Below are 49112 nucleotides of genomic sequence, written 5' to 3'. Positions count from 1 at the left end.
CGATCACCGTCAACAAGGTGTGCCTCTCGGGCATCAACGCGATCGCGCTCGCCGACCAGCTGATCCGCGCCGGCGAGCACGAGGTCGTCGTCGCCGGCGGCCAGGAGTCGATGACGCAGGCGCCGCACCTGCTGCCCACGTCGCGTGAGGGCACCAAGTACGGCGACGCCACGCTCGTCGACCACATGGCGCACGACGGGCTGTGGGACGCGCTCACCGACCAGGCCATGGGCGCGCTCACCGAGCAGTGCAACGCCGACGGCCTGCAGCTGACCCGCGAGGAGCAGGACGCCTTCAGCGCCCGCTCGCACCAGCGCGCCGCCGAGGCCCAGAAGAACGGCCTGTTCGACGACGAGATCGTCCCGGTCGAGATCCCCAGCCGCCGCGGCGACCCCGTCACCGTGTCGGCCGACGAGGGCGTCCGCGCCGACACCACGACCGACTCCCTCGGCAAGCTGCGTCCCGCGTTCGACAGGGCGGGGACCATCACCGCCGGCTCGGCCAGCCAGATCTCCGACGGCGCCTGCGCGGTCGTCGTCATGAGCAAGGACAAGGCCGAGGAGCTCGGGCTCACCTGGATCGCCGAGATCGGTCCGTCGGCGAGCGTCTCCGGCCCCGACTCCACGCTGCAGATGCAGCCCGCCAACGCGATCGCCAAGGCGTGCGCCAAGGGCGGCATCGACCCCGCGTCCCTCGACCTGGTCGAGATCAACGAGGCCTTCGCCGCCGTCGGCATCGCCAGCGCCCGCGAGCTCGGCATCGACGAGGACAAGGTCAACGTCAACGGCGGCGCCATCGCCGTCGGTCACCCGATCGGCATGAGCGGCGCCCGCATCGTCCTGCACCTGGCCCTCGAGCTCGCCCGCCGCGGCGGCGGCACCGGCGCAGCGGCGCTGTGCGGTGGCGGTGGCCAGGGCGACGCCCTCGTCATCAGCGTCCCCGGCGCCTGACGTGCGACTTGTCGGTGCGTGGTGACGTCCTGGCATCACCACGCACCGACAGGTCGGTAGGGTCCTGACGTGGCGCGGCGTGAGGTGGACGTGCCGGCGCTCGTCGAGCGGGCCCGCGAGGGCGACCCGCGGTCGGTGGCGCGCCTGATCTCGCTCGTCGAGGACGCCTCGCCGCGGTTGCGCGAGGTGAGTGCGCTCCTGGTCCGGCACACGGGCACCGCGCACGTCGTGGGCGTCACGGGGTCGCCCGGCGTCGGCAAGTCGACGACGACGTCCGCGCTGGTCACCCGGCTGCGCGAGCGCGGGCACCGCGTCGGGGTGCTCGCCGTCGACCCGTCGTCGTCCTTCTCCGGCGGCGCGCTGCTCGGCGACCGCGTCCGCATGCAGGACCACGCCACCGACCCCGGCGTCTACATCCGGTCGATGGCCACCCGCGGCCACCTCGGCGGCCTGTCGTGGGCCACGCCCCAGGCGGTGCGGGTGCTCGACGCGGCCGGCTGCGACGTCGTCGTGGTGGAGACCGTCGGCGTCGGGCAGTCCGAGATCGACGTCGCGGGCCTCGCCGACACCACCGTCGTGCTGCTCGCGCCGGGCATGGGCGACGGGATCCAGGCGGCCAAGGCGGGGATCCTGGAGGTCGGCGACGTCTACGTCGTCAACAAGGCCGACCGCGAGGGGGCCGGGCAGGTGGCCCGCGACCTGCGGTCGATGCTGTCGCTCGGCCAGCGGCCCGAGGGCTCCTGGCGCCCGCCGATCGTCAGCACCGTCGCCTCCCAGGGCGAGGGGCTCGACGACCTCGCGGCGCGCATCGAGGAGCACCGCGCGCACCTCGACGCCACGGGGGAGCTGCAGCGCCGTCGACGGCTCCGGGTGCGCGACGAGATCGAGGCCATCGCCGTCACCCGCCTGCGGGAGAGCTTCGCCGACGTCTCGGGCGACTCGCGCCTCGACGTCCTCGCCGACGACGTGCTGGCGGGTGCCACCGACCCGTTCCGGGCCGCGGACGCCCTGCTCGACCGCGTGGTCGACACGGCGACGGACGGCGGCGCGCCTGCGTCCCCGCCCGCCCCGACTGGGCTATAAACGACCCTGGGGCTGTCGCATGCCCTGATCCGCCACACCCTCAATCCCCCCAGGAGTCGATCGTGGTCAAGAAGATCGCCCTTCTGATCGTGATCGCGTTCGCGGTGTACTACCTGCTGACGAGCCCGGGCTCGGCCGCCGACTCCGTGCGCGGCGCGTTCGACGCCGTGATCGAGGGCTTTGGCCAGCTGCGGCTGTTCTTCGAGCGCCTCGTCGGCTGAGGTCGGCCGTGCTCGGCGTGCTGCGCGAGTGGTTGCGGCTGATCCCCGACCAGGAGATCGGCAAGCACCTGCTCGCCGAGGAGGGCGAGCACACGATCGACGTCGTCCGGCACCACTGGGTGGTCTACTGCCGCTCGGTCGTCGAGGCGGTGCTCGCGCTCCTGCTGTGGGTCTGGGCGCTGTACTGGCGCGTCGACGTCGCGTGGATCCCGATCGTGCTCGGCGTCGGGCTGCTCGGCCACGCCGCCTGGATCGCGCTCACCTGGCACATGGACGTCTTCGTCGTCACCAACATGCGGGTCTTCCGCGCCAGCGGCGTGCTCTCGGTCAAGACCGCGACGATGCCGATCTCGCGGATCCTCGACATCACCGTCGCCAAGCCGTTCGTCGGCCGGATCCTCGGCTACGGCCACTTCGTGTTCGAGTCCGCCGCGCAGGCCCAGGGGCTGCGCGACATCCGCTACATCGGGCAGCCCGACGAGCGCGACCTCACCATCCAGCGGGTCGTCCAGCGCTCGGGCCTGCGCAAGACGATCAGCCGGGACGACCCCTACGGCGGATAGCCTCCCCGCCCCGTCCTCGTCCGGTCGGTGCGGTTGGGACAGAATGGGGCCATGAGCAGCTTCTCGCGGCCCGGTGCCGTCGACCTGTCGGCCTTCAAGAACCCCGCCCCACAGCAGCAGGCGCCCGGCGCACCGTCCGCGGGTGGAGCGGCCCCGGCCGCCGGTGCCTACGTCGTCGACGTCACCGAGCAGAACTTCCAGGCCGAGGTCGTCGAGGCGTCGATGACGCACGTCGTCGTCCTGTCGCTGTGGTCGGCGCGCTCGCCGCAGAGCGAGACCTTCAACGCCACGCTCGCCTCGGTCGTCGACTCCCTCGGCGGACGCATCCTGCTCGCCCGCGTCGACGTCGACGCCAACCCCCAGATCGCCCAGGCCGTGGGCGCGCAGGGCGTCCCGTTCGTCCTCGGCCTGGTGAGCGGGCGGCCCGTGCCGCTGTTCCAGGGCACGGTCGAGGAGGAGGACGTCCGCCGCTACTTCGACGAGCTCATCAAGGTCGCGGTGTCCAACGGCGTCGCCGGCACGGCGGCTCCCCGCAGCACCGTCCCGCAGGACGCCGACGAGGACGTCGACGACCCGCGCTTCGCCGAGGCCGACGAGCGCCTGGGCGCGGACGACCTCGAGGGCGCGGTCGCGGCCTACGAGGCGCTCGTCCTGCAGAACCCCAAGGACGTCGAGGCGGCCGAGCGCCTCGCGGGCGTCAGGCTGATGCAGCGCACCCGCGGCGCCGACCTCGACGCCGCCCGCCGCGCCGCCGCCGACGCGCCCACCGACGTCGACGCCCAGCTCCTCGTCGCCGACCTCGACGTCAGCGGCGGGCACGTCGACGACGCCTTCGCCCGGCTGATCGACCTCGTCCGCCGCACCGCGGGCGACGACCGCAACCGCGTCCGCGACCACCTCGTGCAGCTGTTCACCGTCGTCGGCAGCGACGACCCCCGCGTCGGCCCCGCCCGGCGCGCCCTCAGCGCGGCGCTGTTCTAGACCGGTGCGGCGTCGGTGAGGTAGCCGACGAGCACCGGGCCGATCCAGGCGGTCAGCGCGTCGGCGTCCATGTCGACGAGGGCCGGCACCCGCAGCAGGTGGCGGGCCACCGCCAGGCCGAGCACCTGTGACCCCACGAGCGCCACCCGCTCCACCGGACGGTCCACGGCCACGGCGGCGAGCGCCGGTGCCACCTGGTCGGCGAACACCTCGCGCATCCGGGCCGCGGCGACCTCGCTGGAGGCCGAGGCCCGCAGCAGCGCCATGAACGTCGCGTCCTGCTCCCACACCGCCACGAATCGCTCGACGAGCAGCGCGGGCACGTCGGCCGGGGCCACGCCGGTCAGGTCGGGCAGCGCGAGGTCGAGGTCGGCGGCCTCGGCGAACAGCCCGTCCTTGCTGCCGAAGTGCCGCATCACGAGCGCCGGGTCGATGCCGGCGTCGGCCGCGACGGCGCGGATGGTGGTCCGCTCGTAGCCGTCGGCGCCGAACCGGGTGCGGGCGGCGTCGAGCACGCGGGCGCGGGTGGCGGCTGCGGATCGAGGCACCGCACCATCGTAGGTCAACGATCGTTGACCGCGACGCGGACACGGCGTACCGTCGCAGGTCAACGAGTGTTGACCTGGTGGAGGTGGCGACGGTGGAGCAGGTGGACGTGGCGGTGGTGGGCGCCGGTCCGGCGGGCCTGGTGCTCGCGGCCGAGGTCGCGCGGACGGGACGGTCGGTGGTCGTGCTCGACCGTCGCCGGGAGCCGTCGCCGCTGAGCCGGGCCTTCGGCGTGCACGCCCGGACGTTGGAGCTGCTCGACTCCCGGGGGATCGCCGAAGAGCTCGTGGCCACCGGCCGGACGGTCGACCGGCTCGCGCTGCTGGGTCACGCCGGCGTCGACCTCGCTCGCCTGCCGTCCCGCTTCCCCTTCGTGCTGATGACGCCCCAGGTGAACGTCGACCGCCTGCTGGAGCGGCACGCCCGGGACGTGGGCGCCCGGGTGCTGCGCGGGGCCGAGGTGACGTCGCTGCGCCAGGACGACGGGGCCGTCGAGGTGACCGTGCGCGCCGCCGACGACGCCCAGTTGCTGCGGGCGTCCTGGGTGGTGGGCGCCGACGGCGCGCACAGCACGGTCCGCGAGCTCGTGGGCGCCGACTTCCCCGGCGTCACGGTGCTGAGGTCGATCATGCTGGCCGACGTGCGGCTGGCCGACCCGCCGGACGGGCTGATCAGCGTGGACGCCGCGGACGGCTGCTTCGCCTTCGTCGCGCCGTTCGGGGACGGCTGGTTCCGCGTCATCGCGTGGGACCGCGAGCTCGCGGCCGACGACGACGCCCCGGTCGACCCCGGCGACGTGCGACGTGCCGTGCGGCGCGCGTTCGGGACCGACCACGGCTGGGGCGAGGTGCGCTGGTCGTCGCGCTTCCACAGCGACGAGCGGCAGGTGGCGCGGTACCGGCACGGACGGGTGCTGCTCGTCGGCGACGCGGCGCACGTGCACTCTCCCGCGGGCGGGCAGGGGATGAACACCGGCATCCAGGACGCGGCGAACCTGGGCTGGAAGCTCGCGGCCGTGCTGGACGGCGCCGACCACGCGCTGCTCGACACCTACCAGGACGAACGCCACCCGGTGGGGCGGCTGGTGCTCCGGACGAGCGGCGCCACCATCCGGCTGATGACGTGGCGCACGCGGCCCGCGGTGCTGGTGCGACGGGTCCTGCTCGGGGGCCTGCTGCGTCTGCCTCCCGTGGCCCGCCGGGCGGCGGGGACGTTCTCGGGGGTGGCGATCGCCTACGGGCGCGGCCGTGGCGGGCACCGGCTCGTCGGCACCCGCGCAGGAGACGTCCCGCTCGTCGACGGGCGCCTGGCCGAGGCGCAGCGCGACGCGGGGTTCGTCCTGGTGCTGGGGCCGGGCGCCCCGGACGTCGACGCCCCGGCGACGGTCGTCCGACGTGCGGACCACGGGCCGTCGCTGCTGGTGCGCCCCGACGGCTACGTCGCGTGGGCGGGCGAGCCGTCGGACGGCGGGTGGCGAATGGTGCTGGAGCGGTGGGCGGTCAGAACGCGTCCGACGCCAGGTCGGTCTCGTCGTCGGTGATGGCCGCGAGGATCCGCGCGGCGACGGCGTCGGGGGACAGGCCCGTGGGCATCTTCGGGGCCTCGCCCGCGACCGGGCGGGTGGCCAGGCCGGTCTCGGTGTGGGGCGGCCGGACGTCGAGCACTCGCACCTTGCGGCGCCGCAGCTCGGTGCGGATGCTCGTCAGGTAGGCCGACAGGGCGGCCTTGCTCGCGGAGTACGCCGCCATCTGCGGCATCGGGCGCTCGGCGACGACGGCGCTGATCGCCGCGACGAAGCCGCCCTCGGGCAGGTGCGGCGACGCGGCGCGCACCAGGCGCAGCGGCGCGAGGTAGTTCAGCAGCAGCAGCTCGTCGACGACGTCGTCGTCCACCTCCGACGCCGGGCCGAACGCCACGACGCCGGCCGCGTGCACGACCCCGTCGAGCGACCCGGTGGCCTCGACCGTGCGGGCCACGAGGTCCTCGGGCGCACCGGGGAGGGTGAGGTCGGCGGCGAGCACGACCGCACCGTCGACGCCCAGCTCGCCCAGACGCCCCTCGTCGCGGGCCGAGACGACGACGCGGGCGCCCGCCTCGGCCAGCCCGCGGGCGAGCAGCGACCCGAGCCCGCCCGTCGCGCCGGTCACCAGCACGGTCCTGCCGTTCACGTCAGCCATGGGCCCATCCTCGCGGGGCGGCGGGCGCACCGCACGACCGGCGACGGCCGGGGCGTCCCGCACGCCGACCGGGGCCCGGGACCGTACGCTGTGACCTGGCTCGCGGAGCCCGGCGCAGGAGGGTGCCGGGCGTCGGCTCGGGGAGGGACTGTGCGGCGGATCGTCGGTGGTCTCGTGCTGCTCGTCGGCGTCGTGGTCGCCGTGGCCGGTGCGGCGCTGATGATCGTCCTCGGGCCCGACGACCGTGCCACGACCGGCCCGCACCCCATCGACACCGTCGGCGTCGCCGTGGTCACGACCCCCAAGGCCATCGCGTACGCCGGCCCGACCGTGAGCGTGCTGGCCGAGGTGCCGGACGACAAGCCCGTTTTCGTGGGGCTGGGCAACGCCGTCGACGTCGAGAACTACCTCGGCAAGACCCAGCGGCTCAGCATCACCCGCGTCCGGGTGCCGTGGAAGATCAGCACCACGCAGGAGCAGGGCGAGCCCAACCTCTCGGCCGCCCCGACGGCGCTCGACTGGTGGGTCGCGCAGTCCGCCGGGCTCGGCGGCGCCTCGATCACCGTCCGGCTGCCCGACGAGCCCGTGTCCCTCGCGGTGCTCTCCGTCGGCGACTCCGACCTCGAGGGCCTCGAGATCACCACCGCGTACGACGTCGGCGGGGGTTTCGTCATGGGCGCCGGTGGCGTCGCGGCGGGGCTCGGCATCGCGTTCCTCGGCCTGATGCAGGTGCGCGGCATGCCGTTGCGGCGCGCCGGGCGCGGCGCCGACGCGTCCGAGGACGACGGGGACGCTCGCTACGTCTTCGTCGACGCCGAGGGGGTGGAGCACGAGGTCGCCCCGGACGACTTGGACGGCTACGAGATCATCGACGACGAGGACGCGGAGCCCGCGGCGCCCGTCCCCGCACCCGCGGTGCCGCCTCCCGACGCACCCGGACCGGCCGAGCCGCAGGACGAGGAGGAGGTCGTGTACGTGCTCGTCGACGAGGACGGACAGGAGCGCGAGATCTCCGCGTCCGAGGCCGACGGCCTCGAGGTGGTGGAGGAGGTCGTCGAGGACGTCCCCGCCGACGGGACCGACCGCCGCGACGACGGCCGCCCCGACGACGACCCCGGCGGCAGCTGGCGCTCGCGCCTGCGCCGCGCCCTGGGGGTCGAGTGAGCACCCGCACACGCCGCTGCTGCGCCGCCGCCCTCGTCCTCGGCCTGGCGGTGCTGGCCGGGTGCGGCGAGGTGCCGCAGCGCAAGGACGCCGCCCCGATCAGCAAGGTCGCCGCCGACGGACGCGAGATCGACGCCATCTACGGCCGCTACACCGACGTCCGTGCCAACGCGCTCAAGCTGCTCGACCCCGAGCCCCTCGGCACCGTGGAGTCCGGGCCCGTCCTGGCCATCGACTCCGGCGCCCTGCAGGTCGCCAAGCGGCTCCAGGCCACCCAGCCGTTCGACCCCGAGCAGGACCTCGAGATCCAGCGCGTGCTCTCCCCGCGCCTGGACGCCTACCCGCTGTGGTTCGTCGCGATCGTGCGCGACAACGTCAAGAAGGTCACCAAGGTCCAGATCTTCTCCCGCTCCTCGGCGACGGCCGAGTGGACGATGGTCGCGAGCCCCGAGGCCCTCCTCAGCACCCGGCTGCCCGCGTTCGCCACCGACGACGCCGGGTCGCTCGAGACGATCGAGCCCAAGGACGGCGCCGGCCTCGCCGCCACCCCGGCCCAGGCCATCACCGACTACGCCGCCGCCCTGCGCGACCCCCAGGGCGCCGAGGCCAAGAAGGTCGTCGACGACTCGTTCATCCAGCAGATGCGCCAGGTGGCCGGCCAGTCCTCGGCGATCAAGGGCGTCACGTTCAGCCAGTCGTGGGGTGCGCGTCCCGTCGAGTTCGCGATGCGCACCGAGGACGGCGGCGCGCTCGTCGTCGCCACCCTGCTCCGCCAGGACGGGTACGAGATCGCCGACGGCGTCGAGGTCTCGTGGCCCGAGGGCTCGGCCCAGAAGGCCTTCCTGTCCGACAAGCTCTACACCGCCGGCCTGCTCCGCTACTACCACCAGGTGCTGCTCTACGTGCCCCCCGAGGGGGACGGGTTGCCGCGCGTGCTCGCTCAGTACGGCGGCGTCGTCGACGGCGAGGGGTTCTAGCGGGCTAGCCGTCCGCGGTGTGGCCACGCCGTCCCAGCAGCCCCACCGCCCATGGCAGATCCGCCGAAGCACGGGAGATCTCCCGCGCATCGGACCAACTACCACGTGAACGTGGTGTTTGGTTCCCCCACCGTCAGCGCGGGACGCCACGCTCCCGGTAGGCCGACGACGACGCGGGCAGGCCCTCGAGCAGGGCCACGGTGGCGGCGGCGGCCCGAGACGCGACGGTCTCGGGGTCGCACCAGTGCACGGCGGCGATCTCGGTGGGCTGGAGGTCCATCGTGGCCGTCGCGGCGGCGTCGAGGGTGCCGAGGTCGAACACGAAGACGCACGCGTCGTCCCACTGCCTCCAGGGGGCCAGCCAGTTGACGGTGCGCAGGCCGAGCACCTCGAAGGTGGTGCCCAGCTCCTCCTCGAGCTCGCGGACCAGGCCGTCGGCCGGTGACTCGCCGGGCTCGACCACACCGCCCGGGAGGTCCCACTCGCGCTTGTAGGTGAGCTCGCAGAGCAGCACACGGCCGTCGGCGTCGTGGATCAGGCCCTGCGAGATCACCCGCTTGCGGGGGAGCCCGGCGTTGAGCATCGCGATGAAGCCCTCGTGCGTGCCGGCCTGGGGGTCGCCGACGACGCGGGCCATCAGCGCCTGGTCGCCGTCGGGCATCCGCAGCACGCCCTCGCGACGCATGCCCGCGCGCGACAGCGCCCGCAGGCTCGTGACGTCCGCGAGGTCGACGCGCACCTCGATGCGGCGCACCTCGTCGTGCTGCAGCGACTCCTCGAGCAGCTCGGCCACGAGCTCGGCGTCGACCGGGCCGTCGAGGACGAGGTCGTGCACGCCACCCGCGCCCGGTCGCAGGCGGGGCGGCGTCACCGGACGGGTTCCAGCCACACCGCGCCGAGCGGCGGCACGCGCAGGCCCACCGAGCTCGGCCAGCCGTTCCAGGCGAAGCCCTCGTCGGCGGTCAGCGTCTCGTCGTTGACGACGCCCGACCCGCCGTAGGCGAGGTCGTCCGAGCTGAGCACCTGGCGCCACGTGCCACCGGACGGCAGGCCGACGCGGAAGTCCTCGTGCGGCACCCCGGCGAAGTTGACGACGCACACCAGCTGGTCGTCACCGGACGAGCGCAGGTAGGAGAACACGTTGTGGTCGCGGTCGTCGGCGTCGATCCAGGTGAAGCCGGTGGGGTCGTGGTCGGCGCCCCACAGCGCCGGACGCTCGCGGTAGGCGACGTTCAGGTCGTGGACGAACCGGAGCAGCCCGGCGTGACCGGGGTCGTCGAGGTGGCCCCAGTCGAGGCTGCGCTCCTCGCTCCACTCGCGCTCCTGGCCGAACTCGCTGCCCATGAAGAGCAGCTGCTTGCCCGGGTGGGACCACTGGAACGCGTAGTAGGCGCGCAGGTTGGCCAGCTGCTGCCAGCGGTCGCCGGGCATCTTGGTGAGTAGCGAGCCCTTGCCGTGCACGACCTCGTCGTGCGACAGCGGCAGCAGGAAGTTGTCGGCGTAGGCGTACATCATCGCGAACGACAGCTCGTGGTGGTGGTAGCGCCGGTTGACCGGCTCCTCGCGCATGTAGCCCAGCGAGTCGTGCATCCAGCCGAGGTTCCACTTGAACCCGTAGCCCAGGCCGCCGTGGTCGGTCGAGCGCGTGACGCCCGGCCACGCCGTCGACTCCTCGGCGATCATCGCGACGCCCGGGTGCAGCTTGTAGGCGGTGGCGTTGAGCTCCTGCATGAACGCGACGGCCTCGAGGTTCTCGCGGCCGCCGTGGATGTTGGGGCGCCACTGGTCGTGCTCGCGGGAGTAGTCGAGGTAGATCATCGACGCGACGGCGTCGACCCGCAGGCCGTCGACGTGGAACTCCTCCATCCAGTACAGCGCGTTGGCGATGAGGAAGTTGCGGACCTCGTTGCGGCCGAAGTCGAAGATCAGCGTGCCCCAGTCGGGGTGCTCGCCGCGCCACGGGTCGGGGTGCTCGTAGGTGGCGGTGCCGTCGAAGTACGACAGCGCGAACTCGTCCTTGGGGAAGTGCGCGGGCACCCAGTCGAGGATGACGCCGATGCCCGCCTGGTGGAGCGTGTCGACCAGGAAGCGGAAGTCGTCGGGCTCGCCGAAGCGCGACGTGGGCGCGTAGTAGCCCGAGACCTGGTAGCCCCACGACCCGCCGAAGGGGTGCTCCATGACGGGCATCAGCTCGACGTGGGTGAAGCCGGCGTCGCGCACGTAGTCGGCCAGCTCGGCCGCGATCTCGCGGTACGTCAGTCCGAGGCGCCACGAGCCGAGGTGCAGCTCGTAGATGCTCATCGGCTCGGCGTGCGGACGGCTGGCGGCGCGCTGCGTCATCCACGCGGCGTCGTCCCAGGTGTAGTCGCTGCGGTACACCACGGACGCCGTCTGCGGCGGCTGCTGGGCGTACTGGGCCATCGGGTCGGCCTTGTCGGTCCAGCGCCCGTCGGGCGACTCGACCTTGTACTTGTACAGCGCGCCGGGGCCGACGCCCTCGACCTCGAGCTCCCAGACGCCGAGGTCGTCGCGCGACATCGTGTGCTCGCCGCCGTTCCAGCCGTTGAAGTCGCCGGCGACCTGGACGGTCCGCGCGCGCGGGGCCCAGACGCTGAACGAGGTGCCGGTGGCGGTCGGGTGGGCGCCGAGGACCTTCCAGAGCTCCTCGTGACGACCTTCTCCGAACAGGTGGCGATCGAGTTCACGCATCTGGGGATCCTTTCACGCTGCGGGGGTGGTGGCGGCGGGCCGGACGGGCCGCGCTCACGAGGTGAGGTCCGCGACGGCGCGCAGCGGGATGTCGACCCAGGTGGGCCGGTAGCGCACCTCGTAGACGACCTCGTAGACCGCCTTGTCGAGCTCGTAGGCGGCGAGCAGGCGCCGCGGCGCCTCGTCATCGCCGAAGCCGTAGCCGTCGAGGAAGCAGGTGCGGTTGCGCGTGACCCAGGCGCTCGCGCGCTCCTGGAGCTTCTCGGCGTCGATGCCGGCCTGGACCAGCACCGAGCGCGCGGCATAGTCGAGCGAGCGGAGCATGCCGGCGACGTCGCGGGCGGGGGAGTCGAGGCGGACGCGGTCGGCGATCGCCTGGGACGGCTCGCCCTCGAAGTCGATGATCTTCCAGCCGGCGGTGGTGCGCAGCGACTGCCCGAGGTGGAGGTCGCCGTGCACGCGCTGGGCCTGCACGGTGGCGTCGAGGTCGCGGACGTCGTCGTAGCGGGCGCGCACGGCGTCGGCGAACGGCTCGAGCTGCGGCGCGGCGGCGACGGCCTCGTCGAGCCGCGCCCCGAACCGGTCGGCGAGGTCGCCGAGCTCGGCGGCCCCCCACTCGCGGGTCTCGAAGTGCTCGGCGAGCATCTCGTGGACGTGCCTGGTGGTCAGGCCGAGACGCTCGGCGTCGGCGCCGAAGTCGCCGCCGGCCTCCTCGGGTTCGAGGTCGGGCTCGGCGACGAGGTCGCGCAGGCTGGCGCGTGCAGAGTCCCACCCGCCGGTGGCGGTGCGCAGGAAGCGCTGCAGCATCGCGAGGTCGTACTCCTCGGCGTCGTCGTCACCCAGGCGGGTGCGCAGCGACCCGCGGATGGCCGCGACGCTGTCGCCGCCCTCGGGCGAGAGCGCCTCGTGCACCTCGATGTCGGGGTTGCGGCCGGGGTTGAGCCGGCGGAACAGCTTGAGCACGAGGGCCTCGTCGACCACCAGCGAGGTGTTCGACTGCTCCACCGACAGCAGCACCGACGTCGACTCCGGCGTCAGCTCGAGGTCGTCGGACGCGGTGTAGACGAGGTCGGACGGCACCGGGCCCCCGGTGAACCCGGCGAGCAGCACGGCGCGGGCGTCGGGGTCGTGCACCGCGTCGTACAGGTGGAACGTGCCGGCGTCGACGGTGGCGACGCCCACGAAGCCGTGGGCGATCGTGTCGCTGCGCTCGGCGCGGTACGACAGCGGCAGCTGGTACAGCTGCGGGCCGTCGGGCGTGGTGACGTCGACGAGCGCGACGCGCACGCCGAACCCGTCCGTCGGCTCCTGGAGCCACTGCAGCGTGCGCACGCCGCTGACGGTGGCCGCGCTGTCGGCGCCGAACCAGCGCTGGTGCTGCAGGTAGTCGGTGAGGATCGACAGGTCGGCGGGGGCGGTCATGCCGGGCCCGCGTTCTCGATCAGGGCGCTGCTGCGGTCGAGCCGGAACCAGTAGAACCCGTGCCCCGCCAGCGTCAGGAAGTACGGCAGCTCGCCCACCGGCGGGAACTCGACGCCGCCGAGCATCTCGACCGGGCGCACCCCCTGGTAGGTGTGCAGGTCGAGCTCGACCGGCTGGGGGAAGCGCGACAGGTTGTGCACGCACAGCATCACGTCGTCGCCGTGCTCGCGGACGTACGACAGCACCGACGGGTTGGACCCGCCGAGGTCGCGGAAGCTGCCCTGGCCGAACGCGGGGTGCTGCTTGCGGATCGAGATCATCCGGCGCGTCCAGTGCAGCAGCGACGACGAGCTGGCCTGCTGGGCCTCGACGTTGACGCTCTGGAACCCGAAGACCGGGTCCATGATCACCGGCAGCGCCAGCTTGCCGGGCGTGGCGCGGGAGAACCCGGCGTTGCGGTCGGGCGTCCACTGCATCGGGGTGCGGACGCCGTCACGGTCGCCCAGCCAGATGTTGTCGCCCATGCCGATCTCGTCGCCGTAGTACAGGACGGGTGAGCCGGGCAGGCTGAGCAGCAGCGCGGTGAACAGCTCGATCTGGTTGGTGTCGTTGTCGAGCAGCGGGGCGAGCCGCCGTCGGATGCCGATGTTGGCCTTCATGCGGGGGTCGATCGCGTACTCGTTCCACATGTAGTCGCGGTCCTCGTCGGTGACCATCTCGAGGGTCAGCTCGTCGTGGTTGCGCAGGAACACCCCCCACTGCGCGTGGTCGGGGATCGTCGGCGTCTGCTCGAGGATCTCGCTGATCGGGTAGCGCGACTCGCGTCGCACGCCCATGAAGATCCGCGGCATCACCGGGAAGTGGAAGCACATGTGGCACTCGTCGCCGCCCACGGCGGGGTCGCCGAAGTAGTCGACGACGTCGGCCGGCCACTGGTTGGCCTCGGCCAGCAGCACGCGTCCGGGGTAGTGCTCGTCGACGTAGGCGCGCACCTTCTTGAGGAACGCGTGCGTCTCGGGGAGGTTCTCGCCGTTGGTGCCGTCGCGCTCGAACAGGTACGGGACGGCGTCGAGCCGGAACCCGTCGATGCCCATGTCGAGCCAGAACGACAGCGCCTCGATGATCGCCTCGCCGACGGCGGGGTTGTCGAAGTTGAGGTCGGGCTGGTGGGAGTAGAAGCGGTGCCAGAAGTACTGCTGGCGCACCGGGTCCCACGTCCAGTTCGACGCCTCGGTGTCGACGAAGATGATCCGCGCCTCGGAGTAGCGGGTGTCGTCGTCGGACCACACGTAGAAGTCGCCGTACGGACCCTCGGGGTCGGCGCGCGAGGCCTGGAACCACGGGTGCTGGTCGGACGTGTGGTTCATGACGAAGTCGATGATCACGCGGATGCCGCGCTCGTGGGCGGCCTCGAGGACGGCGTGGAAGTCGTCGATGGTGCCGATGTCGGAGGCGACGTCGGTGAAGTCGGCGACGTCGTACCCGCCGTCGCGCAGCGGTGAGGGGAAGAACGGGGGCAGCCACAGGCAGTCCACGCCCAGCCACTGCAGGTAGTCCAGGCGCTCGGTGAGGCCGGCGAGGTCGCCGACGCCGTCACCGGAGGAGTCCTGGAACGAGCGCACCAGCACCTCGTAGAAGACCGCGCTCTTGAACCAGTCGGGGTCGGGCGCGGGTCCCTTCGGGGTCGTCGCGACCTCGGTGCTGCTCTCGTCGGTGGCGTGCTGCTCTGGCGTCGTCTCGGGGGTCACGGCCATTCCCCCATCCTGTCGAGAACGCGCCCCGTGCGCGACCCGGGAGGTCCGGGCCGCGTCAGCGCAGGGCGAGGACGTGGACGGGACGCTCGCCGGCGGTGGTGGGGCCGAGCTTGACGTAGGGGTACTCGCCCCAGGTGTAGCGCTCGCCGGTGAGCTCGTCCTCGACCTCGACGTGGGCGCCCCACTCCAGCCCGAGCTCGGGCTGGTCGAGCTTGAGGGTGGTCTCGACCGTCGCCCAGGGCGCGGTGTTGACCACGACGAGCACCACGTCGTCGCCGGCCTTCTTGGAGAACGCCAGGATCCGCTCGTCGCTGCTCTGGTGGATCGTGACGTTGGACAGCTGGCGCAGCGCCGGGTGCGCACGGCGGATCTCGTTGAGCCGCGTCAGGTACGGGGCCAGGGTGGTGCCCTCGGCGTCGGCGGCGGCCCAGTCGCGCACGCGCACCTGGAACTTCTCGGAGTCGAGGTACTCCTCGCCGCCGGGGCGCAGCGCGGTGTGCTCCATCAGCTCGAAGCCCGCGTACACGCCCCACGACGGCGACCCGGTGGCGGCCAGCACCGCGCGGGTGCGGAACGCGTCGGGGCCACCGTGCTGCAGGATCGTGGGCAGGATGTCGGGGGTGTTGACCCAGAAGCTCGGACGCATGACGTGCGACTTCTCGTGCGAGACCTCCACCAGGTACTCGGCCAGCTCGGCGGCGGTGTTGCGCCAGGTGAAGTACGTGTAGCTCTGGTGGTAGCCGACGGTGCCGAGCGCCCGCATCATCGTGGGCTTGGTGAACGCCTCGGCCAGGAAGATCACGTCGGGGTCGGTGCGGCGGACCTCGCTGAGCAGCCGGTCCCAGAAGCCGACGGGCTTGGTGTGCGGGTTGTCGACGCGGAACACCCGCACGCCGTGCGACATCCAGTGCCGCAGCACCCGGAGGATCTCGGTGTAGATGCCCTCGGGGTCGTTGTCGAAGTTCAGGGGGTAGATGTCCTGGTACTTCTTCGGCGGGTTCTCGGCGAAGGCGATGGTGCCGTCGACGCGGGTGGTGAACCACTCGGGGTGCGCGGCGACCCAGGGGTGGTCGGGCGCGCACTGCAGCGCGAAGTCGAGGGCCACCTCGAGCCCGAGCTCGTTGGCACGGGCGACGAAGGCGTCGACGTCGTCGATGGTGCCGAGGTCGGGGTGGACGGCGTCGTGGCCGCCCTCGGCCGAGCCGATGCCCCACGGGGAGCCGGGGTCGGTGGGCCCGGCGACCAGCGTGTTGTTGGGGCCCTTGCGGTTGACCCTGCCGATCGGGTGGATCGGCGGCATGTAGATGACGTCGAAGCCCATCGCGGCGACGGCGGGCAGGCGGTCCATCGCCGTGCGCAGCGTGCCCGGGACGACGGTGCCGTCGGCGTCGACGTACGCGCCCTCGGAGCGGGGGAAGAACTCGTACCAGGCGGTGGACAGCGCCAGCTCGCGGTCGACGAAGAACGGGTAGGCCTGCGTGCTGCCGAGGAGGTCGCGGACGGGGTAGCGGGCCATGACGTCGCGCACCGCCGGGGTGAGGCCCGACGACAGGCGGGTGCCGACGTCGAGGCTCGCGTCGCCGAGACGGGCGGCGGCCTCGCGCAGGATGGTGGCCTCCTCGCGGGCGGCCCTCGGCAGGCCGGTGACCGCGCGGCCGAGCAGCTGCGCGCCCTCGGCGAGCATCACCTCGACGTCGACGCCGGCCTCGATCTTGACCGTCGCGTCGTGCTCCCAGGTGTCGTACGGCGCGCTCCATGACTCGACGCGGAACGTCCAGGGCCCCACCTCGTCGAACGACGCGTGCGCGGCCCAGAGGTCGTTGTCGACGAACACCATCGGCACCAGGGGCAGGTCGGTGCCCGACGGGTCGGTGAACACCACGCCGGCGCCGAGGAGGTCGTGCCCCTCGCGGAACACGCGGGCGCTGACGGCGAACGGCTCGCCGACGGCGGCCTTGGCCGGGTAGGCGCCGCCCTCCACGACCGGCTCGACGTCGATGACGGGGATGCGGGGCAACATGCGTCCAACCTAGGGGATGTCTCCCGGTTCGGCGGTGGTCAGCGGGCAGGTCGTCCGCGCCCGTCGGGCAAGGCCGAGGACCGAAGGCGCCCCCCAGGGCGTCGAGCGTCCGAGAACGCAGCCCCACGGGATTGCGGAGGCCTGCCCGCCACCGTCGAGTCGGGAGACCTCCCCGAGGGTTGGGTCGGACGGTGTCTCGTCGTGTCGCGCGCCACGTCGCCGCGCCCGTGCTGGGGTGTGACCCCCTGGTGGGACACACTGGGGTCCCGATCCGGTGGAGGAGGTGCGGCGTGGGAGCCCTGAGCAGCGTCGAGGCCGAGGTGACACGACTCGCGCAGGCGATGGAGTCCTTCTCGCACGCCACCCCGCCGGTGCGACGGATGCTCGCCGACGTCGTCGCCGGCGACACCGCTCCGGCCCCGCACGCGGCCGCCGTCGCCACCGCCCTGGCCCGGCTCGACGCCCGGCTCGCCCGGCTGGCCGAGCAGTCCGACGACGCCGGCACGGTGCTGCGGCAGGTGCTGGCGACCGGTGCCGACGACGCCCGCGCCGAGGCCCGTCGCGCCGCGGCCGACGCGGACGGCCGCCCGTGAACCCCGAGCGCTTCCTCGGACGCGACCCGGTCGTCGGCGACCTCGTCGCCGTCGACCACGTGACCGTCGTCCTGCGCGAGGCCGTGCTGCTGCTCGCCGAGGGACGCGGACGGCTGGACGCCACCGTCGTCGACTCGGTCTGGCGCGGCCCCCGCGGCGCGTCGGTGGTCGACGCCGTCTCCGACCTGCGCGCCCGCCTCGACGCCGTCGAGGGCGCCGTCGCCGACCTCACGGCCGCCTGGCAGGAGTGGCGCCACGGGCTCGCCCGACGCCACGACCGCGCCGCCGAGCTGGCCGAGCAGGTGAGCCAGCTGGCCGGCGAGGACGACGCGTCCGGCCGCCGGTCCGCCCTCGACCGCCAGGTCGACGAGCTCGAGGAGGAGCACGGCGTCGCCGCCGCGGCCCTCGCCCGTGCCGCCGACGAGCTCACCGACACGCTCGACGCGATCGGCGACGAGCCCGACGTCGCGGGCGACCTGAAGGCGGCGTTCGACGCCCTCGACGGGGCGGTCGACGTCTGGGTCGACGCGAGCGGCGAGCGCACCCGCGGGGCGGGCGGCGCCGTCGCCGACGTCGCCTCGCTCGCCGGCGCGGTGCCCCACCTGATCGGGGTGGGCGACGGCGAGGCCGACCCGCGCGTGCGTGAGAGCGCCGCGGCCGCACCCGGCGCGCACCGGCTCCTCGACGCGCTCGACCACCCGGCCCACGCCGACGCCCCCGACCTCCAGGACGCGTCCTTCGCGCCGGCGACCCGCCCCGGCCCGTCCCTCGCCGACCGCGTGCGCGGCGCTGCCGCCGCCGGCGACCACGACGAGGAGACGACCTGATGCCCGTCGCCCACGCCCGTCCGCTCATCGACGTCGACCTGCCCCCCGACTTCCACGAGGTCCCGGTGGCGTCCGCCGTCGAGGACCGCGTCCACGACCAGGACGACCTGCTCGACCGGCTCGCCGTCGTCGACCCCGTCCAGCGCGAGGGCCTCGGCTGGTACCTGGAGGCGCTGTCGCGCAGCGCCGCCGACGCGGACGTCGCCGGCACCGCGTTCTGCGCCGTCCGTCTCGCGGGCCGTCCGTCGGCGGCCACGGTCACCGTCGCCGTGCACGACGCCGACGCCGACGACCCCCTCGTGTTCGCGCTCGGCGCGGCCGAGAGCCTGCGGGCCGACGGCCGCTACGACGACGTGCGCACCGAGCGGGTGGGTCACGCCCTCGCCGCCCTCGCCTACGGCACCGACCCGGGCTCCGGGGCGCGTCACGTCACCGCCGTCGTCCCCGCCGCCGGCCACGCCACCGCCGTCGTGCTGTGCCTCAGCACCCACGACACCGCGAGCTTCGGCGTCTACGACCGCGTCCTGCGCCGCGCCGCCGCGTCCGTCCGCGTCGTCGGCTGACGAACCGCTGCCGGGTGTCGGTTTCCCAGGTTCACCTGGGAAACCGACGGGACCCCGGAGAACTTGCCGGGGTCCCGTCGGACTTCCGTGGGGAGTGGTGCGCCGGTGACGGGTGGGACCGCACCGGTGCACCGACCTCCCGGGTCTGCTCAGTCGCCGAGCGGGTTGAGCAGGTCGGGCCTGCCCTCGAAGGCGAACATCAGCAGGTCGGCCATCTCGAAGGTGCCGTCCGCCCGGGCGAACCGGGGGCGCCAGGACGGGTCGCGGACGATGGACGTCGCGCTGCCCTCCATGGCCCGGTGGAACACCTCGGCGGTGATGCGCGCCCCGACGCCCGCCAGACGGCCGCCGTTCACCTCGGCCTCGCGCAGGCAGTAGAACCACAGCGGAGCCGCCGCGAGCAGGCTGGACGCGACCGCGTCGGACGCGTCGACGACGACGCCCGTGCCGTCGCCGGCGAGCAGCTGCTCGTCGGTCAGCGGCGTGACGCCCAGCTGCGCGGCCATCTGCTGGCCGCTGGCCAGGCGGACCATGCCGCCGCGCACCAGGTTGCGGAACGCGAGGTTGAGCTCGAGGCCCGCCGCCGGGGGCACGGCGCCCCGTCCGCCGAACGAGCCGAGCGGCAGGTTCTTCAGGGGGTCGACGAGCAGCGTGTCGATCCGCTTGGCGACGTTGAAGCGCTTGGGCTCGACGACGAGACCCGGGACGCCCAGCGGCGCGAAGTCGTACAGCCGGCGCCAGTCGGCGATCCAGTTGCTGGGCAGCACCTCGAAGCTGCCCGCGTCGGGGTCGCCGAGGTCGAGCGCCCCCGGTGACAGCACGCCGCTCGTCCCCGAGAACTGGAACAGCAGCGCCAGCGTGCCCGGCGCGAGCCCGCCCTCGGTGTTGAAGACCCGGTTCCACTCGTAGACGTCGCGGACCATCGAGTGCCCGAGCCGGTAGGCGCCGACGGAGAACTCGATCGGCATGGTGGGGGAGTCGCCGGGGCCGGCGTACCCGTGCAGCGGTGCCGACCCGTGGGCCGAGTGCTCGTACGGGGCCGGCACCTCGAACACGCTGCGGCCGTGCGTGAACACGTCGTCGACCACCGCCGGGTCGACCAGACGCGGCAGCATGTCGTGCCGCAGCACCCACTGGTAGTGCCGGACGACGAGGTCGCGCGCCGCCCCGAGCAGCAGGTGCGACGGCGTCCCCTCGGCGGCGAGCGTGTCGACGACGCGGTTGTGGAAGCGGATGAACGCCGCGTGCGTCTGGCCGACGACGAGGTTCTCGTCGTTGCGCCCGTCGGGGATCAGCGGTGCGCGCCGCGCGGCCTTGGTCGAGCCGAACCCGACGCGGGGCAGGTCGAAGCCCTCGTGCGCCAGCGCCGTCGCCGCAACGCCGAGGGACGGCGCGGGCGCCGTCGTCCCGGTGAGCAGGTGGACGCCGTCGGGCGCGTAGAACCGTGCGTCGTCGCCCTGGGGTCCGCGCCCGTAGAGCGAGTCGAGGTCGAGCGACGGCGAGCGTCCCTGCTTGAGCTCGGCGACGGTCACCTGGTCGCCCAGGTGCACGGCGGTCTTGTCGAGCGTCATGTCGTGGTCGACGAACTGGCTGAGGTAGGTGTAGCCCGACGGGACGCGCGCCTCGTCGGGGTCGGCCTTGTCGCCCTCGGTCATGCGGGTCGCGAGCGCCGCGGCGAGGTCGCGGTCGACGTCCTCGCCCTGCGGCCCGAGCCGCGAGAAGCGGAACTTGCGCAGCGAGGCCTCGGTCGACGGCCGATGGCAGCGGTAGTGCTGCTCGGCGTCGCCGTCGACGACGCCCTCGCCGACGACGTAGTAGTTGTCGCGGAGGTGTCTCTTCATCGTGTGCCCCCTCAGGGCTGAGGGCCACCCGGCCCCGCCCGAGACGGGAGGGCGGCGGGAGGTGGTGTGTCGAGGGGGAGGAGCAGGTCGGTGCCCGCCTGATACGTCAGGCCGGAGTGGCGGCCAGGACGACGACGCTGCGCGCGCTGACCACGACCTGGCCGTCGCGCGTGCCCACCACCGACGACCGGGGCTCGGCGGTGTCGAGCAGGACGTCGACGCGGCGACCGGCGAACGTGGGCGGCAGCGTCCACGTCTGCGGGTCGGCGCCGGCGTGCCAGAGCACGAGCAGCGCCTCGCCCTCGGGCTGGTCGAGCGCCATCGCGAGGCTGCGCAGGTCCTTGTCGTGCCAGTCGGCCTCGGTGAGCTCGCGGCCCGCGGGGTGCCACCAGCCGAGGTCGCGACGCCCCGGGGCGAACTCCTCGCCGGTGAAGAAGGCGGCCGGGCTCAGGAGCGGGTGCTCGGTGCGCAGGCGTGCGAGGTCGCGCACGAGCGGGGCGAGGTGCGACCAGTCGGGGTCGACCGACCAGTCGACCCAGGCCACCTCGTTGTCCTGGCAGTACGCGTTGTTGTTGCCGCCCTGCGTGCGGCCGAGCTCGTCGCCGTGGGCGATCATCGGCACGCCGGCCGACAGCAGCAGCGTCGCCATCAGGTTGCGCGACTGGCGCCGTCGCAGCTCGAGCACCTCGGGGTGGTCGGTCTCGCCCTCGACGCCGCAGTTCCAGGAGTGGTTGTCGCCCGAGCCGTCGCGGTTGTCCTCGCCGTTGGCCTCGTTGTGCTTGTCGTCGTACGACACCAGGTCGCGCAGCGTGAAGCCGTCGTGCGCGGTGACGAAGTTGACCGACGCGCGCGGCCCGCGTCCGGTGGGCTCGTAGACCTCCGACGACCCCGCGACGCGCGACGCCAGCGCGCTGACGCCGCCGCCGGCACCGCGCCAGAAGTCGCGCACGTCGTCGCGGAACCGGTCGTTCCACTCGCTCCAGCCCGTGGGGCAGGCGCCGACGAGGTAGCCCTCGGCCGTGACGTCCCAGGGCTCGGCGATCAGCTTGACGTCGCGCAGCACCGGGTCGTCGGCGATCCGCTCGAGCAGCGAGCCGGCGACCCGGACGTCGTGGTGGCGCCCGCGGGCGAGCGCCGACGCGAGGTCGAAGCGGAACCCGTCGACGTGCATGTCGGTGACCCAGTAGCGCAGCGAGTCGAGCACGAGGTCGGCGACGGCCTCGAACGAGACGTTGATGGTGTTGCCGCAGCCGGTGGAGTCGAGGTACTCGCCGTCGGCCTGGCGGTAGTAGGCGCCGTCGTCGAGGCCGCGCAGGTGCACCAGGGGGCCGTCCGGGCCGCCCTCGCAGGTGTGGTTGTAGACGACGTCGAGCACGACCTCGAGGCCCCGGGCGTGCAGGGCCCGGACCATCTGCTTGAACTCGACCACCTGCTCGCCGCGGTCGCCCGACGAGCTGAACGGCCCGTGCGGCGCGAGGAAGCCGGCGGTGTTGTAGCCCCAGTAGTTCTGCACGCCGCGGGCCGCCGCGTGCGGCTCGGTGGCGAAGTGGTGGACGGGCAGCAGCTCGACGGTGGTGACGCCGAGTCCCGTGAGGTGGTCGAGCACCGCCGGGTGGGCGAGGCCGGCGTAGGTGCCGCGCAGCTCCTCGGGCACATCGGGGTGCGTGACGGTGAGGCCGCGGACGTGGGTCTCGTAGACGACGGTGCGCTCCCACGGGACGCGCGGGGCGGCGTCGTCCTGCCAGTCGAAGGTCTCGTCGACCACGACGCCGCGCATCGTCGACGCGGAGTCCTCGATGCCGCCGACGACGGCCTTGGCGTAGGGATCGAGCAGCACGGCGTCGGCGTCGAAGCGGGCGCCGTCGAGGACGTCGTGGTGGCCGTCGACGCGGAAGCCGTAGAGCTGCCCTGCGCCGACGCCCGGGACGAGTCCGTGCCAGACGCCGTCGGTGCGACCGGGGAGGGCGAGCGTGGTCTCGACACCGTCGTCGTCGAACAGGCACAGCGACACCGCCGACGCCCGGGGCGCCCAGATCGCGACGTTCGTTCCGCCGTCGGCGAGGCTCGCGCCGAGCGGGGCCGGCGCGCCCCCGAGGATCTCCATCGGACCATCATCGCGTGCGCCTCGTGCCCCGCGTGCAGAAGTGGTCGGACCGTGTCCGACCTGTCACCGTCCAGGTGGCGTCGACGGGGCCGGGCGGTAGCGTGCGAGCGACCGTGACCGCAGGACGAGTGGAGGACACCGTGGGAGAGTTCGTACGCCTCGAGGTGGACGGGGGAGTCGGCACCATCCGGCTCGACCGGCCGAAGATGAACGCCCTCGACTTCACCGTCCAGGACGAGATCCGCGAGGCCGCGCTCGAGGCGTCGGACCGCGACGACGTCGCCGCGGTGGTCGTCTACGGCGGCGAGCGCGTGTTCGCCGCGGGCGCCGACGTCAAGCAGATGGCCGGGCTGGACCACCTCACGATGTCCCGTCGGGCGGGCGTGCTGCAGGCCTGCCTGACGGCGGTGGCCGACATCCCCAAGCCCACCGTCTCGGCGATCACCGGGTACGCGCTGGGCGGCGGGTGCGAGCTCGCGATGTGCACCGACCTGCGCTTCTGCGCGTCGGACGCCAAGCTCGGCCAGCCCGAGATCCTGCTCGGGATCATCCCCGGCGCCGGCGGCTCGCAGCGGCTCCCGCGCCTGGTCGGCCCGGCCAAGGCCAAGGACATCATCTTCACCGGCCGCTTCGTCGACGCCGACGAGGCGCTGGCCATCGGCCTGGTCGACCAGGTGCACCCGGCCGACGAGGTCTACGCCGCCGCCGTCGCGTGGGCACGTCAGTTCGTGGGCGGTCCGGCCGTCGCGCTGCGTGCGGCCAAGGAGGCCGTCGACCGCGGCATCGAGGTCGACCTCGCCACCGGGCTGGAGCTCGAGCGGGTGCAGTTCGCGGCGCTCTTCGCCACCGAGGACCAGAAGGCCGGCATGACCTCCTTCGTCGAGAACGGCCCCGGCAAGGCGACGTTCCAGGGTCGCTGACGTCGGCGGCCTCCGTCACCGTGCGCACCGGCGCGCCCGGTGGTTGCATCGGTGACGGGCGGCCGCCGCGGTCGTCCGACGACGAGGAGGAGACCCACGTGCGTGCTGTCCAGGTGAGCCAGGCCGGAGCCGACTTCGAGGTGGTCGACCGCGAGGTGCCCGAGCCGGGACGCTGGGAGGTGCGCGTGCGCACCGGCGCCTGCGGCGTCTGCCACAGCGACGCGATGGCCGCCGGCGGCATGGCCAGCAGCTACCCCCGGGTGCCCGGGCACGAGGTGGCCGGCACGGTCGACGCGGTGGGCGAGGGCGTCACCCAGTGGGAGGTCGGCCAGCGCGTCGGCATCGGCTGGTTCGGCGGCGCGTGCTTCACCTGCGTCCCGTGCCGCGACGGCGACTTCATCTCGTGCACCGCGCAGAAGGTCACCGGTCTGTCCGCCGACGGCGGCTACGCCGAGCACGTCGTCGCCCCCGCGGACGCGCTCGCGGCCGTCCCCGACGAGCTCACCGACGCCGAGGCCGCTCCGCTGATGTGCGCCGGCGTCACCTGCTTCAACGCCCTGCGCGAGAGCGGCGCCCGTCCCGGTGACGTCGTCGCGATCATCGGCCTCGGCGGGCTCGGGCACCTGGGCGTCCAGTTCGCCGCCAAGATGGGCTTCGAGGTCGTGGCCGTCGCCCGCGGCCAGGAAAAGGGCGACTTCGCCCGTCAGCTCGGCGCGCACCACTACGTCGACAGCACCACGCAGGACGTCGCCGAGGAGCTGACCGCGCTGGGCGGCGCGAGCGTCGTCCTCTCCACGGTCACCGACGCGTCGGCCGCCACGTCGGCGGTCGGCGGTCTCGCGCCGCGCGGGCGCCTCGTCGTGGTGGGCGTGCCCGAGCAGCCGCTCGAGGTCGCCGCCGTCGACCTGATCCTCGCCAGCCGCCTGGTCGCCGGCCACGCGTCGGGCACCGCCAAGGACAGCGAGGACTGCCTGCGCTTCGCCGCCCTCACCGGGGTGCGTCCGATGGTGGAGGAGGCGCCGCTGGCCGAGGCCCAGACCGCCTTCCAGCAGATGCTCGACGGCAAGCCCCGCTTCCGGATGGTGCTCACCGCCTGACGGTCACCTCCGAGCCGTCCCCGCACGACGCACGTCACATCGACGTGACCCGCCGGTAGCATTCGGGCATACTGCTGTGATCGTCAGCACGTCCGCGTGCCACCACTCGGGGACGGTCGGAGGGACCATGAAGCAGGACAAGGGCGACGACGCCCGGGACGACACCGCGTCCGGCACCGCCACGCGCACGCCTCCCACCGCCGGCGAGATCGCCGCGGGCCACGACCCGGTGGCCGACGGTTACGAGGCCCGCCGCGACGCCGCGTCCGTGCCCGAGCCCGAGCCCGGTCCCACCCGCGAGGAGTCCCGCGCCGCCCGCAGGGCGCGCGCCAGGGGAGCGGCCCGCAAGGTCGGCGAGAGTGCCGGCTGGATCCGGTCCAAGGTGGCCCAGGTGGTCTGGCTCGTCGCCCTGGCCTGCGCCGTCGTGCTCGGCGTCGGCGCCCTGCTCACCGCGCTGAAGGCCAACCCCGACAACGCGATCGTCTCGTGGGTGCTCGCCCGCGCGGGCCAGCTCGACGGACCGTTCATCGACATCTTCACCTTCTCCGGCGACAACGCCGCGATGAAGCAGACGCTCGTCGGCTGGGCCCTGGCGGCCGTCGCCTTCCTCGTCGTCGGCCGCGTCGCCGAGCGGGTCATCAAGCCGTAGTCCCACCCGCCGCCGGGGCCGCGCCTGCTCGCCGAGTGGCGCAGTACCGGGGTCGACACGCGCGATCCGGCCCGTTTCTGCGCCACTCGTGGCGGGTTCTGCGCCACTCGGCGCTGGTGGTGCGGTCCGTGGGTGCGGGTCTACGCCGGCGCACGCGCCGCTGGGGTGCTCGAACGACGGCGCCGGTCCGTCGGTTCGTCGGCACCCATCGGCTCGGAGGACGTGTCGGCGCGGGCCGGTGCCCGGGGCGGATGGGCACCGCCGAACCCACGGATCGGCTTCGTGGCTGATCTCCCCTTCGTCTCAGGGCCTGTCGTCCTGGAGGAGGTGGGCGAGGGCGGAGGGGACGTCGAGGACGGAGGCGACGGACGCCAGACGTGCGCCGCTGCGGCGGGCGAAGTGGCGGGCCTCGTCGTCGTCGCCGGCCGGGGCGAGGACGACGAGCTCGTCCAGCCCGCGCGCGGCCGGGACCGCGTCGACGTCGTCGGTGGCGCGGCAGTCCGACAGCAGCACGACGACGCGCCGGCGCGCCCGGGCGCGGGCGAGCTGGTGGCGGGCCGAGATGAGGGCGTCGGACAGCGCGGTGGTGCCGTGGCCACGCAGGCCCAGCACCGCCTCGACGGTCCGGGTCGCGCGCGACGGCGCGTCGAGTGCCTTGAGCACCGACACGTCGGCGGCGAAGGCGAGCACCGCGTGCTCGGCAGGTGCCCGGCCCAGGCACGCCGCGGCGGTGACGGCCGCGGTGGTGAGGCGGGCGCCGTTCATCGAGCCCGAGCGGTCGACCACCAGGCACAGCGCGAGGGTGGGACGCGCCCAGTCGGTGGCCTGCAGCTCGTCGACGGACGGTCGCCGGCCCTCCGAGGCCGCCTGCAGCACCGCGTCCATCGACCGGTCGAGGTCGAGCTCGCCGCCCTTCCACGCGGGCACCGTCCGACGACGCCCGACGCCGCCGCGCGTCGGCGTGCCGCGGCGCGTCTGGTCGAGCACCAGGCGCGGGACGAGCCGCCGCACGGCCTCGCGGAGCCCCTCGTCGGTGGCCCTGGCCATCTCGACGACCAGGGTGAGGGTGTCGTCGGGGTCGTCGTCGAGGGCGGACGCGAGCGCGTCGAGGTCGAGCTCGCCGACCTCGGGGGAGAGCTCGGCGAACCGGGCGTTGCGGGCGAGCTCGGAGCGTCCGGTGGTGCGCGGCGCGCTCTGCCGCTGGCGCGACTCGGGCTTGCTCGGGCTGGGGTCGGTGCCCGCCCCGGGAGGCGGGCTCAGAGTTCCCCCGGCGCCCCCTCCTCGGGCGCGCGGTCGTCGTCGGGGGAGGGCTCGGCGCCGAACACCGCCACGTACAGACGGGTGACCACGTCCTCGGGCGTGCGGTCGGTGGCGTCGTGCACCCGGATGCGTCCGGTCAGCGAGGCCTTGGCCGCCTCCAGGCCGACGTGCCAGTCGTCGCTCGGCACGCCGCGCAGCTCGGCGAGCTGCACGCCCACGCGTGCGACGTCGATGGCGCCGCGCACCGACGACCCCACCTCGACGTCGTCGTCGGTGCGGGTGCTGCGCACGAGCTGGACGACGCGGGCACGCCAGTCCGGGTCGAGCCCCGGTGCCCGCAGGTCGACGATCTCGGCCTCGGCCTCGGCGGACTGGTAGCCCATCGAGATGCGACAGGTGCGGTCGTAGAGCGCCGCCGACACGCGTGCGGTGCCGATCGCGTCGTACGGGTTCATGGCCGCCACGACGCCGAAGCCCTCGGCCGCCCGCACCCGGCCGAGCCGCGGCACCGCGATCTCGTGCTCGGACATCGCGGCGAGCAGGACGTTGAGCGTCTCCTCGGGGATGCGGTTCAGCTCCTCGACGTAGAGCAGGCCGCCGGCGCGCATCGCCTCCAGCAGCGGGCCGTCGGCGAAGATGTCGGGCACGTAGCCGCGCGTCAGCACGAGGGCGGGGTCGAAGTGGCCGACGAGCCGTGCGGGCGTCAGCTCGGCGTTGCCCTCGACGAGGACGAACGGCACGTGCCGGCTGGACGCGACGCGGCGCAGCAGCGTGGACTTGCCGGTGCCGGGCGGTCCCTCGAGCAGGACGTGGGCGCCGCCGCGCAGGGCGGCCTCCAGCACCTCGGCCTCGCGCGAGCGCCCGACGACCGGGACGGACCCGCCGTGCGTCGGCAGGTCCGTCCCCTGGGTCGTCGGCGTCACGCCGTCAGTGCTCGTGCACGACGACGCCGCGCACGTTCTTGCCGGCGAGGAGGTCGTCGTACCCCTCGTTGACCTGCTCCAGCGTGTAGGTCCGGGTGATGATCTCGTCGAGCTTGATGTCGCCGCTCTGGTAGAGCCCGAGGATCTTGGGGATGTCGGTGGTGGGGTTGCAGTCGCCGAACAGGCTGCCCTTCAGCGTCTTGCGGAACAGCGTCATGATCGAGCCCGGGAGCTCGATGTTCTGCTCGTCGAGCTTGTTGAGGCCGGTGAGGACGACGGTGCCGCCCTTGCCGATCGCGTTGAAGCCGCTGGCCACGATCTCCGAGGTCATCAGGCCGGGCGTGAGGATGGCCGAGTCGGCCATCTGTCCCCGGGTCAGGTCGGTGATCTTCTCCTGCGCCTCGTCGGCGCTGGCGAACGCGTGCGTCGCACCGAGCTCCATCGCCTTCTCGCGCTTGTTCTCCAGCGGGTCGACCACCACGATGTTCTTGGCACCCGACAGGCGCGCACCCTGCACGGCGTTGATGCCGATGCCGCCGATGCCGAAGATCGCGACGGTGTCGCCGGCCTTGACGTTCGCGGTGTTGACCGCCGCGCCCCAGCCCGTCGGGACCCCGCACCCGACGAGGACGGCCTTCTCCAGCGGCAGGTCGTCGTCGACCTTCACGCACGAGTTCTGGTGGATGACGCCGTACTGGCTGAAGGTGCCGAGCATGCACATGGCGCCGTACTGGCCGCGCGGCCCGGTGATCGGGAAGCGGTCGCCCGGCAGGTAGCCCTCGAGGATGGTGGCGCCCATGTCGCAGATGGACTGCTGACCGTTGGCGCAGTAGCGGCACGAGCCGCAGTTGGGGATGAACGAGCAGACGACGTGGTCGCCCACCGCCACGCGGGTGACCCCGGCGCCGACCTCCTCGACGATGCCCGCGCCCTCGTGCCCGAGGACCATCGGGAGCCTGGCCTCGAGGTCGCCGTGGGCGACGTGCACGTCCGAGTGGCACAACCCGGCGTGGGTGTACCGGATGAGCACCTCGCCGGCCTGGGGGCCGTCCAGGTCGAGCTCCTCGATCTCGATGGGCTTGCCGAACTCGTGGACGACGGCGGCTTTGGTCTTCATGGGGTCTCCTTGGCGTCGGTGATCCCGGTCACACTCGCACGGGCCCTCCGGCCGACGTGTTCAGTTATTGAACATCCGACGACCCGGTGGCACAGTGCATGATCTGTGGCACAGGTCACACGCCGACCGTCGGAGGTGTCGATGCTCGACCTCCCCGACGCGCGCGGCGTCCGCCCCGACATCGCCCAGTCCTGGCACCGCGTCGCGCTCTCCGGTCTGGACCCCGCGGGCGCGTTCGACCGGCTGGTGCCCGCCGAGGTCGACCTGCAGAGCTCGCTGGTGCGGGGCGCGGCCCCCGTGCTCGACGAGCTCGAGGCGAGCCTGCAGGGCACCGGCTACCTGACGGTCCTCGTCGACCGCGACTGCCGGATCGTGCGGCGCTGGTTCGACGACGCCGACGCCCGCGAGAGCTTCGACGGCCTCAACATCGTGCTCGGCGCCAACCTCGACGAGGACGCGATCGGCACCAGCGCCCTCGGCACGGTGATGGAGACCCGGCACGGCATGGTGGTCAACGGCCCCGAGCACTTCGTCGAGCCCCTGCGCGGGTTCAGCTGCTACGGCCACCCGGTGCGGCACCCGCTCACCCGTCGGATCGAGGGCGTCCTCGACATCTCCTCGGTGGTCGACCGCGCCAGCCCGCTGCTGCCGCCGCTCATCGAGCGCGCCGCGCACGACGTCGAGCAGCGGCTGCTCGAGGGCAGCCGGACGTCGGAGAAGAACCTGCTGTGGGCCTTCCAGGCCGCGTCGCGCCAGCGGCGTCGTGCCGTCGTGGCCATCGGCGAGGACCTCGTGCTGTCGAACCGCACCGCGTCCGACCTGCTCGGGCCGTCGGACCTCGCGCTGCTGCGTGCGCTCGCCGAGGACCCCTGCCACGCCGACCGGTCGTCGCTCGACCTCACGCTCGAGAGCGGCGAGGCGGTGGCCGTCGAGGTGCTGCGGGTCGGTGGGGCCCGCGACGGCCTGCTGCTGAGCATCGACCTGCGCGACGCGTCGCGCCGCGTCCCGCTGCCCTCGCCCCCCGTCTCGTCGAGCGCCCCGGTCCTGGTGGCCGGCGCGCCCGGCACCGGACGGACGACGCGCGCCACCGAGCTCGCCTGTCGTCAGCCCGTCACCGTCCTGACGGCCGCCGACGCGCTGGTCCGCGGCCCGACCGCCTGGGCGGCCGACCTCGACGCGGCGGTGCGCCGTGGGGTCGGCACGGTCTGCGTCGACGGCGTCGACCTGCTGCCCGACGCCCTCGTCGACCTCGTGGGCACGGCCGTCGACCGTCCCGGACGGCCCGCGCTGGTGCTCACGTCCGGCCCCGTCGACGGCCTCACCGGCCGCGCCGCCGCCCTGGCCGGCGTCGCGACGACGCGCGAGGAGCTGCTGCCGCTGTCGGCCCGCCGGCAGGACGTCCCCGAGCTGGCCGCCACGATCCTGCGGCGCGTCGCCACGTGCTCGTCGGTGCACCTGACGCCCGGCGCGGTCGGGGCCCTGGCCGCGCAGCCGTGGCCGGGCAACCTGCGCGAGCTGGAGGCGGTGCTCGTGCACGCGGCGTCGCAACGCTCCACCGGCGGCCTCACGGTCGACGACCTTCCCGAGCAGTACCGCACCGCCCGTCCCACCGAGCCGATGGCGCCGCTGGAGCAGGCCGAGCGCGACGTCATCGTCACGGCCCTGCGAGCAGCCGACGGCAACAAGGCGCGCGCCGCGCGTGCCCTCGGGGTGTCGCGCACGACCCTGTACGCCCGCATGCGCGGCCTGCGGATCACCACCTACTGACCGGGCGGTTGTGTCCAGAACCTGAACACCTGCCCGGCACCGCCGCGACGATGCTGGGCCCACCGCACCGCCCACGAGCCCAGGAGCAGACATGGACCCGAGCCCCGCCGCCACCGGTCAGGACGTCGCCGAGGAGGTCGTCGTCGACGACCTCGTGGAGGACGTGTCCATCGACGGCATGTGCGGCGTGTACTGAGGCCGACGTGACCACGCAGACGGCCGACGCCATGCTCGACGAGCGCTGGAGCCTGTCGACGTCGGTCGCCCTGCGCCCCGAGCCCTTCGGCGCGCTGGCCTACCACTTCGCCAACCGGCGGCTGACGTTCCTCAAGCGGCCCGAGCTCGTCGCGGTCGTGCGCGCCCTCGCCGGCTCGACGTCGGTGCGGGGCGCTCTCGAGTCCGCCGAGGTGCCCCCGGTGCAGTGGCCGGCGTACCTGGCCGCGCTCCGCGGCCTCGCCTCGTCCGACATGCTCCAGCTCGAAGGGACCGCCCGATGACCCTGCTCGACGACCGCCCGACCCGCACCACCCCCGCGGGCGGCACCCTGATCGACCAGTTCGAGGTCGGTCTCGACGCACCGATCTGCCTGACCTGGGAGCTGACGTACGCCTGCAACCTGTCGTGCGCGCACTGCCTGTCGTCGTCGGGCCGGCGCGACCCCGACGAGCTTTCCACCGAGCAGTGCGAGGCGGTGATCGACGAGCTGCAGCGGATGCAGGTGTTCTACGTCAACATCGGCGGTGGCGAGCCCACGATCCGCCCCGACTTCTGGCACCTGCTGCAGTACGCCGTCGACCACCAGGTGGGGGTCAAGTTCTCCACCAACGGGGTGCGCATCACGCCCGACCGAGCGCGGATGCTGGCGTCCACCGACTACGTCGACGTGCAGGTCTCGCTCGACGGCGCCACCGCCGAGGTCAACGACCACGTCCGCGGGCCCGGCTCGTTCGACACCGCGCTGACGGCCCTGCAGAACCTCCAGGACGCCGGGTTCCGCGACGCGAAGGTCTCCGTGGTGGTCACCCGGCAGAACGTCACCCAGCTCGACGAGCTCAAGGCGATTGCCGACCGCTTCGGCGCGACCCTGCGCCTGACGCGGATGCGCCCGTCGGGGCGCGGCGCCGACGTCTGGGACGAGCTGCACCCGCTGCCCGAGCAGCAGCGCGTCCTCTACGACTGGCTCGTCGCGCACGGCGAGGGCGTGCTGACCGGTGACTCGTTCTTCCACCTGGCGCCGTTCGGCGAGGCGCTGCCCGGTCTCAACCTCTGCGGGGCCGGTCGCGTGGTGTGCCTGATCGACCCGGTCGGTGACGTGTACGCGTGCCCGTTCGCGATCCACGACACGTTCCTGGCCGGCAACGTCCTGGCCGACGGGGGCTTCCAGCAGGTCTGGCAGCGCTCGGAGCTGTTCGCCGACCTCCGCTCGCCGCAGACCTCGGGCGCCTGCACGCGCTGCACGTTCTTCGACGCGTGCCGCGGCGGCTGCATGGCGGCCAAGTTCTTCACCGGCCTGCCGCTCGACGGCCCCGACCCCGAGTGCGTCCAGGGCCACGGCGAGCACGCTCTGGCCGGCGACCGTCGGGTCCCGGCCGCCAGCCGGGACCACTCGCGCACGACGCCCGCCCGCAACCAGCCGGTGATGCTCACGCTCACCCGGCGCGAGGACGTCCTCGCGCCCGCGGCGCCGCCGGTCTCGGCGTGCGCCGAGGACCCCCTGGCCGGCTTCACCCCGAGCTGAGGAGGCATCCCGTGTCCCGACCCGAGTGGCTCGCGAACCCGTGGGCGCAGAACCCGTGGTTCGAGTCCGTCGCCGAGGCGCAGAGGCGGGCGCGCAAGAGGCTGCCGTCGTCGGTGTACTCGGCGCTGGTGGCCGGCTCCGAGCGCGGCACCACGATCGACGACAACCTCGCCGCGTTCGGCGAGCTCGGGTTCGCCCCGCACGTCGCGGGGCACCAGCCCGACCGTGGTCAGGCCACGTCGGTGATGGGGCAGCCGATCTCGATGCCGGTGATCATCTCGCCGACCGGCGTCCAGGCCGTCCACCCCGAGGGCGAGGTGGCCGTGGCCCGCGCCGCCGCCGCCCGCGGCACGGTGATGGGGCTGAGCAACTTCGCCAGCAGGTCGGTCGAGGAGGTCACGGCCGTCAACCCGCAGACCTTCTTCCAGATGTACTGGACCGGGGACCGCGACGTGATGGTCCAACGGATGGACCGGGCGCGCGCCGCCGGCGCCGTCGGCCTGATCGCCACGCTCGACTGGTCGTTCTCGATGGGCCGCGACTGGGGGAGCCCGGAGATCCCCGAGAAGGTCGACCTCGCCACCGCGATCAAGTTCGCCCCGCAGGTGCTGCGCCGGCCGCGCTGGCTGGCGGCGTTCGCCCGCACCGGCGAGCTGCCCGACCTGACGGCGCCCAACCTCGCGGCGCCGGGGGCGGTCAAGGGACCCACGTTCTTCGGCGCCTACGGCGAGTGGATGCAGACGCCCCCGCCCACCTGGGAGGACGTGGTCTGGATGCGCGAGGAGTGGGGCGGCCCGTTCATGCTCAAGGGGGTGTGCCGCGTCGACGACGCGCGCCGCGCCGTCGACTCCGGCGTCACCGCGATCTCGGTGTCCAACCACGGCGGCAACAACCTCGACGGCACCCCGGCCACCATCCGGGTGCTGCCGTCGGTGGCCGCGGCCGTGGGCGACCAGGTCGAGGTCCTGCTCGACGGCGGCATCCGCCGGGGGAGCGACGTGGTCAAGGCCGTCGCCCTCGGGGCCCGTGCCGTGATGATCGGGCGCGCCTACCTGTGGGGCCTGGCGGCCAACGGGCAGGCGGGCGTCGAGAACGTCCTCGACGTGCTGCGCGGCGGCATCGACTCGGCCCTGCTCGGCCTCGGGCTGTCGTCGATCGACCAGCTCGCGCCCGAGCACGTCGTGGTGCCCGACGGGTTCACCCGCGAGCTCGGGGTGACCGGGCCGAGGTCGTGACGTGAGCGGCGACCCGCGGCGACGCCTGGCCCGGCGCACGTGGCGCGACGTCGGACGCGACGAGGTGCTGCTGGTGCCCGTCGGCTCGACCGAGCAGCACGGGCCGCACCTGCCGCTCGACACCGACACCGTGGTGGCCGTCGCGGTGGCCGAGGCCGCCGCCGCGGCGCTCCGGGTCGGTCTCGACCGCGACGTCGTGGTCGCGCCCGCCGTGGTCTACGGCTCGAGCGGCGAGCACCAGTCGTTCGCCGGCACCCTGTCGATCGGCACGCACGCGCTGCGGGTGCTCCTGGTCGAGCTGGTCCGGTCGGCGGCGACCTGGGCCGACCGCGTCGTGCTCGTCAACGGGCACGGGGGCAACCTCGACGCCGTGACGGGGGCCGTCACCCAGCTCGTCCACGAGGGGCTCGACGTGGACTGGGTGCCGTGCGCGACCGAGGACGTCGACCTGCACGCCGGGCGCACCGAGACCTCGCTGATGCTGCACCTGCGCCCGGACTCGGTCCACCTCGACCTCGCCGAGGCCGGCTGCACGTCGCCCCTGGCCGAGCTGTTGCCGCTGCTGCGCGCCGGCGGCGTGGCCGCGGTGTCGCCGAACGGCGTGCTCGGCGACCCCGCAGGAGCCTCGGCGGACGAGGGTGCGCGGGTGCTCGCGGCGATGGCGCACGCCGTCGTCCGACAGGCCGGAACCCGGCACCCGGCGGCCCGCCGGTGACCGCGCCACCGCGCGTCGCCCTCGTGACCGGTGCCGCCCGCGGCATCGGGGCGGCCACCGTGCACGCGCTCTGCGACCGCGGCTACCGCGTCCTCGCGCTGGACTCGTGCGCCGGCGACGGCCCCGACCGTCCGCCCGGCGTCGGCTACCGGCTCGCCGACCGCGCCGACCTCGATGCCGTCGCCGCGGCGCACCCCGGCCAGGTCGTCGCCCGCGTCGCCGACGTCCGCGACCGCGCCGCGACGGACACAGCCGCGGCGGCTGCGGTGGACGCATTCGGACGGCTCGACGCCGTCGTCGCGGCGGCCGCGGTGATCGCCGGCGGCACCCCGCTCTGGGAGGCACCCGCGGAGCACCTCGACACCCAGTGGGACGTCGACGTGCGCGGGGTCTGGAACACCGCGGCGTCCTGCGTGCCGCACCTGCTCGGCGGCCCCGACCCGTCGGGCGGGCGGTTCGTGGCGATCGCGTCGGCGGCCGGGACGCGGGGTCTGTTCCACCTCGCCGCCTACAACGCCGCCAAGCACGCCGTCGTCGGCCTGGTGAAGGGGCTCGCGGCCGACCTCGTCGCCACGGGCGTCACCGCCGTCGCTGTCTCGCCGGGATCCACCCGCACCTCGATGCTCGACGCCACCGCGGCGCTGTACGACCTCGACGACCCCGAGCCGCTCGCGTCCTCGCAGCTGGTCCGGCGCCTGCTCGACCCCTCGGAGGTCGCCGCCGCCGTCGCGTTCTGCTGCTCGCACGAGGGCGCCGTCCTCAACGGCTCGGTGGTGGCCGCCGACGGCGGGTTCGCCGGATGAGCCTGCCGACCGGGACGATCGTCCGGCTCGCGCCGGGGGTCCTGGTGCGGGACGGCGGCCGGACCCTGGTGGGGGGTGCACCGCCGCGGGTCAGCCACCTCGGCGAGCGGGCCGGGCGCCTGCTGGGCCGCGGGGTGCTGCGAACCGACGAGGGGATCGAGGGCGCGCTGGCCGAGCGTCTCGTCGGGTCGGGCATGGCCGTGCCCGTCGGGGGATCGCTGCCCGAGGTGCCCTTCGACCAGGTGACGTGCGTCGTGCCGGTGCGTGACCGTCCCTTCGGCTTGGACCGGCTGCTGCGCGGGCTCGACGGTGCGCTCCGCGTGGTCGTCGTCGACGACGGCTCGCTCGACCCGCGCGCCACGTCGGCGGTGGCGGCTCGGCACGGTGCCGAGGTGCTGCTGCTGCCGGAGAACCGCGGTCCGGCCGCCGCGCGCAACGCCGGCATCGCCGCGGTGGCCACGCCGTTCGTCCTGCTCGTCGACTCCGACGTGGTGCTCGACCCCGACGACGTCAGTGCCCTGGCCCGCCACCTCGGCGACCCGGCGGTGGCGCTGGTCGCCCCGCGCGTGCTGGGTCTCGGGGGAGGGGACGGGTGGCTCGACCACTACGAGGAGGTGCGCTCCTCCCTCGACCTTGGTCCGAGGTCGGCGCTCGTGCGGCCGCGGTCGGCGGTGGCGTGGGTGCCCGCAGCGGCGCTGCTCGGCCGGGTCGAGGCGCTGGCCGGGGGCTTCGACGTCGCCCTGAGGTCCGGTGAGGACGTCGACCTCGTGTGGCGGCTCTGCGCCGACGGCTGGCGGGTCCGCTACGAGGCCGACGTCGTGGTGCGCCACGAGAACCGGACCCGCGTGCGCGCCTGGCTCGGCCGCAAGGCCTTCTACGGCTCGTCGGCCGAGCCGCTGGCCCGGCGCCACGGACGCACGGTGGCGCCCGCCGTCCTCACGCCGCTCGGGGTGGTGGTGACCCTGGCCGTCCTCGTGCAGCGGCGGTGGTCGCTGCCGGTGGCGGTGGCCGCGTCCGGCGTCACCGCCACGCGCCTGTCGCGACGGCTCGAGCGCAGTGGGCGTCCGGCCGCGCTCGCCGCCGAGCTCACCGGTCAGGGGGTGGTCGCGGCGCTCGATCAGACGTCGGGCCTGCTGCTGCGCCACTGGTGGCCGGCGTCGCTCGTCGCGTGCCTGGTGTCGTCGCGTGCCCGACGCGCGGTGGCCGTGGCCGTCGTCGCCGACGTGGTCGCCGAGCACGTGCGCGAGCGCGACCGCGTCCGCAGGCGGGGTTACTGGCTCGCCCGCCGCCTGGACGACCTCGCCTACGGCTGGGGCGTCTGGGCCGGGGCGGTCCGCGCGGGCTCGGCCGGCGCGCTCGTGCCCGACGTTCGGTGGCGCCGTCCACCGGACCGGACGTCGACGGCGCGCGTCACCGGCACGGAATAGGCTTGTGACCCAGACCATGCGGCCACCGCCTCGCGCGAACGATTACCAATCGGTAACGTGCAGGTAGCGACTAAGCGCTTGCTCAGTCGCCCGCGCGTCCCCGCGCACAGGCAACGACCGCACCGAACGCATCGAACCAGGAGGGCCTCGTGGCCAACATCGTCGTGCTGGTGAAGTACGTCCCCGACGCGACCGGCGAGCGCACGTTCACGTCGGACAACACCGTCGACCGAGTGGGTGTCGACGGGCTGCTGTCCGAGCTGGACGAGTACGCCGTCGAGGAGGCGCTCAAGGTCGTCGAGGCCGGTGACGGTGAGGTCACCGTGCTGACCGTCGGCCCCGAGCAGGCCGCCGACGCGGTCCGCAAGGCGCTGCAGATCGGCGCTCACAAGGGTGTCCACGTGCTCGACGACGCGATCGCGGGCTCCGACGCCGCGGCGACGTCGCTCGTGCTCGCCAAGGCGCTGGAGAAGATCGGCGACTTCGACCTCGTGATGACCGGTCTGGCCTCGACCGACGGCGGCATGTCCGTCGTGCCGGCGATGCTGGCCGAGCGCCTGGGCCTGCCGCAGCTGACGTTCGCCTCCGAGCTGACCGTCGAGGGTGACACGCTCAAGATCCGCCGTGACGGCGACGCCGCCACCGAGACCATCGAGGCCTCGGGCAAGCTCGTGATCTCGGTGACCGACCAGATCAACGAGCCCCGCTACCCCTCGTTCAAGGGGATCATGGCGGCCAAGAAGAAGCCGGTCGAGACGTGGTCGCTGTCCGACATCGGCGTCGAGGCGTCCGAGGTCGGTGCCGCCGCGGCGTGGACCAAGGTGCTCTCGTTCGAGCCCCGTCCGCCGCGCACCGCGGGCGAGATCGTCACCGACGAGGGCGACGGCGGCACCAAGCTCGCCGAGTACCTCGCGTCCAAGAAGTTCGTCTGAGCCGGCCGGGCCAAGGGAGAGAACGACTATGACTGAAGTGCTCGTGCTCGTCGACCACACCGATGGTGCGGTCCGCAAGACCACGTCCGAGATGCTGACGCTGGCCGCCCGCCTGGGCGAGCCGTCGGCGGTGTTCATCGGCTCCAACGCCGACGCCGCCACCGAGGCGCTCGGCAAGTTCGGCGCCGCGAAGGTCTACACCCTCGACGACGCCGCCCTGAGCGAGTTCCTGGTGGCGCCCAAGGCCGAGGCCCTGGCGCAGCTCGTGGAGGCCAAGAGCCCCGCCGCCGTGCTCATCGGCTCCTCGGCCGAGGGCAAGGAGATCGCCGGACGCCTGGCGATCAAGACCCAGTCGGGCCTGATCACCGACGCCGTCGACATCCAGGCCGCTGACGGTGGCGTGCAGACCACGCAGAGCGTGTTCGCCGGCAACTTCACCGTCCAGGCGCAGGTCACCCAGGGCACCCCGATCATCACGGTCAAGCCCAACTCGGTCACGCCGCAGGAGAACGCCGGCGCCGCCGCCGTCGAGGCCTTCGACGTCAGCGTGTCCGACCTGGCCAAGACCGCCAAGATCACCGCGTCCAAGCCGCGGGAGAAGACCGGGCGCCCCGAGCTGACCGAGGCCGCGATCGTGGTCTCCGGTGGTCGTGGCACCGGTGGCGACTTCACCCAGGTCGAGGAGTTCGCCGACTCCCTCGACGCCGCCGTCGGCGCCTCGCGCGCCGCGGTCGACTCGGGCTGGTACCCGCACGCGTTCCAGGTGGGCCAGACCGGCAAGACCGTCTCGCCGCAGCTGTACGTCGCCAACGGCATCTCCGGCGCGATCCAGCACCGCGCCGGCATGCAGACGTCCAAGACGATCGTCGCGGTGAACAAGGACGACGAGGCCCCGATCTTCGAGCTCGTCGACTTCGGCGTCGTCGGCGACCTCAAGACGGTGCTCCCGCAGGCCACCGAAGAGGTCACCAAGCGCAAGGGCTGACCCCGACGCACCTTAAGGAGCCGCCGCACCCCTCGGGGCGCGGCGGCTCCGTCGCGTGGGTCCGCCGCCGGTTCGACCGGTTCCCTCATCGTGACGAGGAATGGGCTCTAGGATTCGGCCGTGACCGACTTCCCGCACACCCGGGTGGCCCTCCGGCGACGCGTCCTGCCGCTGGCTCTCGGGTCCTCGCTCCTGCTCGCCGTCCTCCCGCTGGGCGCCGTCGCCGCCGCGGACGGTCCGCGGTCGGCGGACAAGACCCGGCCGGCGGAGGAAGCCGTGGTTGCGGTCGCGGCCGGCGTCATCGTCAAGACCCGGTCCGGCACGGTCAGCACGGCCCAGCGCCGCGTGGCCGCGGCGGTCCACGGGGCAGACCTCGACGGCACCAGGCCGGCCGCCGAGGGCACCTCGGTCATCGCGTTCGACCAGACCGTCCCGCTGGCGTCGGCCCAGGCGGTGGCCGACGACCTCGAGAGCCGCGCCGACGTCCTGTGGGCCGAGCCGAACGTGCTGCGCCGCACGGCGGCGACGTCGCCGGTCACCACCGACGACCCCGGGTTCGGGGAGCTGTTCAACCTCTGGGACCCGCGGAGCCTGACCACCACGCCCGCGTTCCCGGCCGGCGGCTACAGCGTCAAGGCTCCGGCCCTGTGGCGCGCGACCAAGGGGGTGTCGTCGGTGACCGTCGCCGTCGTCGACACCGGCATGACCCGGCACGTCGACCTGGCGGCCTCACGCGTGGACGGCTACGACTTCGTCAGTCAGCGCCCCTACGGGCTGACGGACGAGAACGGCGACCCGGCGATCGACCCGGACACCGGCGGGGCCTACCCCGCCGACTTCTTCGCCAACGACGGCGACGGCCGCGACGCCGACCCGTCCGACCCGGGTGACTGGCTCGCCGCCGACGAGGCTCGGGCCTGCAACCAGGACCCCGAGGCCGAGGCCGAGGACAGCTCGTGGCACGGCACCCACGTCGCAGGCACCATCGCCGCCACCGACGGCAACGGGATCGGCGTCGTGGGCGTGGCCCCCGACGTCACGGTCCAGCCGGTGCGTGCCCTCGGCAAGTGCGGCGGCTTCGACGACGACATCCTCGACGCGATCACGTGGGCGAGCGGCGGCACCGTCCCGGGCGTCCCGACCAACCGGACGCCCGCGAAGGTCGTCAACCTCTCCCTCGGCGGCACCAGCGTCGACGAGCAGACGGGGCGGGGATTCTGCCCCGACAGCTACCAGGAGGTCGTCGACGCGGCCATCGCTCGCGGGACCACGGTGGTGGCGGCTGCCGGCAACGAGGCGGCGGACGCCTCCACGAGCACGCCCGCCAACTGCGACGGAGTGGTCTCGGTCGCTGCGACCGACGACCTCGGGCAGCTCGCGTCGTACAGCAACGTCGGCAGCTCGGTGACGCTGTCGGCCCCGGGTGGCGACAACCCCAACTTCACCTACCTGCCGGGCACCGCGCCCGCGGGCGAGGACGACCACTACAAGACGGTGCTCTCCACGATCGACGCCGGTGCCACGACGCCCACCGGCGACACGTACGCCGGGTACGCGGGCACGAGCATGGCCGCTCCGGCCGTGTCCGGTGCCGCTGCGCTGCTGTACTCGTTGGGAGCGGCCACCCCGGCGCAGGTCACCGCCGCGCTGCGCCAGGCCACGCAGCCCTTCCCGGCGTACGGGGGCGGGTCGGCGGACTACGACTGCGACACGTCGCTGTGCGGCGCCGGCATCGTCGACCTGTCGGAGGTCCCCGCACCGACCGGCGCCGTGACGATCAGGGCCAACGGACCCGCGGGAACCCCCATTCGGACCTACGGCAGCGTCAGTGCGGTCGCGCCCTGGCAGGGGTCGCCGCGGCTGACCTACCAGTGGTACGTCGACGGCAGGGCGCTGGCGGGTGGCAGCGGTGGCCAGCTGACCATCCCCCCGTCGGCCGCGGGCAGGAAGCTGTCGGTGGCGGTCACGGCCACGCAGCCGCCCTTCCCGGTCACGCGCCGCACCTCGGCCGGGACGGTCGTGGGCGTCGCGCCGACGCCGCCGAAGAAGGCGACGACGGTGTCGTTGAAGGCCGTGAAGAAGAAGGTGACCTCCACCAAGGAGGGCGTCCAGCTGCGGGCGCGCGGCTCGACCTCCCGGGGCACGTTCACCTTCTACCGCGGAGGCACGAAGATCCGCACGGTCAGGACGCTCAGCAACTCAGGAGCGATCTCGACGCCACGCCGACAGCTCAAGCCGGGCACCTACCGGTTCCGGGTGGTCTTCACGCCCGCCGACCCGTCGTACGCGGCGTCGACGTCGCGCACGGTGTCGGTCAGGGTGGTCAAGCCGCGCCGTCGGTGACGGCGGGCGCAGGTTCGGCGATATACCTCATCTGAGGTAGAGAATCGCCCTACCCTGAGGTGTGCGCTCCCGGTCCCTCGTCCTCCGCGCGGCGGTGCTCGTCGTCGCCGGCGTCACCGCGACCGCCGGACTCGCGACCCCGTCGGCTCCGGCCGCGGCGGTCGACGACCCGGCGGGCGCCGACCCGGCCGTCGTCGGACTGATCGTCACGCCCACCGACCCGGCCCTGCCGAGGGGCGTGGTGGGCGACGTGGAGGACCTGCTCGACGTCGACGTGTCCGGCGCGACGCGCACGAGCGGGGGCGCCTACGCGCTGCGCCTCGACGCGCCCGTCGACGCCGCGGACGCCGGACGGGCCGCCGCCGAGCTGGCCGCGCGGGCGGACGTCGCGTCCGTCGAGCCCGACCACCTGGTGCGCGTCGCGGCAGCCTCACCCGTGAGGCCCGCCGACCCGTACTTCTCGTCCCAGTCGTGGCTGTGGGACGCCTCGGCCTCTCGCGCGGGTGGCTGGGCGAACCGCGCCCCGGCGTTCTGGAAGGACCGCGGACGCGGCTCGTCGTCGGTGGTCGTCGCGGTCGTCGACACCGGCATCACCGCCCACCCCGACCTCGACGGCTCCGTCGTCGGCGGGTACGACATGATCTCCGCCCCGGCCACCGCGCGTGACGGGGGAGGCCGCGACGCCGACCCCCGCGACGAGGGCGACTGGATGGACGCCGCCGAGGCCCGCCAGTGCGAGGGCGACTCGCGCGCCAAGGCGCAGCCGAGCTCCTGGCACGGCACCCACGTCAGCGGCATCGTCGCGGCCCGGGCCGACAACGGCCTCCACGTCGCCGGCACCGCACCGGGCGTCCGGGTGCAGCCGGTGCGCGTGCTCGGACGGTGCGGCGGCTCCGAGAGCGACGTCGCCGCGGGCATCACGTGGGCCTCGGGCGGCTCGGTGCCCGGCGTCCCGGCCAACACCACGCCGGCGTCGGTGGTCAGCCTGTCCCTCGGCGTCCGCAGCCAGGCGTGCGGCGCCACCATGCAGACGGCGATCGACGGGGCCCGCCGCCGCGGGGTCGTCGTGGTCGCCGCGGCCGGCAACGAGGGCGGGGACGTCCGGCTGTCCAGCCCGGCGAGCTGCCGGGGTGTGCTGGCCGTCGGTGCCTCCACCCGCACCGGTGGCCTGGCGACGTTCTCCAACCGCGGTGCCGGGCTCGCGCTCGCGGCCCCGGGCACCGACGTGCTCTCCACGACCAACAACGGCGCCACCACCGCCCGCGCGGCCACCGTGACGACGATGAGCGGCACCAGCCAGGCGGCACCGCAGGTCGCGGCCGCGGCGGCCCTGGTGAAGTCCGTCGACCGGTCCCTGTCCGCAGCTACCGTCGAGGCGGCCGTGCGCGGCGCCGTCCAGCCCTACGCGAGGTCGACCAGCGGGGGCGGGGCGGGCGTCCTCGACCTCGGCCGGCTGATGGCGGCCCGCACGGCGCCGCAGGTCCGCGGTGGCGCGTCGGTCGGCTCGACGCTCACGGCCACCCCGGCGCAGTGGGTGCTCGGCACCTTCGCCTCGCGGCAGTGGCGTCGCGACGGACGCGCCGTCCCCGGAGCCACCGGTACCTCCTACCGACTGACCCGCGCCGACGTCGGGCGGCGGATCAGCGTGGTCGAGACCGCCCGCAGCGGCGCCTACTCCAGCAACACCCTGTCGTCCGGTGCGGTCGCGGTGCCGGCGTGGTCGACCACCGCCCGCCTGCGCGCCAGTCGCACGACCGCACGGTACGGACGCCACTCCGTCCGCCTGCGCGTGGTGGTGGCGGGTCGTGACGGGCCGCCGACGGGCACCGTGACGGTCTTTGACGGGCGCAAGGCCCTGCGCACCGTCCGGCTGGCACGAGGCGCGGCGACCGTCGGGCTCGGGCGCACCGCCCTCCGCCCACGGGTCCACCGGCTGCGTGCGGTGTACCGCCCGGCGGACGTCACCTACCGCGCGTCGACGTCGGCGACGGTCACGGTGCGCGTGAAGCGCCGCTGACACACCCTCACATGGTGTCAGGCTGCAACCACCTGACTTGACCATGGTGGTATGGCCCACTTGGACTAGGTGACGATCTGGTCACGGAGTGTCCGAGGAGTCGTTCCTGGCTTTTCCCGCGCCCTGCCTCGCTGGTAGCAATGCGGCACACGCGTCCGCGTGCCCCATCTCCACAGGAGGAAAATCCATGCGACTCCCTGGGCGAACTCGCCTCGCGGGCGTGGCCCTCGTCGCCTGCGGCAGCCTCGTGCTGGCTGCGTGCGGCGGCGGCGACGACTCGTCGGCCAGCGACGGCGTCATCTCGGTCTACTCGACCGAGCCGCAGAACCCGCTGGTGCCGACCAACACCAACGAGGTCGGCGGCGGCAACGTCATCGACCAGATGTTCTCCGGGTTGGTGTACTACACCAACGAGGGCGAGAGCGAGCTCGAGGTCGCGGAGTCCATCGAGACCACCGACAACCAGACGTTCACCGTCAAGCTCAAGGACTGGACCTTCGACGACGGCTCCGCGGTCACCGCGAGCTCGTTCGTCGACGCCTGGAACTACGGCGCGCTGAGCACCAACGCCCAGCTGTCCAGCTACTTCTTCGAGCCCATCGAGGGCTACGCGGACGTCTCGGCCGAGAACCCCACCACCGAGACGATGTCGGGCCTGACCGTCGTCGACGAGAAGACGTTCACGATCAAGCTGAGCCAGCCCGAGGCCGACTTCCCCGAGCGCCTCGGCTACAGCGCCTACTTCCCGCTGCCCGAGTCGGCGTTCGACGACATCGAGGCCTACGGCAAGCAGCCCATCGGCAACGGCCCGTACAAGATGGCCGCGGACGGCTGGGAGAACAACGTCAAGATCACCCTCGAGCCGAACGAGAGCTACGAGGGGGCCCGCGAGCCGCAGAACGAGGGCCTGGAGTTCCGCATCTACACCAGCCCCGACGGCGCCTACTCCGACATCCAGGGCGGCAACCTCGACGTCATGGACCAGGTCCCGCCGAGCGCGCTGGGCACCTACCAGGACGACAACCAGGTCCAGGCGATCACCCAGCCCGGGTCGGCGTTCGCGTCCATCACGATCCCCGAGCGTCTCGACGGCTTCGACGGCGAGGAGGGCGACCTGCGTCGCCAGGCGCTGTCCAAGGCGATCGACCGCGAGGAGATCACCGAGAACGTCTTCGAGGGCAGCCGCACGCCGGCCGTCGACTTCTCCTCCCCGGTGCTGCCGGGCTTCGACGACGACATCGAGGGCTCGGACGTCCTCGAGTTCGACGCCACCGAGGCCAAGGCGCTGTGGGCGCAGGCCGAGGCGATCGCCCCGTTCGAGGGCGAGTTCACCGTGGCCTACAACGCCGACGGCGCGGGCAACAAGGAGTGGGTCGAGGCGGTCGTCAACCAGCTGCGCAACAACCTCGAGATCGAGGCCACGCCGCAGGAGTACGCCACCTTCGACGAGCTGCGCACCGGCGTCACCGACCGCTCGATCGACACCGCGTTCCGCACCGGGTGGCAGGCCGACTACCCGTCGATCTACAACTACCTCGCCCCGCTGTACGCCACGGGCGCGGGCTCCAACGACGGCGACTACTCCAGCGAGCAGCTCGACGGCATCCTGCGCCAGGCCGCCGGTGCCGACGAGGAGGCCGAGCGCTACTCGCTCTACGCCGACGCCCAGGCGGTCCTGCTCCAGGACCTCCCGGCGATCCCGCTGTGGTACACCGACGTCGCCGCCGCGGCTGCGACCGGCGTCGACAACGTGACGTTCAACTGGAAGAACCGTCCGGTGCTGAACGAGGCGACCAAGTAGCACCGTCCGGCCCGGCTGGACCCCGCGTGTGGGGCGGCACCTCGGTGTCGCCCCACACGCGTGCGTCCGGCGACGCATCCCCCTAGCAGAGAGCTCTCGCACACATGTGGTGGTACATCGGCAGACGGGTGCTCCAGGCGATCCCCGTCGTCCTGGGCGCGACCCTGCTCATCTACGCGATGGTGTTCCTGCGCCCCGGCGACCCCATCACGGGGCTCTTCGGCGAGCGGCAGGTCTCCGAGCCGGTCCGGGCCCAGCTCGAGGCGCAGTACAACCTCGACCAGCCGTTCCTGGTGCAGTGGCTGCTGTTCCTCAAGGGGATCCTGACCTTCGACTTCGGGATGTCCTTCACGGGACGGCCCGTCATCGACCTGGTGGCCGACGCGTTCCCGGTGACGATCAAGCTCGCGCTCATGGCGCTGCTGATCGAGGCCGTGCTCGGTGTCGCCGCCGGCTTCTACGCGGGGCTGCGCAAGGGCAGGCTCTTCGACTCGACCATGCTCGTCGTCTCGCTGCTCGTCATCGCGGTGCCGATCTTCGTCTTCGGCTTCCTGCTGCAGCTGCTCGTCGGGGTGAAGCTGCAGTGGACGACCCCCACCGTCTCGGGCACGGGGTTCGGCGACCTGCTGCTCCCGGCGTTCGTGCTGGGGCTGGTGTCGTTCGCCTACGTGCTGCGGCTGACGCGGACGTCGGTCGCCGAGAACATGACCGCCGACCACGTGCGCACCGCCCGGGCCAAGGGCCTGAGCGAGGGCGAGGTCAACCGCAAGCACGTGCTGCGCAACTCGCTCATCCCGGTCGTCACCTTCCTCGGTGCCGACCTCGGCGGCCTGATGGCCGGCGCGATCGTCACCGAGGGCATCTTCAACGTGCCCGGCGTCGGCAACCTCGCCTTCCAGGCGATCCAGCGCGGCGAGAGCCCCACGATCGTCTCGGTCGTGACCATCCTGGTGCTCGTCTACGTGCTCACCAGCCTGGTCGTCGACCTCGTCTACGCCGCCCTGGACCCGAGGATCCGTTATGCCTGAGCCCACGTCGCGTCCTGCTCCCCGCCCCGGCCAGGAGCGCCGGGTGGCCGACGCCGCCGAGACCCCGCTGCACGAGGTCGGCGTGCTCGACACCACGGCTCCGCCGGAGAGCCAGTGGAAGGAGGCGTGGAAGCAGCTGCGGCGCAACCCGATCTTCCTCGTGGCCGCGACGCTGCTGGCGTTCCTCGCCGTCGTGATCGCGTTCCCGGGGCTGTTCACCAACCAGAGCCCCACGTTCTGCCAGCCGGGCAAGATCATCGGTGGCGCCGAGCCGGGTCACCCGCTCGGCTACGACCGCGCCGGCTGCGACCTGCTGTCGCGCACCGTCTACGGGGCGCGCGCGAGCGTCGCGGTGGGCGTGCTCACCACGGTCGTCGTGGCCGTGGTCGGCATGCTCGTCGGCTCGGTCGCGGGCTTCTACGGCGGCTGGGTCGACGCCGTCCTGTCGCGCGTCTCCGACATCTTCTACGCGATCCCGCTGCTGCTGGCGGCGCTCGTGGGCCTGTCGGTGATCCGCAACCTGTTCCCCGACCGCGGGTTCTTCTCCGGCGTGACGTCGGTGGTGGTGGTGCTGGCGCTGTTCGGCTGGCCCCAGATCGCGCGCATCACGCGCGGCGCCGTGCTCGAGACCAAGAACATGGAGTTCATCGACGCCGCCCGCGCGATCGGGGCCACGCCCCGGCGCAACCTGGTGCGCCACGTCGTGCCGAACTCGCTCGCGCCGGTGATCGTGGTCTCGACGGTGTCGCTGGGCGTGTTCATCGTGGCCGAGGCGACGCTGTCGTTCCTGGGCGTCGGGCTGCCCTTCGGAGTCGTGTCGTGGGGTGCCGACATCGCGTCCGCGCAGCCCCAGGTGCGCTCGGGCGTGCGGATCGGCGTCATGCTCTGGCCGGCCGGTGCCCTGCTCGTCACCGTCCTGAGCTTCATCCTCCTCGGCGACGCCGTGCGCGACGCCCTCGACCCGAAGGCGCGCAAGCGATGACCGCCGACCAGTCCGCCGACCGCCCCCTGCTCGAGCTCAAGGGGCTCGACGTCGGGTTCGCGAGCGACAAGAAGACCGTGATCCCCGCCGTGATCGGCGCCGACCTCGTGGTCTACCCCGGCCAGACGGTCGCCATCGTCGGCGAGTCGGGCTCGGGCAAGTCGACCACCGCGCACGCGATCATCGACCTGCTGCCGGGCACGGGCCGCGTCACCGGCGGGCAGATCCTGTTCGAGGGCACCGACATCGCGAAGGCCCGCAAGGGCGACGTGGTGGCGCTGCGCGGATCGTCGATCGGCCTGGTGCCGCAGGACCCGATGTCGAACCTCAACCCGCTGGTGCGGGTGGGCGCCCAGATCAAGGAGACGCTGGTCGCCAACGGCGTCGCCAAGGGCAAGGCGGCCGACCAGCGGGTCGTCGAGCTCCTGGAGGAGGCCGGGCTGCCCGACGCCGAGCGGCGCGCCCAGCAGTACCCGCACGAGTTCTCCGGCGGCATGCGCCAGCGCGCGCTCATCGCGATCGGCCTGGCCGCACGACCCAAGCTGCTCATCGCCGACGAGCCCACCTCGGCGCTCGACGTCACCGTCCAGAAGCAGATCCTGGACCACCTCGACCGTCTCACCGACGACCTCGGCGTCGCCGTCCTGCTCATCACCCACGACCTCGGCCTCGCCGCCGAGCGCGCCGACCACCTCGTGGTGATGTACCGCGGCCGCATCGTCGAGTCCGGCCCGGCGCTGGAGATCCTGCAGGACCCCCACCACGCCTACACCAAGCGACTCGTGGGCTCGGCCCCGTCGCTGGCCTCGCAGCGGCTCTCGGCGGTCGAGCACCGCGCCGAGGTGCGCGAGCAGGCCGTCCAGACGGCCGAGGAGGTCGCCGAGGAGGTGGCGACGCGCCCCGACGAGTTCGGCGAGGGGTCGGGCGTCGTCGTCGAGGCCAAGCAGCTGACGAAGGTGTTCTCCATCCGCGGCGGACGTCCCGGCTCGTCGGTGCAGTTCACGGCCGTCGACGACGTGTCGTTCCAGCTGCGCCGTGGCACCACCACCGCGATCGTGGGGGAGTCGGGCTCGGGCAAGTCCACCGTGGCGCGCATGGTGCTCGGCCTCCTCGACCCGACGTCCGGCAGCGTCGAGTTCGACGGCGTCGACATCACCACGCAGACGCGCAAGGCCGACCAGCTCGCCATGCGTCGCCAGATGCAGCCGGTGTTCCAGAACCCCTACGCCTCGCTCGACCCGATGTACTCGATCTACCGCTCGATCGAGGAGCCGCTGCGCACCCACGGCATCGGCACGCCGAAGGAGCGCGAGGCCAAGATCCGCGACCTGCTCGGCAAGGTGTCGCTGCCGGCGTCGGTGATGTCGCGCTACCCCAACGAGCTGTCCGGCGGGCAGCGTCAGCGGGTCGCGATCGCGCGCGCCCTCGCGCTCGACCCCGAGGTGGTCATCTGCGACGAGGCGGTCTCCGCGCTCGACGTGCTCGTGCAGGCGCAGATCCTCAACCTCCTCAACGACCTGCAGGCCGAGCTGGGCCTGAGCTACCTGTTCATCACCCACGACCTCGCGGTGGTGCGCCAGATCGCCGACAACGTGCTGGTGATGCAGGAGGGTCGTGTCGTCGAGCAGTCGAGCGTCGCGGCCGTCTTCGACGACCCGCAGGAGGAGTACACCCGGCGCCTGCTCGACGCCATCCCCGGCGCGTCGGTGCCGCTCGGCGCGTGACGGGTCAGGCGGGTCGGTAGTCGACCTCGGGTCGGCCCGACCCGCCGAACCGGGTGCCGCGGGTGAGGGAGCCGGTGCTGACCAGGTGCTCGAGGTAGCGACGGGCCGTGACGCGGGAGGCGCCCACGGCCTCGGCGACCTCGCTGGCCGACATCGGCTCGCCCCCCTCGCGCACGGCCCGCGACACCGCGTCGAGGGTGGGTCGGGTCAGGCCCTTGGGCAGCCCGTCGCCGACGCGCGGGTTGCGCAGCAGGCCGAGCATGGCGTCCACCTCGTGCTGGGCGAGGTCGTCGCCGCTGGAGGCGACCTGGCGGCGGAACGCGGCCAGCCGCTCGAGCTTGTCGCGGAAGGCCGCGAAGGTGAACGGCTTGAGCAGGTACGACGCGACGCCCTGCTCGACGGCGCGCGTGACGACGGCGAGGTCGCGGGCCGACGTCACCGCGATGACGTCGCACGCGTAGCCGCTGCCGCGGAGCTGGCGCAGGATGTCGAGGCCGTGGCCGTCGGGCAGGTTCATGTCGAGCAGCACGACGTCGACCCGCTCGGCGGCCAGGTGCCTCACCGCCTCCTGACGGGTGCGCGCCACCCCGGACAGGACGAAGCCGTCGACGCGTCCGACGTAGTCGGCGTGGGCGCGGGCGGCGATCTCCTCGTCCTCGACCACGAGCACGGCCAGCTCGGCGCTCACGGTGCGGCCGCCAGCTCGATGGAGACCTCGAAGCGCGCGCCGCCGAGCGCGCTCTCGTGCACCGAGACCGACCCGCCGTGGCGTCTGACCGCCTGGCCGACCAGGGCCAGGCCCAGCCCGCGGCGAGAGCCGTCGTCGGCACGCTTGGTGGACCAGCCGCGCTCGAAGGCCTTCTCGCGGTACTCGTGGGTGATGCCGGGCCCGCTGTCCTCGACGGTGGCCTCGAAGCCGAGGTCGTCGGACTCGACGCGCACCACCACGACCCGCTGGTCGGCCTCGTGCACGGCGTCCATCGCGTTGTCGATCAGGTTGCCCAGGATGGTCACGACCTCGCGCGACGAGATCGCCACCGCGCTGACGTGGGTGTCGTCGGTGATCTGCAGCTCGATGCCGCGCTCGGCCGCCTGGGCCGTCTTGCCGAGCAGCAGCGCCGCGAGCACGGGCTCGTCGACGGCGGCGACCACCT

General features: G+C 73.4%; 44 protein-coding genes (1 of these 44 only partly in view). 30 read left to right on the top strand and 14 right to left on the bottom strand.

The annotated features are described in order from the left end of the window. From ACI6PP_RS04135 to ACI6PP_RS04115, 5 genes are all read left to right on the top strand, one after another. Nucleotides 1–950 (top strand): acetyl-CoA C-acyltransferase (locus ACI6PP_RS04135; protein WP_421109356.1); only part of this gene is annotated, 950 nt, incomplete at its 5' end. 69 nt (nucleotides 951–1019) lie between these two features. Continuing rightward, on the top strand, nucleotides 1020–2033 hold the full coding sequence (gene meaB, locus ACI6PP_RS04130; RefSeq protein WP_421109355.1) for a methylmalonyl Co-A mutase-associated GTPase MeaB: 1014 nt from the start codon (nucleotides 1020–1022) through the stop codon (nucleotides 2031–2033). Between the two features lie 62 nt (nucleotides 2034–2095). Then, complete coding sequence (locus ACI6PP_RS04125; RefSeq protein ID WP_421109354.1) at nucleotides 2096–2254, top strand: hypothetical protein; 159 nt, start codon at nucleotides 2096–2098, stop codon at nucleotides 2252–2254. An 8-nt stretch (nucleotides 2255–2262) separates the two neighbouring features. Then, nucleotides 2263–2817 carry a PH domain-containing protein gene (locus ACI6PP_RS04120; protein ID WP_421109352.1) on the top strand — a complete coding sequence of 185 codons (555 nt, stop codon included), beginning with the start codon at nucleotides 2263–2265 and terminating at the stop codon, nucleotides 2815–2817. Between the two features lie 51 nt (nucleotides 2818–2868). After that, nucleotides 2869–3798, top strand: coding sequence for a tetratricopeptide repeat protein (locus ACI6PP_RS04115; protein WP_421109350.1), 930 nt, complete (start codon nucleotides 2869–2871; stop codon nucleotides 3796–3798). Here ACI6PP_RS04115 and ACI6PP_RS04110 read toward each other — a convergent pair. Beyond that, nucleotides 3795–4346: a TetR/AcrR family transcriptional regulator gene (locus ACI6PP_RS04110; protein WP_421109349.1), complete on the bottom strand. Its 552-nt coding sequence runs from the start codon at nucleotides 4344–4346 to the stop codon at nucleotides 3795–3797. The genes ACI6PP_RS04115 and ACI6PP_RS04110 overlap by 4 nt on opposite strands. A 92-nt stretch (nucleotides 4347–4438) precedes the next feature. Here ACI6PP_RS04110 and ACI6PP_RS04105 point away from each other — a divergent pair, with 92 nt between their 5' ends. Continuing rightward, the gene (locus ACI6PP_RS04105) at nucleotides 4439–5884 is read left to right on the top strand and encodes an FAD-dependent monooxygenase (RefSeq protein ID WP_421109348.1); all 1446 of its coding nucleotides are present in this window, start codon (nucleotides 4439–4441) and stop codon (nucleotides 5882–5884) included. Here the strand turns inward: ACI6PP_RS04105 and ACI6PP_RS04100 are convergent. Next, the gene (locus tag ACI6PP_RS04100) at nucleotides 5844–6521 is read right to left on the bottom strand and encodes an SDR family NAD(P)-dependent oxidoreductase (RefSeq protein ID WP_421109346.1); all 678 of its coding nucleotides are present in this window, start codon (nucleotides 6519–6521) and stop codon (nucleotides 5844–5846) included. The genes ACI6PP_RS04105 and ACI6PP_RS04100 overlap by 41 nt on opposite strands. A 150-nt stretch (nucleotides 6522–6671) precedes the next feature. Between ACI6PP_RS04100 and ACI6PP_RS04095 the strand changes: the two genes are divergently transcribed. Both ACI6PP_RS04095 and ACI6PP_RS04090 read left to right on the top strand, forming a co-directional pair. Beyond that, nucleotides 6672–7685 (top strand): hypothetical protein, encoded by a 1014-nt coding sequence (locus tag ACI6PP_RS04095; RefSeq protein WP_421109345.1) that lies wholly within the window; start codon nucleotides 6672–6674, stop codon nucleotides 7683–7685. Then, nucleotides 7682–8662, top strand: coding sequence for a DUF8094 domain-containing protein (locus tag ACI6PP_RS04090; protein ID WP_421109343.1), 981 nt, complete (start codon nucleotides 7682–7684; stop codon nucleotides 8660–8662). Before ACI6PP_RS04095 ends, ACI6PP_RS04090 begins: the two co-directional genes overlap by 4 nt. A 133-nt stretch (nucleotides 8663–8795) precedes the next feature. Here ACI6PP_RS04090 and ACI6PP_RS04085 read toward each other — a convergent pair whose 3' ends face one another. The 5 genes from ACI6PP_RS04085 to ACI6PP_RS04065 are packed head-to-tail and all read right to left on the bottom strand — an operon-like array spanning nucleotide 8796 to nucleotide 16567. After that, nucleotides 8796–9533, bottom strand: a complete 738-nt coding sequence (locus ACI6PP_RS04085) for an NUDIX hydrolase (RefSeq protein WP_421109342.1) — start codon at nucleotides 9531–9533, stop codon at nucleotides 8796–8798. Further along, nucleotides 9530–11371 carry a 1,4-alpha-glucan branching protein GlgB gene (glgB, locus tag ACI6PP_RS04080; RefSeq protein WP_421109340.1) on the bottom strand — a complete coding sequence of 614 codons (1842 nt, stop codon included), beginning with the start codon at nucleotides 11369–11371 and terminating at the stop codon, nucleotides 9530–9532. Before glgB ends, ACI6PP_RS04085 begins: the two co-directional genes overlap by 4 nt. Nucleotides 11372–11425: 54 nt before the next feature. Then, nucleotides 11426–12793: a maltokinase N-terminal cap-like domain-containing protein gene (locus tag ACI6PP_RS04075; protein WP_421109338.1), complete on the bottom strand. Its 1368-nt coding sequence runs from the start codon at nucleotides 12791–12793 to the stop codon at nucleotides 11426–11428. Beyond that, nucleotides 12790–14547 carry a maltose alpha-D-glucosyltransferase gene (gene treS, locus ACI6PP_RS04070; protein WP_421109336.1) on the bottom strand — a complete coding sequence of 586 codons (1758 nt, stop codon included), beginning with the start codon at nucleotides 14545–14547 and terminating at the stop codon, nucleotides 12790–12792. Before treS ends, ACI6PP_RS04075 begins: the two co-directional genes overlap by 4 nt. Before the next feature lie 55 nt (nucleotides 14548–14602). Beyond that, the gene (locus ACI6PP_RS04065) at nucleotides 14603–16567 is read right to left on the bottom strand and encodes an alpha-1,4-glucan--maltose-1-phosphate maltosyltransferase (RefSeq protein WP_421109334.1); all 1965 of its coding nucleotides are present in this window, start codon (nucleotides 16565–16567) and stop codon (nucleotides 14603–14605) included. 290 nt (nucleotides 16568–16857) lie between these two features. Between ACI6PP_RS04065 and ACI6PP_RS04060 the strand changes: the two genes are divergently transcribed. From ACI6PP_RS04060 to ACI6PP_RS04050, 3 genes are read left to right on the top strand one after another with little or no spacing between them, the layout of a single operon-like run. Then, complete coding sequence (locus tag ACI6PP_RS04060) at nucleotides 16858–17160, top strand: hypothetical protein (RefSeq protein WP_421109332.1); 303 nt, start codon at nucleotides 16858–16860, stop codon at nucleotides 17158–17160. Beyond that, nucleotides 17157–17987 (top strand): hypothetical protein, encoded by an 831-nt coding sequence (locus ACI6PP_RS04055; RefSeq protein ID WP_421109331.1) that lies wholly within the window; start codon nucleotides 17157–17159, stop codon nucleotides 17985–17987. The genes ACI6PP_RS04060 and ACI6PP_RS04055 overlap by 4 nt, the downstream gene beginning before the upstream one ends. Then, the gene (locus tag ACI6PP_RS04050; RefSeq protein WP_421109329.1) at nucleotides 17987–18550 is read left to right on the top strand and encodes a hypothetical protein; all 564 of its coding nucleotides are present in this window, start codon (nucleotides 17987–17989) and stop codon (nucleotides 18548–18550) included. Before ACI6PP_RS04055 ends, ACI6PP_RS04050 begins: the two co-directional genes overlap by 1 nt. A gap of 149 nt (nucleotides 18551–18699) precedes the next feature. On the opposite strand, the gene ACI6PP_RS04045 is transcribed toward ACI6PP_RS04050, so the two are convergent. Both ACI6PP_RS04045 and glgX read right to left on the bottom strand, forming a co-directional pair. After that, nucleotides 18700–20391 (bottom strand): peroxidase family protein, encoded by a 1692-nt coding sequence (locus tag ACI6PP_RS04045; protein WP_421109328.1) that lies wholly within the window; start codon nucleotides 20389–20391, stop codon nucleotides 18700–18702. A 106-nt stretch (nucleotides 20392–20497) separates the two neighbouring features. Beyond that, nucleotides 20498–22495: a glycogen debranching protein GlgX gene (gene glgX, locus ACI6PP_RS04040; RefSeq protein WP_421109326.1), complete on the bottom strand. Its 1998-nt coding sequence runs from the start codon at nucleotides 22493–22495 to the stop codon at nucleotides 20498–20500. A 140-nt stretch (nucleotides 22496–22635) separates the two neighbouring features. Here glgX and ACI6PP_RS04035 point away from each other — a divergent pair, with 140 nt between their 5' ends. The 3 genes from ACI6PP_RS04035 to ACI6PP_RS04025 all read left to right on the top strand — a co-directional run bounded on the left by ACI6PP_RS04035 (nucleotide 22636) and on the right by ACI6PP_RS04025 (nucleotide 25161). Next, nucleotides 22636–23415, top strand: a complete 780-nt coding sequence (locus tag ACI6PP_RS04035; protein ID WP_421109324.1) for an enoyl-CoA hydratase/isomerase family protein — start codon at nucleotides 22636–22638, stop codon at nucleotides 23413–23415. A 98-nt stretch (nucleotides 23416–23513) separates the two neighbouring features. Further along, on the top strand, nucleotides 23514–24512 hold the full coding sequence (locus ACI6PP_RS04030) for an alcohol dehydrogenase catalytic domain-containing protein (protein ID WP_421109322.1): 999 nt from the start codon (nucleotides 23514–23516) through the stop codon (nucleotides 24510–24512). A 127-nt stretch (nucleotides 24513–24639) separates the two neighbouring features. Further along, entirely contained in the window at nucleotides 24640–25161 is a 522-nt protein-coding gene (locus tag ACI6PP_RS04025) for a hypothetical protein (RefSeq protein ID WP_421109321.1), read from the top strand. Nucleotides 25162–25464: 303 nt separating this feature from the next. On the opposite strand, the gene ACI6PP_RS04020 is transcribed toward ACI6PP_RS04025, so the two are convergent. From ACI6PP_RS04020 to ACI6PP_RS04010, 3 genes are all read right to left on the bottom strand, one after another. After that, nucleotides 25465–26208 (bottom strand): VWA domain-containing protein, encoded by a 744-nt coding sequence (locus ACI6PP_RS04020; RefSeq protein ID WP_421109319.1) that lies wholly within the window; start codon nucleotides 26206–26208, stop codon nucleotides 25465–25467. Between the two features lie 209 nt (nucleotides 26209–26417). Next, complete coding sequence (locus ACI6PP_RS04015) at nucleotides 26418–27344, bottom strand: AAA family ATPase (RefSeq protein WP_421109317.1); 927 nt, start codon at nucleotides 27342–27344, stop codon at nucleotides 26418–26420. A 4-nt stretch (nucleotides 27345–27348) separates the two neighbouring features. Then, complete coding sequence (locus tag ACI6PP_RS04010) at nucleotides 27349–28461, bottom strand: NDMA-dependent alcohol dehydrogenase (protein ID WP_421109315.1); 1113 nt, start codon at nucleotides 28459–28461, stop codon at nucleotides 27349–27351. Between the two features lie 141 nt (nucleotides 28462–28602). On the opposite strand from ACI6PP_RS04010, the gene ACI6PP_RS04005 reads away from it, so the two are divergent. The 16 genes from ACI6PP_RS04005 to ACI6PP_RS03930 all read left to right on the top strand — a co-directional run bounded on the left by ACI6PP_RS04005 (nucleotide 28603) and on the right by ACI6PP_RS03930 (nucleotide 47958). Continuing rightward, nucleotides 28603–30228: a sigma-54-dependent Fis family transcriptional regulator gene (locus ACI6PP_RS04005; RefSeq protein ID WP_421109313.1), complete on the top strand. Its 1626-nt coding sequence runs from the start codon at nucleotides 28603–28605 to the stop codon at nucleotides 30226–30228. A gap of 91 nt (nucleotides 30229–30319) precedes the next feature. After that, the gene (gene mftA, locus ACI6PP_RS04000) at nucleotides 30320–30424 is read left to right on the top strand and encodes a mycofactocin precursor MftA (RefSeq protein ID WP_421109312.1); all 105 of its coding nucleotides are present in this window, start codon (nucleotides 30320–30322) and stop codon (nucleotides 30422–30424) included. A gap of 7 nt (nucleotides 30425–30431) precedes the next feature. Continuing rightward, entirely contained in the window at nucleotides 30432–30725 is a 294-nt protein-coding gene (mftB, locus tag ACI6PP_RS03995; protein WP_421109310.1) for a mycofactocin biosynthesis chaperone MftB, read from the top strand. Continuing rightward, a complete protein-coding gene (gene mftC / locus ACI6PP_RS03990; protein WP_421109308.1) occupies nucleotides 30722–31966 on the top strand; it encodes a mycofactocin radical SAM maturase in 1245 nt (414 codons plus the stop codon). Before mftB ends, mftC begins: the two co-directional genes overlap by 4 nt. Nucleotides 31967–31977: 11 nt before the next feature. Further along, nucleotides 31978–33201 carry a pre-mycofactocin synthase MftD gene (mftD, locus tag ACI6PP_RS03985; RefSeq protein ID WP_421109306.1) on the top strand — a complete coding sequence of 408 codons (1224 nt, stop codon included), beginning with the start codon at nucleotides 31978–31980 and terminating at the stop codon, nucleotides 33199–33201. Between the two features lies 1 nt (nucleotide 33202). Then, a complete protein-coding gene (gene mftE / locus ACI6PP_RS03980) occupies nucleotides 33203–33916 on the top strand; it encodes a mycofactocin biosynthesis peptidyl-dipeptidase MftE (protein WP_421109305.1) in 714 nt (237 codons plus the stop codon). Next, nucleotides 33913–34719, top strand: coding sequence for a mycofactocin-coupled SDR family oxidoreductase (locus ACI6PP_RS03975; protein ID WP_421109303.1), 807 nt, complete (start codon nucleotides 33913–33915; stop codon nucleotides 34717–34719). Before mftE ends, ACI6PP_RS03975 begins: the two co-directional genes overlap by 4 nt. Then, nucleotides 34716–36146, top strand: a complete 1431-nt coding sequence (mftF, locus tag ACI6PP_RS03970) for a mycofactocin biosynthesis glycosyltransferase MftF (RefSeq protein ID WP_421109301.1) — start codon at nucleotides 34716–34718, stop codon at nucleotides 36144–36146. Before ACI6PP_RS03975 ends, mftF begins: the two co-directional genes overlap by 4 nt. 149 nt (nucleotides 36147–36295) lie before the next feature. Further along, the gene (locus tag ACI6PP_RS03965) at nucleotides 36296–37078 is read left to right on the top strand and encodes an electron transfer flavoprotein subunit beta/FixA family protein (RefSeq protein ID WP_421109299.1); all 783 of its coding nucleotides are present in this window, start codon (nucleotides 36296–36298) and stop codon (nucleotides 37076–37078) included. A gap of 28 nt (nucleotides 37079–37106) precedes the next feature. Then, nucleotides 37107–38063 (top strand): electron transfer flavoprotein subunit alpha/FixB family protein, encoded by a 957-nt coding sequence (locus ACI6PP_RS03960; protein WP_421109297.1) that lies wholly within the window; start codon nucleotides 37107–37109, stop codon nucleotides 38061–38063. A gap of 120 nt (nucleotides 38064–38183) precedes the next feature. After that, the gene (locus ACI6PP_RS03955; RefSeq protein WP_421109295.1) at nucleotides 38184–40406 is read left to right on the top strand and encodes a S8 family serine peptidase; all 2223 of its coding nucleotides are present in this window, start codon (nucleotides 38184–38186) and stop codon (nucleotides 40404–40406) included. A gap of 61 nt (nucleotides 40407–40467) precedes the next feature. Next, nucleotides 40468–42423 carry a S8 family serine peptidase gene (locus ACI6PP_RS03950; protein WP_421109293.1) on the top strand — a complete coding sequence of 652 codons (1956 nt, stop codon included), beginning with the start codon at nucleotides 40468–40470 and terminating at the stop codon, nucleotides 42421–42423. Between the two features lie 220 nt (nucleotides 42424–42643). Continuing rightward, entirely contained in the window at nucleotides 42644–44224 is a 1581-nt protein-coding gene (locus tag ACI6PP_RS03945) for a peptide ABC transporter substrate-binding protein (protein ID WP_421109291.1), read from the top strand. Nucleotides 44225–44328: 104 nt separating this feature from the next. Then, nucleotides 44329–45252, top strand: a complete 924-nt coding sequence (locus ACI6PP_RS03940) for an ABC transporter permease (RefSeq protein WP_421109290.1) — start codon at nucleotides 44329–44331, stop codon at nucleotides 45250–45252. Beyond that, nucleotides 45245–46234 (top strand): ABC transporter permease, encoded by a 990-nt coding sequence (locus ACI6PP_RS03935; protein WP_421109288.1) that lies wholly within the window; start codon nucleotides 45245–45247, stop codon nucleotides 46232–46234. Before ACI6PP_RS03940 ends, ACI6PP_RS03935 begins: the two co-directional genes overlap by 8 nt. Further along, nucleotides 46231–47958, top strand: coding sequence for a dipeptide ABC transporter ATP-binding protein (locus ACI6PP_RS03930; RefSeq protein ID WP_421109286.1), 1728 nt, complete (start codon nucleotides 46231–46233; stop codon nucleotides 47956–47958). Before ACI6PP_RS03935 ends, ACI6PP_RS03930 begins: the two co-directional genes overlap by 4 nt. A gap of 4 nt (nucleotides 47959–47962) precedes the next feature. Here the strand turns inward: ACI6PP_RS03930 and ACI6PP_RS03925 are convergent, their stop codons facing one another. Beyond that, nucleotides 47963–48646 carry a response regulator gene (locus ACI6PP_RS03925; protein WP_421109284.1) on the bottom strand — a complete coding sequence of 228 codons (684 nt, stop codon included), beginning with the start codon at nucleotides 48644–48646 and terminating at the stop codon, nucleotides 47963–47965. Next, a protein-coding gene (locus ACI6PP_RS03920) for a sensor histidine kinase (RefSeq protein ID WP_421109282.1) crosses the window boundary here: on the bottom strand, nucleotides 48643–49112 show its end. 1120 nt of this gene lie beyond the right edge of the window; the window shows 470 of its 1590 coding nt (coding positions 1121–1590); the start codon falls outside the window, past its right edge — the gene reads right to left on this strand; the stop codon is at nucleotides 48643–48645. The genes ACI6PP_RS03925 and ACI6PP_RS03920 overlap by 4 nt, the downstream gene beginning before the upstream one ends.

The sequence above is a fragment of the Solicola agrisoli genome, assembly GCF_049059935.1.
Taxonomy (GTDB): Bacteria; Actinomycetota; Actinomycetes; order Propionibacteriales; family Nocardioidaceae; genus JAURVT01.
Note: the sequence above shows the minus strand (reverse complement) of the source record. Positions and strands in the feature narration are given on the sequence as shown.

Bases quoted from the DNA above. Each gene is read 5' to 3' on its own strand.
- ACI6PP_RS04115 (WP_421109350.1), top strand. From the start codon at position 2,869: ATGAGCAGCTTCTCGCGGCCCGGTGCCGTCGACCTGTCGGCCTTCAAG.
- ACI6PP_RS04100 (WP_421109346.1), bottom strand. From the start codon at position 6,521: ATGGCTGACGTGAACGGCAGGACCGTGCTGGTGACCGGCGCGACGGGC.
- glgB (WP_421109340.1), bottom strand. From the start codon at position 11,371: ATGCGTGAACTCGATCGCCACCTGTTCGGAGAAGGTCGTCACGAGGAG.
- ACI6PP_RS04075 (WP_421109338.1), bottom strand. From the start codon at position 12,793: ATGACCGCCCCCGCCGACCTGTCGATCCTCACCGACTACCTGCAGCAC.
- treS (WP_421109336.1), bottom strand. From the start codon at position 14,547: ATGGCCGTGACCCCCGAGACGACGCCAGAGCAGCACGCCACCGACGAG.
- ACI6PP_RS04065 (WP_421109334.1), bottom strand. From the start codon at position 16,567: ATGTTGCCCCGCATCCCCGTCATCGACGTCGAGCCGGTCGTGGAGGGC.
- ACI6PP_RS04050 (WP_421109329.1), top strand. From the start codon at position 17,987: ATGCCCGTCGCCCACGCCCGTCCGCTCATCGACGTCGACCTGCCCCCC.
- ACI6PP_RS04045 (WP_421109328.1), bottom strand. From the start codon at position 20,391: ATGAAGAGACACCTCCGCGACAACTACTACGTCGTCGGCGAGGGCGTC.
- glgX (WP_421109326.1), bottom strand. From the start codon at position 22,495: ATGGAGATCCTCGGGGGCGCGCCGGCCCCGCTCGGCGCGAGCCTCGCC.
- ACI6PP_RS04025 (WP_421109321.1), top strand. From the start codon at position 24,640: ATGAAGCAGGACAAGGGCGACGACGCCCGGGACGACACCGCGTCCGGC.
- ACI6PP_RS04020 (WP_421109319.1), bottom strand. From the start codon at position 26,208: ATGGCCAGGGCCACCGACGAGGGGCTCCGCGAGGCCGTGCGGCGGCTC.
- ACI6PP_RS04010 (WP_421109315.1), bottom strand. From the start codon at position 28,461: ATGAAGACCAAAGCCGCCGTCGTCCACGAGTTCGGCAAGCCCATCGAG.
- ACI6PP_RS04005 (WP_421109313.1), top strand. From the start codon at position 28,603: ATGCTCGACCTCCCCGACGCGCGCGGCGTCCGCCCCGACATCGCCCAG.
- mftA (WP_421109312.1), top strand. From the start codon at position 30,320: ATGGACCCGAGCCCCGCCGCCACCGGTCAGGACGTCGCCGAGGAGGTC.
- mftC (WP_421109308.1), top strand. From the start codon at position 30,722: ATGACCCTGCTCGACGACCGCCCGACCCGCACCACCCCCGCGGGCGGC.
- mftF (WP_421109301.1), top strand. From the start codon at position 34,716: ATGAGCCTGCCGACCGGGACGATCGTCCGGCTCGCGCCGGGGGTCCTG.
- ACI6PP_RS03960 (WP_421109297.1), top strand. From the start codon at position 37,107: ATGACTGAAGTGCTCGTGCTCGTCGACCACACCGATGGTGCGGTCCGC.
- ACI6PP_RS03940 (WP_421109290.1), top strand. From the start codon at position 44,329: ATGTGGTGGTACATCGGCAGACGGGTGCTCCAGGCGATCCCCGTCGTC.
- ACI6PP_RS03935 (WP_421109288.1), top strand. From the start codon at position 45,245: ATGCCTGAGCCCACGTCGCGTCCTGCTCCCCGCCCCGGCCAGGAGCGC.
- ACI6PP_RS03930 (WP_421109286.1), top strand. From the start codon at position 46,231: ATGACCGCCGACCAGTCCGCCGACCGCCCCCTGCTCGAGCTCAAGGGG.